The 55,112-nt window shown below is 67.6% G+C and carries 56 protein-coding genes and 1 riboswitch (1 of these 57 only partly in view); of the genes, 38 read left to right on the top strand and 18 right to left on the bottom strand.

Annotation, left to right across the window (positions count from 1 at the left end; genetic code table 11):
• A partial coding sequence (locus tag ACYVKR_RS14930) for a hypothetical protein (protein WP_460481710.1) occupies positions 1-403 on the top strand: 403 nt, incomplete at its 5' end.
• A 146-nt stretch (positions 404-549) separates the two neighbouring features.
• Here the strand turns inward: ACYVKR_RS14930 and tenA are convergent.
• Together tenA and ACYVKR_RS14940 are read right to left on the bottom strand one after the other, a co-directional pair.
• The gene (gene tenA / locus ACYVKR_RS14935; RefSeq protein WP_460481711.1) at positions 550-1,218 is read right to left on the bottom strand and encodes a TenA family protein; all 669 of its coding nucleotides are present in this window, start codon (positions 1,216-1,218) and stop codon (positions 550-552) included.
• A gap of 11 nt (positions 1,219-1,229) precedes the next feature.
• On the bottom strand, positions 1,230-2,219 hold the full coding sequence (locus ACYVKR_RS14940; RefSeq protein WP_460481712.1) for a LysR substrate-binding domain-containing protein: 990 nt from the start codon (positions 2,217-2,219) through the stop codon (positions 1,230-1,232).
• Positions 2,220-2,368: 149 nt separating this feature from the next.
• Between ACYVKR_RS14940 and ACYVKR_RS14945 the strand changes: the two genes are divergently transcribed.
• Positions 2,369-3,559, top strand: coding sequence for an acyl-CoA dehydrogenase (locus ACYVKR_RS14945; protein ID WP_460481713.1), 1,191 nt, complete (start codon positions 2,369-2,371; stop codon positions 3,557-3,559).
• Positions 3,560-3,726: 167 nt separating this feature from the next.
• Complete coding sequence (locus ACYVKR_RS14950; protein WP_460481715.1) at positions 3,727-4,965, top strand: CaiB/BaiF CoA transferase family protein; 1,239 nt, start codon at positions 3,727-3,729, stop codon at positions 4,963-4,965.
• Positions 4,966-5,253: 288 nt separating this feature from the next.
• On the opposite strand, the gene ACYVKR_RS14955 is transcribed toward ACYVKR_RS14950, so the two are convergent.
• Entirely contained in the window at positions 5,254-5,967 is a 714-nt protein-coding gene (locus ACYVKR_RS14955) for a methylated-DNA--[protein]-cysteine S-methyltransferase (RefSeq protein WP_460481716.1), read from the bottom strand.
• Positions 5,968-6,032: 65 nt separating this feature from the next.
• On the opposite strand from ACYVKR_RS14955, the gene ACYVKR_RS14960 reads away from it, so the two are divergent.
• The 3 genes from ACYVKR_RS14960 to ACYVKR_RS14970 are packed head-to-tail and all read left to right on the top strand — an operon-like array spanning position 6,033 to position 8,554.
• Positions 6,033-6,704 carry a response regulator transcription factor family protein gene (locus tag ACYVKR_RS14960; RefSeq protein ID WP_460481717.1) on the top strand — a complete coding sequence of 224 codons (672 nt, stop codon included), beginning with the start codon at positions 6,033-6,035 and terminating at the stop codon, positions 6,702-6,704.
• Between the two features lies 1 nt (position 6,705).
• Positions 6,706-8,103 (top strand): sensor histidine kinase family protein, encoded by a 1,398-nt coding sequence (locus ACYVKR_RS14965; RefSeq protein ID WP_460481718.1) that lies wholly within the window; start codon positions 6,706-6,708, stop codon positions 8,101-8,103.
• A gap of 37 nt (positions 8,104-8,140) precedes the next feature.
• Positions 8,141-8,554, top strand: coding sequence for a YgiW/YdeI family stress tolerance OB fold protein (locus tag ACYVKR_RS14970; RefSeq protein ID WP_460481719.1), 414 nt, complete (start codon positions 8,141-8,143; stop codon positions 8,552-8,554).
• Between the two features lie 7 nt (positions 8,555-8,561).
• Here the strand turns inward: ACYVKR_RS14970 and ACYVKR_RS14975 are convergent, their stop codons facing one another.
• From ACYVKR_RS14975 to ACYVKR_RS15000, 6 genes are all read right to left on the bottom strand, one after another.
• Complete coding sequence (locus tag ACYVKR_RS14975; protein WP_460481720.1) at positions 8,562-9,782, bottom strand: sugar transporter; 1,221 nt, start codon at positions 9,780-9,782, stop codon at positions 8,562-8,564.
• Between the two features lie 112 nt (positions 9,783-9,894).
• Positions 9,895-10,752: a Rossmann-fold NAD(P)-binding domain-containing protein gene (locus ACYVKR_RS14980; RefSeq protein WP_460481722.1), complete on the bottom strand. Its 858-nt coding sequence runs from the start codon at positions 10,750-10,752 to the stop codon at positions 9,895-9,897.
• A 70-nt stretch (positions 10,753-10,822) separates the two neighbouring features.
• Complete coding sequence (locus ACYVKR_RS14985; protein ID WP_460481723.1) at positions 10,823-11,323, bottom strand: 6,7-dimethyl-8-ribityllumazine synthase; 501 nt, start codon at positions 11,321-11,323, stop codon at positions 10,823-10,825.
• Positions 11,324-11,441: 118 nt separating this feature from the next.
• Positions 11,442-11,610: riboswitch (FMN riboswitch) on the bottom strand.
• Positions 11,611-11,697: 87 nt separating this feature from the next.
• The gene (locus ACYVKR_RS14990) at positions 11,698-12,165 is read right to left on the bottom strand and encodes an Lrp/AsnC family transcriptional regulator (RefSeq protein ID WP_460481725.1); all 468 of its coding nucleotides are present in this window, start codon (positions 12,163-12,165) and stop codon (positions 11,698-11,700) included.
• Positions 12,162-14,735, bottom strand: a complete 2,574-nt coding sequence (gene mdeB, locus ACYVKR_RS14995; RefSeq protein WP_460481726.1) for a pyruvate dehydrogenase E1 component — start codon at positions 14,733-14,735, stop codon at positions 12,162-12,164. Before mdeB ends, ACYVKR_RS14990 begins: the two co-directional genes overlap by 4 nt.
• Before the next feature lie 117 nt (positions 14,736-14,852).
• A complete protein-coding gene (locus tag ACYVKR_RS15000) occupies positions 14,853-15,791 on the bottom strand; it encodes a LysR family transcriptional regulator (protein WP_460481727.1) in 939 nt (312 codons plus the stop codon).
• A gap of 95 nt (positions 15,792-15,886) precedes the next feature.
• Between ACYVKR_RS15000 and ACYVKR_RS15005 the strand changes: the two genes are divergently transcribed.
• The 3 genes from ACYVKR_RS15005 to ACYVKR_RS15015 are packed head-to-tail and all read left to right on the top strand — an operon-like array spanning position 15,887 to position 17,458.
• Positions 15,887-16,777, top strand: coding sequence for an MBL fold metallo-hydrolase (locus ACYVKR_RS15005; RefSeq protein ID WP_460481728.1), 891 nt, complete (start codon positions 15,887-15,889; stop codon positions 16,775-16,777).
• 4 nt (positions 16,778-16,781) lie between these two features.
• The gene (locus ACYVKR_RS15010; RefSeq protein WP_460481730.1) at positions 16,782-17,177 is read left to right on the top strand and encodes a nuclear transport factor 2 family protein; all 396 of its coding nucleotides are present in this window, start codon (positions 16,782-16,784) and stop codon (positions 17,175-17,177) included.
• 20 nt (positions 17,178-17,197) lie between these two features.
• A complete protein-coding gene (locus ACYVKR_RS15015; RefSeq protein WP_460481732.1) occupies positions 17,198-17,458 on the top strand; it encodes a hypothetical protein in 261 nt (86 codons plus the stop codon).
• A gap of 48 nt (positions 17,459-17,506) precedes the next feature.
• Here ACYVKR_RS15015 and ACYVKR_RS15020 read toward each other — a convergent pair whose 3' ends face one another.
• Positions 17,507-18,637: a branched-chain amino acid ABC transporter substrate-binding protein gene (locus tag ACYVKR_RS15020; protein WP_460481733.1), complete on the bottom strand. Its 1,131-nt coding sequence runs from the start codon at positions 18,635-18,637 to the stop codon at positions 17,507-17,509.
• 474 nt (positions 18,638-19,111) lie between these two features.
• On the opposite strand from ACYVKR_RS15020, the gene ACYVKR_RS15025 reads away from it, so the two are divergent.
• The 3 genes from ACYVKR_RS15025 to ACYVKR_RS15035 are packed head-to-tail and all read left to right on the top strand — an operon-like array spanning position 19,112 to position 20,673.
• Complete coding sequence (locus ACYVKR_RS15025) at positions 19,112-19,606, top strand: hypothetical protein (protein ID WP_460481735.1); 495 nt, start codon at positions 19,112-19,114, stop codon at positions 19,604-19,606.
• Positions 19,607-19,640: 34 nt separating this feature from the next.
• Complete coding sequence (locus ACYVKR_RS15030) at positions 19,641-20,057, top strand: hypothetical protein (RefSeq protein ID WP_460481736.1); 417 nt, start codon at positions 19,641-19,643, stop codon at positions 20,055-20,057.
• 46 nt (positions 20,058-20,103) lie between these two features.
• The gene (locus tag ACYVKR_RS15035; protein WP_460481737.1) at positions 20,104-20,673 is read left to right on the top strand and encodes a DUF4124 domain-containing protein; all 570 of its coding nucleotides are present in this window, start codon (positions 20,104-20,106) and stop codon (positions 20,671-20,673) included.
• A gap of 5 nt (positions 20,674-20,678) precedes the next feature.
• Here the strand turns inward: ACYVKR_RS15035 and ACYVKR_RS15040 are convergent, their stop codons facing one another.
• Positions 20,679-21,626, bottom strand: a complete 948-nt coding sequence (locus ACYVKR_RS15040; RefSeq protein ID WP_460481738.1) for a Rossmann-fold NAD(P)-binding domain-containing protein — start codon at positions 21,624-21,626, stop codon at positions 20,679-20,681.
• Positions 21,627-21,789: 163 nt separating this feature from the next.
• Between ACYVKR_RS15040 and ACYVKR_RS15045 the strand changes: the two genes are divergently transcribed.
• The 19 genes from ACYVKR_RS15045 to ACYVKR_RS15135 all read left to right on the top strand — a co-directional run bounded on the left by ACYVKR_RS15045 (position 21,790) and on the right by ACYVKR_RS15135 (position 40,355).
• A complete protein-coding gene (locus ACYVKR_RS15045) occupies positions 21,790-22,839 on the top strand; it encodes a CDP-6-deoxy-delta-3,4-glucoseen reductase (protein WP_460481739.1) in 1,050 nt (349 codons plus the stop codon).
• A gap of 271 nt (positions 22,840-23,110) precedes the next feature.
• The gene (locus tag ACYVKR_RS15050; RefSeq protein ID WP_460481740.1) at positions 23,111-23,740 is read left to right on the top strand and encodes a right-handed parallel beta-helix repeat-containing protein; all 630 of its coding nucleotides are present in this window, start codon (positions 23,111-23,113) and stop codon (positions 23,738-23,740) included.
• Positions 23,741-23,764: 24 nt separating this feature from the next.
• A complete protein-coding gene (locus ACYVKR_RS15055; protein WP_460481741.1) occupies positions 23,765-24,808 on the top strand; it encodes a fibronectin type III domain-containing protein in 1,044 nt (347 codons plus the stop codon).
• A 194-nt stretch (positions 24,809-25,002) separates the two neighbouring features.
• The gene (locus ACYVKR_RS15060; protein ID WP_460481742.1) at positions 25,003-25,971 is read left to right on the top strand and encodes a tripartite tricarboxylate transporter substrate binding protein; all 969 of its coding nucleotides are present in this window, start codon (positions 25,003-25,005) and stop codon (positions 25,969-25,971) included.
• 19 nt (positions 25,972-25,990) lie between these two features.
• Positions 25,991-27,256 carry an NAD(P)/FAD-dependent oxidoreductase gene (locus ACYVKR_RS15065; RefSeq protein WP_460481743.1) on the top strand — a complete coding sequence of 422 codons (1,266 nt, stop codon included), beginning with the start codon at positions 25,991-25,993 and terminating at the stop codon, positions 27,254-27,256.
• A gap of 292 nt (positions 27,257-27,548) precedes the next feature.
• Entirely contained in the window at positions 27,549-28,136 is a 588-nt protein-coding gene (locus tag ACYVKR_RS15070) for an A24 family peptidase (protein WP_460481744.1), read from the top strand.
• Positions 28,137-28,164: 28 nt separating this feature from the next.
• Positions 28,165-29,040, top strand: coding sequence for a CpaB family protein (cpaB, locus tag ACYVKR_RS15075; RefSeq protein WP_460481745.1), 876 nt, complete (start codon positions 28,165-28,167; stop codon positions 29,038-29,040).
• Between the two features lie 37 nt (positions 29,041-29,077).
• Positions 29,078-30,718 carry a type II and III secretion system protein family protein gene (locus ACYVKR_RS15080; protein WP_460481746.1) on the top strand — a complete coding sequence of 547 codons (1,641 nt, stop codon included), beginning with the start codon at positions 29,078-29,080 and terminating at the stop codon, positions 30,716-30,718.
• A gap of 14 nt (positions 30,719-30,732) precedes the next feature.
• Positions 30,733-31,077 carry a hypothetical protein gene (locus ACYVKR_RS15085; RefSeq protein WP_460481747.1) on the top strand — a complete coding sequence of 115 codons (345 nt, stop codon included), beginning with the start codon at positions 30,733-30,735 and terminating at the stop codon, positions 31,075-31,077.
• Between the two features lie 147 nt (positions 31,078-31,224).
• The gene (locus ACYVKR_RS15090; RefSeq protein ID WP_460481748.1) at positions 31,225-31,428 is read left to right on the top strand and encodes a Flp family type IVb pilin; all 204 of its coding nucleotides are present in this window, start codon (positions 31,225-31,227) and stop codon (positions 31,426-31,428) included.
• Positions 31,429-31,467: 39 nt separating this feature from the next.
• Positions 31,468-31,668: a Flp family type IVb pilin gene (locus tag ACYVKR_RS15095; RefSeq protein WP_460481750.1), complete on the top strand. Its 201-nt coding sequence runs from the start codon at positions 31,468-31,470 to the stop codon at positions 31,666-31,668.
• Between the two features lie 93 nt (positions 31,669-31,761).
• Positions 31,762-33,048 (top strand): Tad domain-containing protein, encoded by a 1,287-nt coding sequence (locus tag ACYVKR_RS15100; protein ID WP_460481751.1) that lies wholly within the window; start codon positions 31,762-31,764, stop codon positions 33,046-33,048.
• 5 nt (positions 33,049-33,053) lie between these two features.
• Positions 33,054-33,494: a TadE/TadG family type IV pilus assembly protein gene (locus tag ACYVKR_RS15105; protein ID WP_460481752.1), complete on the top strand. Its 441-nt coding sequence runs from the start codon at positions 33,054-33,056 to the stop codon at positions 33,492-33,494.
• A complete protein-coding gene (locus ACYVKR_RS15110; RefSeq protein ID WP_460481753.1) occupies positions 33,491-33,928 on the top strand; it encodes a TadE/TadG family type IV pilus assembly protein in 438 nt (145 codons plus the stop codon). The genes ACYVKR_RS15105 and ACYVKR_RS15110 overlap by 4 nt, the downstream gene beginning before the upstream one ends.
• Positions 33,929-33,945: 17 nt before the next feature.
• Positions 33,946-35,112, top strand: a complete 1,167-nt coding sequence (locus ACYVKR_RS15115; RefSeq protein WP_460481754.1) for an AAA family ATPase — start codon at positions 33,946-33,948, stop codon at positions 35,110-35,112.
• A 42-nt stretch (positions 35,113-35,154) separates the two neighbouring features.
• Complete coding sequence (locus ACYVKR_RS15120) at positions 35,155-36,546, top strand: CpaF family protein (protein ID WP_460481755.1); 1,392 nt, start codon at positions 35,155-35,157, stop codon at positions 36,544-36,546.
• Positions 36,547-36,581: 35 nt separating this feature from the next.
• Complete coding sequence (locus tag ACYVKR_RS15125; RefSeq protein ID WP_460481757.1) at positions 36,582-37,571, top strand: type II secretion system F family protein; 990 nt, start codon at positions 36,582-36,584, stop codon at positions 37,569-37,571.
• A 25-nt stretch (positions 37,572-37,596) separates the two neighbouring features.
• A complete protein-coding gene (locus ACYVKR_RS15130) occupies positions 37,597-38,505 on the top strand; it encodes a type II secretion system F family protein (protein ID WP_460481758.1) in 909 nt (302 codons plus the stop codon).
• A gap of 80 nt (positions 38,506-38,585) precedes the next feature.
• Complete coding sequence (locus tag ACYVKR_RS15135; RefSeq protein WP_460481760.1) at positions 38,586-40,355, top strand: hypothetical protein; 1,770 nt, start codon at positions 38,586-38,588, stop codon at positions 40,353-40,355.
• A 16-nt stretch (positions 40,356-40,371) separates the two neighbouring features.
• On the opposite strand, the gene murB is transcribed toward ACYVKR_RS15135, so the two are convergent.
• Positions 40,372-41,472, bottom strand: coding sequence for a UDP-N-acetylmuramate dehydrogenase (gene murB, locus ACYVKR_RS15140; protein WP_460481761.1), 1,101 nt, complete (start codon positions 41,470-41,472; stop codon positions 40,372-40,374).
• A 51-nt stretch (positions 41,473-41,523) separates the two neighbouring features.
• Here murB and ACYVKR_RS15145 point away from each other — a divergent pair, with 51 nt between their 5' ends.
• Positions 41,524-42,009 (top strand): YajQ family nucleotide-binding protein, encoded by a 486-nt coding sequence (locus ACYVKR_RS15145; RefSeq protein ID WP_460481762.1) that lies wholly within the window; start codon positions 41,524-41,526, stop codon positions 42,007-42,009.
• A gap of 42 nt (positions 42,010-42,051) precedes the next feature.
• Here the strand turns inward: ACYVKR_RS15145 and ACYVKR_RS15150 are convergent, their stop codons facing one another.
• Genes ACYVKR_RS15150 through hutC form a run of 4 tightly spaced genes read right to left on the bottom strand, consistent with a single transcriptional unit; the run spans position 42,052 to position 45,213 of the window.
• A complete protein-coding gene (locus ACYVKR_RS15150; RefSeq protein WP_460481763.1) occupies positions 42,052-43,284 on the bottom strand; it encodes an MFS transporter in 1,233 nt (410 codons plus the stop codon).
• Between the two features lie 22 nt (positions 43,285-43,306).
• Positions 43,307-43,936: a glycerol-3-phosphate acyltransferase gene (gene plsY / locus ACYVKR_RS15155; protein ID WP_460481764.1), complete on the bottom strand. Its 630-nt coding sequence runs from the start codon at positions 43,934-43,936 to the stop codon at positions 43,307-43,309.
• A 30-nt stretch (positions 43,937-43,966) separates the two neighbouring features.
• Complete coding sequence (gene ybaK, locus ACYVKR_RS15160) at positions 43,967-44,461, bottom strand: aminoacyl-tRNA deacylase (protein WP_460481765.1); 495 nt, start codon at positions 44,459-44,461, stop codon at positions 43,967-43,969.
• Positions 44,462-44,472: 11 nt separating this feature from the next.
• Complete coding sequence (gene hutC, locus ACYVKR_RS15165) at positions 44,473-45,213, bottom strand: histidine utilization repressor (RefSeq protein ID WP_460481766.1); 741 nt, start codon at positions 45,211-45,213, stop codon at positions 44,473-44,475.
• A 139-nt stretch (positions 45,214-45,352) separates the two neighbouring features.
• On the opposite strand from hutC, the gene ACYVKR_RS15170 reads away from it, so the two are divergent.
• From ACYVKR_RS15170 to hutG, 5 genes are all read left to right on the top strand, one after another.
• A complete protein-coding gene (locus ACYVKR_RS15170) occupies positions 45,353-46,822 on the top strand; it encodes a purine-cytosine permease family protein (RefSeq protein WP_460481767.1) in 1,470 nt (489 codons plus the stop codon).
• Between the two features lie 45 nt (positions 46,823-46,867).
• Positions 46,868-48,565, top strand: a complete 1,698-nt coding sequence (hutU, locus tag ACYVKR_RS15175) for a urocanate hydratase (RefSeq protein ID WP_460481768.1) — start codon at positions 46,868-46,870, stop codon at positions 48,563-48,565.
• Positions 48,566-48,605: 40 nt separating this feature from the next.
• Positions 48,606-50,138, top strand: a complete 1,533-nt coding sequence (gene hutH / locus ACYVKR_RS15180; RefSeq protein WP_460481769.1) for a histidine ammonia-lyase — start codon at positions 48,606-48,608, stop codon at positions 50,136-50,138.
• Positions 50,139-50,279: 141 nt separating this feature from the next.
• The gene (gene hutI / locus ACYVKR_RS15185; RefSeq protein ID WP_460481770.1) at positions 50,280-51,527 is read left to right on the top strand and encodes an imidazolonepropionase; all 1,248 of its coding nucleotides are present in this window, start codon (positions 50,280-50,282) and stop codon (positions 51,525-51,527) included.
• Between the two features lie 34 nt (positions 51,528-51,561).
• Positions 51,562-52,530, top strand: coding sequence for an arginase family protein (gene hutG / locus ACYVKR_RS15190; protein WP_460481771.1), 969 nt, complete (start codon positions 51,562-51,564; stop codon positions 52,528-52,530).
• A 3-nt stretch (positions 52,531-52,533) separates the two neighbouring features.
• On the opposite strand, the gene ACYVKR_RS15195 is transcribed toward hutG, so the two are convergent.
• On the bottom strand, positions 52,534-53,595 hold the full coding sequence (locus tag ACYVKR_RS15195; RefSeq protein WP_460481772.1) for an aldo/keto reductase: 1,062 nt from the start codon (positions 53,593-53,595) through the stop codon (positions 52,534-52,536).
• 95 nt (positions 53,596-53,690) lie between these two features.
• Between ACYVKR_RS15195 and ACYVKR_RS15200 the strand changes: the two genes are divergently transcribed.
• The gene (locus ACYVKR_RS15200) at positions 53,691-54,662 is read left to right on the top strand and encodes an alpha/beta fold hydrolase (RefSeq protein WP_460481773.1); all 972 of its coding nucleotides are present in this window, start codon (positions 53,691-53,693) and stop codon (positions 54,660-54,662) included.
• Here ACYVKR_RS15200 and ACYVKR_RS15205 read toward each other — a convergent pair.
• Positions 54,625-55,112: the 3' portion of a sensor histidine kinase gene (locus ACYVKR_RS15205; protein WP_460481774.1), read on the bottom strand. 1,384 nt of this gene lie beyond the right edge of the window; only the last 488 of its 1,872 coding nucleotides appear in the window; the start codon falls outside the window, past its right edge — the gene reads right to left on this strand; it ends in the stop codon at positions 54,625-54,627. The genes ACYVKR_RS15200 and ACYVKR_RS15205 overlap by 38 nt on opposite strands.

The following is a 55,112-nucleotide window of genomic DNA, read 5'->3' on the forward strand; positions in this document are numbered from 1 at the left end:
GCCACCGCCACCGCCACCGCCACCGACAAGCATGACAGTGACCACGGCGCCCGACGTGGACTGTGACTGGTCCACGATGCTGTACTCGGTGTCGGCCAATGATGCCAACAGCACGCAGTACTACGTCTACGGTCCCATGATCACCGTGCAGCCGACCTTCGACCCGAGCAGCCCGGCGGCCACGGTGGGCATGACCTATCCCGAGCGGCCGCGCCTGACGCTGGATGCCAATGGCCGTCCGGAAAATCTGGAGGCTGCCACCAGCTATGCCGCCACGGTGACGGCCACCGCCCCCGACGGCTACACCTTTGTCGAGCCGACGGAGAGCACTCGCAATTGGAGCTTTGCGCCCAATCCCGATGCCGGCAAACCGCTGTGCTACCAAGCCGGCGCCGCCGGCTGATCACTGCTGCCTATCGGCATCAACGAAAAAAGATAGCTGCCAGCACTTGGCTATTGGGTTATTTCAATACTTTCTTGATTGAAATCACCGTAATACAAGCGCTGGCAGCTATTCTTTTTAATGCATACCGATAACGCAGCTCGGCCTCAGCCCCGCATGGCCCAGCCCTGCAAGCGATACGCACCGTCCCAGAACATCCACTCCAGTTCCGCCGAATAGCGGTAGGCCTCGCGCATGCGCCGGCGGATGCCTTCGCTTTCCTGCGCGGCCACGCGGTCTATGGTGCGCAGCACGCCCTGCACGGCAGCGTGGAATTCCTCGCCCGCATAGGTGTCGATCCAGGCCTGGTACGGGTTGCCGGCCGCCGAGCGGGCGTGGATGGCGCGCCCCACCTCGGCGTAGATCCAGAAGCACGGCAGCAGGCCGGCCAGTGCCACCGGGTAGGGTTCGCTCCAGGCCGTGGCCAGCAGAAAGCTGGTGTAGTGGTGGCAGGCGGGCGACAGTGGCGTGTCGGCGAACTCCTGCGGTGTGATGCCGAAGTCGCGCATGAAGCCGCCGTGCAGCTTGCGCTCCTCGACCACCGCTTCCTGCGCTGCCGCCGCGAACTGCACCACCTCGTCGGCGCTGTCGGCCTTGGCCGCGGCCACGGCCAGCGCGCGGCCGTAGGCCACCAAGTAGTGCGCATCCTGGATCACATAGTGGCGAAAGCGCTCGCGCGCCAGGCTGCCCGCGGCCAGCTCCTGGTTGAAGGGCAAGGCCAGCGTGGCCTCGAACAGCGGGTGGTTGTCCTTCCAGACGGCTTCGCAAAATGGCATGGGCGGTTTCCTCAGTTCTCGGTGGGGCCGATGGCGGCCTGGGCGCTGGCCTGCTGCAGCCAGCGGCCGAAGTCGACCAGCGCCGCGGCGTGCGGCTCGGGCGGTTCGGAAGACGCGGGCGCGGCGCCGGCCGCCGCCGTGTCGGGCACCACCCAATAGTAGGCTCGCGCGCCGCGCAGCACGCGCGCGCAGGCCACAACCAGATCGCCGCGCGCCAGTTCTTCCTCGATCAGCATGGGCGGGATCAGCGCCACGCCCATGCCGTGGCTGGCGGCCACCGCCAGCATGGAGAACAGCTCGTAGCGCGGCCCCTGCAGCGCCCGCGGCGCCTCCACGCCCACGGCCTCGAACCAGTGGCGCCAGGCCTCCGGACGGGTGCTCTGCTGCAGCAGCGGCAGCGTGGCCAGCACCTCGGGCGCCACCTGCAGGTAGGCCCGGCCCCGGCCGCGGCTAGTGGCTCCTTCGAGTAGGCGCGGGCTGCACACCGGCACGATCACCTCGTCCATCAGCCAGGTGGCGCGGGTGCCCGGCCATTGCCGCGCCTGCTCGGGCGTGCCGGCGTAGATGGCGGCGTCCACCGTGCGCTCGGCAAACAGAAAGGGCCGGGTCTGCACGTCGATGTGCACCACCACGTCCGGGTGCAGCTCGTGGAACTGCGGCAGCCGCGGCAGCAGCCAGCGCGTGGCGAAGGTGGGCACGGCGGCGATGCTGATCGCGCCGCCCGCGCCCTGCTGGGCCATGATGTCCAGCGTGCCCTGCTCCATGCCCTGCAGCCACTGCGCCACCTGCCGGCTGTACTGGCGGCCGGCGGCGGTCAGCACCACGCCGTGGCGCGTGCGCCGAAACAGCGCCAGCCCGAGCTGCGCCTCCAGCGCGATGATCTGGCGCGAGACCGCGCTCTGCGTGAGCGACAGCTCCTGCGCCGCGCGGGTGTAGCTCTCGTGGCGGGCCGCCGATTCGAAGCAGGCCAGGGCCTGCGTGGAGGGAATCATTTTTCGCATATTTGGCTGCCTGGCATGAGGCAGAAACCGATCCATCAGCGTTTATAAATGATTTTTTATCATTTATCGATGAGAAACAATCGTTTGCCGCGAAGGCGGCACCGTCGTACGATGGCGACCACTACAGCAGATTTCTACAGGAGCAACACATGGCACGCTTTCAATGGGACGATCCCTTCCACCTCGACCAGCAGCTGACCGACGATGAGCGCATGATCCGCGACGCGGCCTATGCCTATTGCCAGGAAAAGCTGATGCCCCGCGTGCAGGAGATGTTCCGCCACGAGAAGACCGACGCGAGCATCTTCCGCGAGATGGGCGAGCTGGGCCTGCTGGGCCCCACGATCCCCACGCAGTACGGCGGCGCCGGCCTGAACTACGTGAGCTACGGCCTGGTGGCCCGCGAGATCGAGCGCGTGGACTCGGGCTACCGCTCGATGGCCTCGGTGCAGTCGTCGCTGGTGATGGTGCCGATCAACGAATTCGGCACCGAGGCGCAGAAGCAGAAGTACCTGCCCAAGCTGGCCTCGGGCGAGTACATCGGCTGCTTCGGCCTGACCGAGCCCGACCACGGCTCCGACCCCGGCTCCATGGCCACCCGCGCCTACAAGGTCGACGGCGGCTACCGCCTCAAGGGCAGCAAGATGTGGATCACCAACAGCCCGATCGCCGACGTGTTCGTGGTCTGGGCCAAGGAAGTCGATCCCTCGGGCAACGTGGGCGAGATCCGCGGCTTTGTGCTGGAGAAGGGCTTCAAGGGCCTGTCGGCACCGGCCATCCACGGCAAGGTGGGCCTGCGCGCGTCGATCACCGGCGAGATCGTGATGGACGACGTGTTCGTGCCCGAAGAGAACGCCTTCCCCGAGGTGCGTGGCCTGAAGGGCCCGTTCACCTGCCTGAACAGCGCGCGCTTCGGTATCGCCTGGGGCGCCATGGGCGCGGCTGAGTTCTGCTGGCACACCGCCCGCCAGTACACGCTGGACCGCAAGCAGTTCGGCCGCCCGCTAGCCGCCAACCAGCTGATCCAGAAGAAGCTGGCCGACATGCAGACCGAGATCACGCTGGGCCTGCAGGCCGCGCTGCGCGTGGGCCGCATGAAGGACGAGCACCAGAACGTGATCGAGATCACCTCGCTGATCAAGCGCAACAACTGCGGCAAGTCGCTGGACATCGCCCGCCTGGCCCGCGACATGATGGGCGGCAACGGCATCAGCGACGAGTTCGGCGTGGCCCGCCACCTGGTGAACCTTGAAGTGGTCAACACCTACGAGGGCACGCACGACGTGCACGCGCTGATCCTGGGCCGCGCCCAGACCGGCATCGCGGCCTTCGCCAACTAAGACGCCCCTGCACGATACGCCCCCATGCCCCGCGGCCTGGGGGCGTTGCTTCGTGCATGCTTAACAAACCCCTTGCGGGATGCGAATGGCGCGCGCGGCGCGGTCTGCCGAAAATCAGCCGTTTGCATTGCTGACGCATTGTTGTTCTTCATTTTCCGGATACCCCCATGACGACTCCCCTCGCTCCGCTTGATGGCATCAAGGTTCTCGATCTTTCGCGCGTGCTGGCCGGCCCGTGGTGTGCCCAGATGCTGGGCGACCTGGGCGCGGACGTGACCAAGGTCGAGCGCCCGGGCGTGGGCGACGACACGCGCCTGTGGGGTCCTCCCTTCCTGCGCGACGATGCCGGCGAGCTCACCAACCAGGCCGCCTACTACACCGCCTGCAACCGCAACAAGCGCTCCATCACCATCGACATGGCCACGGCCGAGGGCCAGGCGCTGATCCGCCAGCTCGCGGCCGAGTCCGACATCCTGGTCGAGAACTTCAAGGTCGGCGGCCTCAAGGCCTACGGGCTCGATTACGAGAGCCTCAAGCAGGTCAACCCCAAGCTGATCTACTGCTCGGTCACCGGCTTCGGCCACAGCGGCCCCTACGCCGAGCGCGCCGGCTACGACCTGATGGTGCAGGCCATGAGCGGCATGATGAGCATCACCGGCCACGGCGACAGCGAGCCCGGCGGCGGCCCGATGAAGGTGGGCGTGGCGGTGACCGACGTGTTCACCGGCATCTTCTCGTGCAGCGCCATCCTGGCGGCGCTGCATGCGCGCCACCGCACCGGCGAGGGCCAGCACATCGACATGGCGCTGCTCGACGTGGGCATGTCCATCCTCGCCAACCAGGCGGTGGGCTACCTGAACACCGGCGAGATCCCGCAGCGCATGGGCAACCTGCACCCCAGCGTGGCGCCGTACCAGGACTTTCCCAGCGCCGACGGCAACGTGCTGCTGGCCGTGGGCAACGACGGCCAGTTCAAGCGCTTCTGCAAGGCCGCCGGCGTGCCCGAGTGGGCCGAGGACCCGCGCTTCGTGCTCAACGCCGGCCGCGTGCAGAACCGCAAGGAGCTGATGGCGCAGTTGCTGCCGCTGATGAAGACCAAGACCACAGCCGAGTGGATCAAGCTGCTCGAAAGCCAGGCCGTGCCCTGCGGCCCGATCAACAACATCGCCCAGGCCTTTGCCGACGAGCAGGTGCAGCACCGCCAGCTGCGCGTGGACATCCCGCGCGACGCGGGCGACGGCATCTCGTCCATCGCCACCGTGGCCAGCCCGCTGCGCCTGACCGCGACCCCGCCGGTCGTGCGCCGCCCGCCGCCCGTCACCGGCCAGCACACCGACGAGATCCTGCGCGAAATGGGCCTGGACGCCGAGCGCATCGCGGCGCTCAAGGCCCAGGGCGTGGTGTAAAAAGAAGAGCTGTTGGCCTTGCTCTACAAGCATTTCAATACGAAAACCATTTGAAATGCTCATATAGCAATCGCTAGCAGCTCTTTTTTTTGGAAGCATGCCTGCTTTCCATGGCATACCAAGGCGCTCACCGGTCTTGCTCCTTCCCCCTCTGGGGGAAGGCGGGGATGAGGGCTAGCGCCGCGGGCTGCGCCAGCGGCGGTTGAGTGGCTCCTGCCGCTGCCCTCACCCCAACCCTCCCCCCGAGGGGGAGGGAGTAAATTCACCAGGGACTGAGGTGCGGCGGCCCTAGCCTTCGGCAAACAGCGAAGGCGTGCCGCCGATGGCCGCGCCTTCCAGCTCCAGCATGCGCAGCTTGGTGAGCGCGCCGCCGCCCGCCGAGAATCCGCCCGAGCGCCCGCCCGCCGCCAGAATGCGGTGGCAGGGCACGATGGGCGCGAACGGGTTCAGTCCCAGCGCCTGCCCCACGGCGCGCGACAGGCCCACATCGCCCAGCGCGCGCGCCAGTTCGCCATAGCTGCGCACCTGCCCCGGCGGTATGGCCTGCGCCAGCGCGTAGACGCGGCGCTGCAAATCCGGAATACCTTCCCAGTCCAGCGGCAGGTCGAGCAGGGCCGGCAGGCCCTCCGCAACGTCGCCCTCGAACCGCTCTCGCAGATCCGGCAACACGCCGGCACCCACAGCCTCCGGCATCGGCAGCGCCTCGCGCCCGGCCAGCAGCACCTGCATGCCCGCCACCGCCTGCAGCACCATACCCGGCAGGGCCTGCCAGTGCACCACCTGCGCCACCCGCTCATAAACCAGCGGCCGGCGCCGCTGCGCCACCGCCAGCAAGCGCCGGCCGGTGGCGGGGCCGTCGGCCTCGGGCAGCTGCGTGGCGACGATGCCCTGCTGTGCCCACGCAATGCCGCCCACGCCTATGCGCGAGATGAACAGCGCCCAGCCGGCGCCTTGCTGCGATCCATCGTGCTTCATGCGGCCATTGTGCGCCAGGGTGTGCATCAGGTCTGCTTCATCTTGCGCGAGCAAGATCGGGCGCCCCTGCCCTGCTTTTGTATAGTGCCCACATGCGCATCCTGCTCGCCGAAGACGATATCTCCCTGGGCGAATCCATCGCCGCCTGGCTCGAACTCGACGGCTACGCCGTGGACCGCGTGACGCGCGGCGACCACGCCGAGGCCGCGCTCGCCACGCACGACTACCAGTGCCTGCTGATCGACCGCGGCCTGCCCGGCCTCTCGGGCGACCGCGTGCTGGCGCGCCTGCGCGAGCGCCGGCAGACCATGCCCGCCCTCTTCATCACCGCACGCGACGCCGTGCGCGACCGCATCGAGGGCCTGGACCTGGGCGCCGACGACTACCTCGTCAAGCCCTTCGACCTGGAGGAGCTGTCGGCCCGCATCCGCGCCGCCATCCGCCGCCACGACCAGCGCACCGACCCGCTGCTGCGCCACGGCGCGCTGGCGCTCGATGCCGCGGGCAAGCAGGTCAGCCTGCGCGGCGAGCCGCTGGCGCTCACGGCGCGCGAGTTCGCCGTGCTGCAGGCACTGCTGCGCCGGCCCGGCCATGTGGTCTCGCGCGCCCAGCTCGAAGACGCGCTCTACGGCTGGGGCGACGAGGTGGACAGCAACGCCATCGAGGTCCACGTCTACAAGCTGCGGCGCAAGCTCGGGCCGGGCTGGATAGAGACCGTGCGCCGCATGGGCTACCGGCTGCTCGACCAGCCGCAGGCCGGCTGACATGGCCACCGAATATTCACTGCGCCGCCGCCTGATCGCCACCACGGTGGGCTCCAGCGTGGCCGTGGGCCTGGTCAGCACCGCCATCGTGCTGGCCATCGCCTGGAAGGAGGTGGGCGATGCCTTCGACGACACGCTCAAGGAGGGCTCGCGCATCGTGCTCGCGCTGGGCGAGAGCGCGCTGCGCGGCGGCGCCGCATCCGCCGGCACCGGCAAGCACGGGCCGCAGGAGCTCAAGCTCAACTACCAGATCGTGGCCGACAGCGGCGCCGTGCTGCTGCGCGGCGAGGACGCGCCCGGCACGCCCTTCGTCGCGCCGGCCGAACTGCGCAAGAAGTCCTTCTACGACGTGCGCGCCGACGGCCATTGGTGGCGCGTGCATGTGCGCCGCCATCCCACGCAGGGCTTCACGGTGCAGGTGGGCCAGGAGTGGGAGGACCGCGCCGAGCTGGTCGAGGACGTGCTGCAGTCGCTGGCCTGGCCGCTGGTGGCGCTGTGGGCGCTGCTGGGCGCGGCGAACTGGTGGCTGATCCGGCGCCAGCTCGCACCGCTCACGCGCATGGCGCAGGGCCTGGAGGCCAAGTCGCCCGACGACCTCTCGCCGCTGGCCCAGGAGTCGCGGGCGCGCGAGGTGCGCTCGGTCACCGCCGCGCTCAACCGCCTGCTCGAACGCCTGTCGCGCGCGCTGGAGGGCGAGCGCCGCTTCACCGCCGATGCCGCGCACGAGCTGCGCACGCCGCTGGCGGCACTGGCCTCGCGCCTCCAGCTCCTGCAGCGCAGCCACGGAGCGCAATCGCCGCAGCTCGCCGCCGACCTGCAGCGCCTGCGCGAGGACGTGGCGCGCAGCACCGCGCTGGTCGAGAACCTGCTGCAGCTCGCGCGGCTCGATCCGCAGTCGGCCGACGCCATGGCCCTGCAGCCGGTGGACCTGCCCGCGCTGCTGGCCGAGGTGGTGCAGGCCTGCGCGGCGGCAGCGGCGGCGCGGCAGGTCAATGTCACCATCCACGGCGATGCGGACCGCGCGCTCGGCCACCGCGACTGGCTGTTCAGCGCGCTGCGCAACCTGGTGGACAACGCCATCCGCTACGGCAACGCCGGCGGCGCGGTGCAGGTCTCGGCCACGCGGCGCGGCGCCCTGGTGGAGCTGGCCGTGCGCGACAACGGGCCCGGCGTGGCCAGCCACGAGCGCGAGCAGCTCACGCGGCGCTTCTACCGCGTGCTGGGCAGCGGAACGCCGGGTACACCAGGCAGCGGCCTGGGCCTGTCCATCGTGGCGCGCGTGGCCGAACTGCATGGCGCCGCGCTGCGCATCGGGCCGGGGCTGGAGGGGCGCGGACTGGGCGTGGCGATGGACCTGGCGGCCGCGTCAGATTCGCTTCATGTCCCTGCGTTGCAATAGGGGCTTGTTCCAACCAACGACCGAGGAGTTCCGATCCATGACCACCCACCTGCCCCGCCAGATCCTGCTGTGCACCACCCTGGCCGCCGCGCTCGCCGCGGGCAGCGCCCTCGCGCAGGGCTATACCGGCCCCAGCAGCGAAAAATCGGCCACGGCCACCTCGCAGGGCTATGCCGGCCCCAGCTCCATCCGCGCCATGAGCGTCAAGGAACTGCTGGACACCGGCAAGGATGACCAGCACGCCATCCTGCGTGGCCGCATCGTCTCGCACGACGGCGGCGAGCACTACACCTTCGACGACGGCACGGGCCGCATCCGCGTTGAGATCAAGCGCAAGCACTTTCCCGCCAACCAGTCCATCGACGACAAGACCACGGTGGAGCTGACCGGCGAGTTCGACAAGGGCTTCACCAAGGTCGAGTTCGAGGTGGACCAGCTGCGCGTTCTCTGATGCGGCTTCAGGCGCTGGCCGCTGCCCGCCAGCTCTGCGGCCAGCGCACATAGGCGAGCGCGCACCACAGCACGCCGGCCGCGGCGATTGCGCCGCCCACCCAGCCTATGGACTGCATGCCGGCATGCAGGCTGATCTGGCTGCCCAGCAGCGCGCCGCCGCCAATGCCGATGTTGAAGATGCCCGAGAACAGCGACATTGCCACATCGGTGGCATCGGGCGCCAGCCGCAGCACCTTGGCCTGCATGGCCAGCGCAAAGCCGATGAAGCCCACGCCCCAGACGGCCGCCAGCGCATACAGCCCCGCCACCCACGGCGCCAGCGGCAGCAGCGCCAGCATGCACAGCGCCAGCGCGGCGATGGCCACCAGCAGGAAGGCGCGCGGAAAGCGCATGCCGAAGCGGCTGAACAGCATGCTGCCCACCAGCCCCGTGCCGCCGAACAGCAGCAGCACCGCGGTGGTCACCTGCCCGCCATGGCCGGCCACGTTCTGCACGAAGGGCTCGATGTAGCTGTAGGCGGTGAACTGCGCCGTCACCACCACCACCGTCAGCACGTACAGCGCCGCCAGCGCCGGGCGCCGCAGCAGCAGCGGCACGCTGCGTGCCGAGCCCGCGTTCTCGCTGGGCAAGAGCGGCAGCAGGCGGTACAGCGCCGCCATCACCAGCAGCGCGATGCCGCCGATGGCCAGGAAGGTGACGCGCCAGCCCTGCCACTCGCCCACCACGCGCCCGAGCGGAATGCCCAGCACCATGGCCACCGAGGTGCCGGTGGCCAGCAGGCCCAGCGCCTGGGCCTTCTTGCCAGCCGGCGCCACGCGCACCGCGAGCGACGCGGTGATCGACCAGAACACCGCATGCGACAGCGCGATGCCCATGCGCCCCACCATCAGCACCGTGAAGTTCCAGGCCACGCCCGACAGCAGGTGGCTGGCCACGAACAGCGCCAGCACGCCCATCAGCAGCCGGCGCCGCTCCACGGCCTTGGTCGCCAGCATGCAGGGCAGCGAGGCCAGCGCCACCACCCAGGCGTAGATGGTCAGCATCAGCCCGACATGCTCGGTGGGCATGCCGAAGCTGCCGCCGATGTCGCTGAGCAGGCCCACCGGCACGAACTCGCTGGTGTTGAAGACGAAGGCGCCCATGGCCAGGGCCATGACGCTGAGCCAGGCCGAGGAGGATGAAGCCGCCGGGCTCGTAGCGGCGGCGGAAGAAGCGGACGGAGTCATGGACAGGGTATCGGGACTGGCAGTATGTTGCAGCGCAATATTGTGCCTGCCGTGCCCGGCCCCGACCGTTGCCGCCCGCCATGCCCCTGCGCAGGTCAGGGGTCGCTGGGGGCTACTCCACCACCGCCGGCGAGAACTCCGGCGTGTCGCCGAAGTAGGCGCGCGGCGAAGGCGGCTGGGCGCCGCCTGCGTCCTGCACGCCGTAGTCGCTGGCCAGCTCCGCGGTGTAGAAGGCGTGGCCCGAGCGCTGCGCCAGGCAGCCCGGGTCCTGGTGCAGCGCCAGCACCACGCGGCCGATGAACTCGGGGGTTTCGGCGCTGTCGAAGGCGTTGCCGTATTTTTCGGGCTCGGCGGCGCAGACGCGCTGCGAGCGCTCGGTCTTGACCAGGCCCGGCCACAGCGACACCACGCTCACGCCCTGGGGCCGGAAGTCGTGGGCCATGTCGAAGGTCATCTTGTCGGTGCCGGCCTTGCCCGCGCCGTAGGCCGGGCCGTGCATGTAGCAGCGGCTGCCGGCCGACGAGATATTGACGACCAGGCCGCGCGCGGCGATCAGCAGTTCGGCCGCTTGGTGGCAGGCCACGTAGGTGGAGCGCAGGCCCACGTCGAGCAGTGCCGTCATCGACAGGGGCTTGCGCCAGAAAGGCGCCACCTCGGTCAGCGGATCGGGGATGGCGATCGCACAGTTGACGAGGATGTCGAGGCGGCCGTGCTCGCGGCGCACGCGCGCGAACAGCGCCTGCACCTGCGCATCGTCGCCATGGTCGCAGGCCACGGCAATGCCGGTGCCGCCGGCGGCGCTCACGTCCAGGGCCGTCTGCCCTACGGTGCCGGGCAGGGGCGAATCGCCCTCCTTCACGCTGCGCCCGGTCACATAGACCGTCGCACCCGCAGCGCCCAGCGCGAGCGCCACGCCGCGGCCCACGCCCCGGCTCGCGCCGGTGACCACGCATACCAAAGCCTTGCTCATCCTGTCTCCTTGTGTCGTCAAGCAGGATGAATGTGGGCGAAGCCGCAGCGGCGGGCTACGTCCGACAGGACTAGGCTGCGATGCCTTCCGGCTCCTGCGCCAGTGCCTGCAGCTGGGCCAGCGTGCCGGCACAGGCGCGCGCCAGCTCGGTGCCCTTCTTGCGGAAGTGCTGGTGGAAGAAGGCCTGGTGCTCCTCGGACTCGTGGAAGTCGCGCGGCGTGAGCACCGCGGAGAACACCGGCACGTCGGTGTCGAGCTGCACGCGCATCAGGCCGTCGATCACCGCGGTGGTGACGAACTCGTGGCGGTAGATGCCGCCGTTGACGATCAGGCCGCAGGCCATGATGCCGGCATAGCGGCCGCTGGCCGCCAGGCGCTTGGCCAGCAGCGGGATCTCGAAGGCGCCCGGCACGTCGAACAGGTCGATGCGCTGGCGGCCGAAGCCCAGCTTGGCCAGCTCGGCCACGGCGGCGTCGCGCGCCTGGTGCACGATGTCGGCATGCCACTGCGCGCTGACGATGGCCAGGCGCTGCGGCTGGGAGGATGCGGGGGAAACAGGGGACTGATTCATGGTGGTCTTTCCTTGGGTTACCAGAATCAGGGCGCGCCCGGCCGATTGCATGCCAAATCGTGCTCTAGCGCTTGATGGACAAGCGCAAGCAGCTACGATTTTTGCAGCAAAACAGCCGTGCAATTCTCTTTCATCCGGACTGTGACCGTCGGCTCTGGCATCGCACCAGATCTGCTGACCCTGCGCAAACCTGGCGGCTGCACAAGCGCTCGCGGGCTGCTGGTTTTGGCTGTTCGCCATCGCCAGATACCGCCGGTGGGGAATTCCGCCCCGCCCTGAGAATTCACCTTGCATCGCAAGGCGGGGCTATTGTAGGCACGCCGCGATCGGCCTGCGGCGAATGCGGTTGCTGCAGGCGACAGCGCCATGCCGTCCTAGGCTTCCGGCAGGGGCAGCGCGGTCTTGTAGCGCACCTGCTTGAGCGCAAAGCTGGAGCGGATCTTCTCGATGCCGGGGATGGGCGTGAGTTGCTCGAGGATGAATTTCTCGAGCGCGGCGATGTCGGCCACGGCGACGCGGATCAGGTAGTCGCTGTCGCCCGTCATCAGGTAGCACTCCATGACCTCGTCGTGCTCGGCGATGCGCCGCTCGAACTCGGCCAGCGACTCCTTGGACTGCGTGGTCAGGCTGATGGAGATGAACACGTTCAACCCCAGCTGCAGCGCCGGCGCGCTGACCAGAGCCACGTAGCGCTCGATCACGCCGGCCGCCTCCAGCGCCTTGACGCGCGCCAGGCACGGCGACGGCGACAGGTGTACGCGGCGCGCCAGCTCCACGTTGGAGAGCGCGCCGTCCTGCTGCAGCTCGGCCAGGATGCGCAGGTCGATGGCGTCGAGCTTCATGAACCCTGGCGCACTGCATCGGCGATGCTGGCGGCATCGACCTGGAAGAGCTGGCGCAGCGCGGCCCGCGTGTCGCTGCGGCCGAAGCCGTCTGTGCCCAGCGTGCGGTAGCTGCGCCCGGCGGGCACGCACACGCGCACCGACTCGGGCAGCGCGCGCACATAGTCGGTCGCCGCGACGATGGGGCCGGCCGTGGTGGCCAGCAGCTCGCGCAGGTAGCCCGAGCCGTCGGCTTGCGCATCGCGCGCCAGCTCGCTCCAGCTGGTGACGCTGAGCACGTCGACACACCAGCCCTCGGATGCCAGCCGCTCGGCCGCCTTGACCACCTCGGTCAGGATCGCGCCCGAGCCCAGCAGCGTGGCGCGCCGGCCGCCTTCGGCGCCGTGCCGCGCCAGCCGGTAGGCGCCACACAGCACGCCCTCGGCCGCGCCCGCGGGCAGGTCGGGCTGGGCGTAGTTCTCGTTCATCAGCGTGACGTAGTAGAAGACGTCCTTCTGCTCGACCAGCATCTCGCGCATGCCAGCGTCGAGGATGACGGCCAGCTCGCCCGCGTAGGCCGGGTCGTAGGCCTTGCAGTTGGGGATGGTGGCGGCCACGAGGTGGCTGGAGCCGTCCTGGTGCTGCAGGCCCTCGCCGCCCAGCGTGGTGCGGCCCGAGGTGGCGCCGAGCAGGAAGCCCCGCGCCCGCTGGTCGGCCGCGGCCCAGATGGCATCGCCCACGCGCTGGAAGCCGAACATTGAGTAGTAGATGTAGAACGGCAGCATGGCCAGGCCGTGCACGCTGTAGCTGGTGGCGGCGGCCGTCCAGCTGGCGATGGCGCCGGCCTCGCTGATGCCTTCCTCCAGGATCTGGCCGTCGAGCGCCTCGCGGTACGAGAGCACCGAGCCAATGTCTTCCGGCGCATAGCGCTGGCCCACGCTGCTGTAGATGCCGACCTGCTTGAACAGGTTGGCCATGCCGAAGGTACGCGCCTCGTCGGCCACGATGGGCACGATGCGCGGGCCCAGTTGCCCGTCCTTGAGCAGCGTGCCCAGCATGCGCACGAAGGCCATGGTGGTGCTCATCTCCTTGCCCGCGGCCTCAGTGGCGAACTTCGCGTAGCCGTCCAGCGCCGGCACGGGCACCACGTCACACGCCGTCTCGCGCCTGGGCAGCGCGCCGCCCAGGCGTTCGCGCTGCGCGCGCAGGTAGCGCATCTCGGCGCTGTCGTCGGCCGGCTTGTGGAACGCCAGGCCCGTGGCCTGCGCGTCGGACAGCGGCAGCTGGAAGCGGTCGCGGAACTCGATGAGGTCGGCGTCGTCGAGCTTCTTCTGGCTGTGCGTGGTCATCTTGCCCTGGCCGGCCGCGCCCATGCCGTAGCCCTTCTTGGTGTGGGCCAGGATCACCGTGGGCTGCCCCTGGTGCGCCGCCGCCGTGGCGTAGGCGGCATGGATCTTCACGAGGTCGTGGCCGCCGCGCTTCAAGCGGTCGATCTGCTCGTCGGTCAGGCCCTGGGCCAGCAGCGCCAGCTCGGGATTCTGGCCGAAGAAGTTGTCGCGGTTGAAGCGCCCGTCCTTGGCGGCGAAGGTCTGCATCTGGCCGTCGACGGTGCCCGAGAAGGCGCGCGCCAGCGCGCCGCTGGCGTCGCGGGCGAACAGCCCGTCCCAGTCGCTGCCCCAGACCAGCTTGATGACGTTCCAGCCCGCGCCGGCAAACAATCGCTCCAGCTCGTCGATGATGCGGCCGTTGCCGCGCACCGGGCCGTCCAGCCGCTGCAGGTTGCAGTTGACCACCCAAACCAGGTTGTCGAGCTTCTCGCGCGCGGCCAGCGTGAGCGCGCTCATGCTCTCGGGCTCGTCCATCTCGCCGTCGCCGAACACGCCCCAGACCTTGCGACTGCCGCAGTCCTGCAGGCCGCGGTGCGTGAGGTAGCGCATGAAGCGCGCGTGGTAGATGCTGCTGATCGGGCCTATGCCCATCGAGCCGGTGGGGAACTGCCAGAAGTCCGGCATCAGCCAGGGGTGCGGGTAGCTCGACAGCCCGCGCGCGCCGGCCGCGGGCGCCGTGATTTCCTGGCGGTAGTGCATCAGGTCGGCCTCGCTGAGCCGGCCTTCGAGAAAGGCGCGCGCATACACGCCGGGCGCGCTGTGCGGCTGGAAGAACACCAGGTCGCCGCCGTGGCCATTGCTACCGCCACTGCGCGCATGGAAGAAGTGGTTGAAGCCCACCTCGAACAGGTCGGCCGCGCTGGCATAGCTGGCAATGTGCCCGCCCAGCTCGCCGTAGGCCTTGTTGGCCCGCACCACCATGGCCAGCGCGTTCCAGCGCATCAGCGAGGCCAGGCGCTCCTCGATGGCCAGGTCACCCGGAAAGGCCGGCTGCGCCGACGCGGGGATGGTGTTGACGTAGGGCGTGTTCAGGTCGGGCTGCCACTGGATCTGCTGGGTGCGGGCCAGACGCACCAGTTCGTCGAGCATGAAGCGCGCGCGGGCATCGCCGCCCTGCGAAACCAGGGCCGCGAAGGACTCGCGCCACTCCGTGGTCTCGGCGGGATCGGCATCGTGGATGGGGTGCGGGGTGGAGGTGCTCATGGCATGCGACTCTACAGGGGGCGGGCCGGAATGTGCTGCCAATTCTGCGCGAAACCACGCCATTTATCAGCACAAAACACTATCAATATAAATGAATGCAGCATAAAAATCTGCCATTCAGGAATTCAACGGCCCCAGCCGCTCGACCAGCAGGTCCACGAAGGCCTTGACCTTGGCCGGGCGAAAGCGCGCCGCCGGAAACACCGCATGGATGCCGCCGGACAGCAGGCTCCACGCCGGCAGCACCTGCACCAGCCGCCCGGCCTCCAGGTCCTCGGCCACGGCATAGTCCGGCAGCACCGACAGGCCCGCGCCCTGGCGCACCGCCTCGCGCACGGCCAGCGTTGCATCCAGCAGGACGACGGGGCGCACGGCCACGCTCTGCGGCGCCAGGGTCTGGTGCGAGAAGCTCCAGTGCGCAGGATCGCGCAACGCGGTGTTGGCAACGAAAGGCAGCGCCTCGATATCTTGCGGCGCTTGCAGGCCCCGCACCTGCCGGCCCCAGGATGGCGGCGCCACCAGCAGCTGCCGAAAGCTGCCGATCTGCCGGGCCTGCAGACCCAGGTCCGTCAGCCAACCCACGCGGATGGCCAGTTCCACCTGCCCCGACATCAGGTCGACCGACTGGTCGCTGAGCACCGCATCCACCTTGCACTGCGGGTAGCGGCGGGTGAACTCGGCAATCACCGGCACGACGGCGGTGATGCCGTAGTCCAGCGCCGCCGTGAGCCTGAGCGTGCCGGATGGTTCGGCGGCCACCTCGGCCAGTTCGTCGAAGGCCTCGCCCGCCTCCTTGAGGATCAGCGCGCAGCGCTGGTAGAAGCTGCGGCCCGCGTCCGTGGGTGCAACCTTGCGGGTGGTGCGCGTGAGCAGCGTCGTGCGGAACTCGCGCTCCAGCCGGGCCACCTGCTGGCTGACCACGGCCTTGGTGATGCCTAGGCGGTCGGCCGCGGCCGTGAAGCTGCCGGTTTCCACCACCGCCGCGAAATAGGCCAGCCGCTTGAGGTTGGCGAAATTGCCCGCGCCCGCCTCCTCCATATTGTTTGTTTTTTGCATACGGTCTATCTATTTGATCGCCATTTATTTGTCAATCCCTTCTGCCTACCATGGCTGCAAGTTCTTTCATTCCTCCACCTCTACAGGAAACCGCCATGCTGAATCGCCGCCATTTCGTCCTGACCGCCACCGCCGCCACTGCGCTGGCAGGCTGCGCCGCCCCCTCGGCCACCGCCAGCCCATTGCAGTGGAAGCACCTGCCCGCCGGCGAGAAAGGCTTCTTCCGCGCCCCGGTGCTGCTGTCCGGCGCCCGCGAGGCCATCCTGATCGACGGCGGCTTCTCGCTGCCCGATGGCCGCGCCGTGGCCGAGGAAATCCGCGCCTCGGGCAAGACACTGACCACCATCTACATCAGCCAGAGCGACCCGGACTACTACTTCAGCCTGGGCCCGATCAAGGCAGCCTTCCCCGAGGCACGGGTAATCGCCGCGTCCGACACGCTCGCCGCCATCCGCGCCAACGCGCAGAAGAAGATCGACACCTGGGCGCCGCAGCTCAAGGACAACGGCCCGCAGAAACTGGCCGACATCGTCTTCCCCGAGGCCTTCGACGGCCCGTCGCTGGCGCTGGAAGGCCACACGATCGAGATCGTGCAGGCCCAGGGCATGGACAACCGCCGCTACCTGTGGGTGCCTTCGCTGAACGCCGTGTTCGGCGGCGTGCTGGTCTTCTCGGGCCTGCATGTGTGGACGGCCGACACCCCGACGCCGGCATCGCGCGCCGCCTGGGTCCGGAACCTCGACGCCATCGCCGCGCGCCAGCCCGCCGTGGTGGTGCCGGGCCACATGGCCGCCACCGGCGCGCTGGATGTCTCGGCCGTCCGCTACACCCGCGACTACCTGCTGGCCTTCGAGCAGGAACTGGCGCGGGCCGCGAACAGCGATGCGCTGATCGCCGCCATGAACCGCCGCTACCCGGATGCGGGCCTGGCGCCCGCGCTGCAGATCGGCGCCAAGGTCGCCAAGGGCGAGATGAAGTGGGGCTGATGCCATGAAGAGCAACCTCAACCTCATCCGGGCAACCTACGAAGGCTCGTCGGAAGCCAACGGCAGCAACCTGCTGGCGGTACTGGCGCCCGATGCCCGCTGGACAGAGGCCGCCGGCTTCCCCTATGCCGGCACCTATGTGGGCCCCGAGCAGATCGTGGCCGGCGTGTTCCAGCGCCTGGCCACGGAGTGGGAGGGCTACCAGGCCCAGGTCCACACCTACCTGGCCGATGGCGATCGCGTGGCTGCCTTCGGCACCTACTCGGGCACCTACCGCGCCACCGGCAAGTCCATGACCGCGGCCTTTGCCCACCTCTACCGCCTGCAGGGCGGCAAGATCGTGAGCATGGAGCAGGTCGTGGACAGCCATCTGGTGCAGCAGGCCCTGCAGGCTGCCTGAACACAACCTGGGAGCCCGCGATGAACGAAGCCTTTGCCGACCTGCACGACATCCTCGCGCTGCTGCGCGCGGGCCAGTGGAATGCCGCGCACGACCGCGTACAGCACCACCAGGGCCTGATGGCGGCCTGGCTGCACGGCCTGCTGCACCTGCAGGAAGGCGACCTGGAAGACGCCGAGAACTGGTACGAGCGCGCGGGCCGGCGCTTCCGGCAGCGCGGCACGCTGGAGCAGGAACTGGCGCTTTTCGAAGCCGCACTGCACGAGCAGCCGCGCGACTGACGCAAAAAAGCCCGCCGAGGCGGGCTTGGAGCAAAAGCCGTGCAGGCCTTACTGCTCGATCGCGGTCTTGGCGCCCTTGACGTAGCGGCTCAGCGTGTACGAAGGGTTCTTCAGCTCGCCGTTGTCTTGGAAGGCGATCTTCGCGGTCACGCCGGAATAGTCGGACTTCTTCAGCTCTGGCAGGAATTTCTTCGGATCGGTGGAGTCGGCACGCTTCATCGCGTCCACCACCAGCATGGTGGCGTCGTAGAAGTACGGGCTGTAGACCTGGAACTGGCCGGGGTACTTGGCGTCGTAGCGCTTCTTCCACTCGATGCCGCCGGGCATCTTGGCGATCGACGCGCCGCCGTCCGCGCACACCACGTTGTCCAGCGACTTGGTGCCGGCCGCGAGCTTGGCCAGCTCGGAGGTGCAGATACCGTCGCCGCCGAAGAACTTCACGTCAGTCAGGCCCAGCTGCACCATCTGGCGCAGCATGGGGCCGGCCTGCGCGTCCATGCCACCGTAGAAGATGGCCTGGGGCTTCTTGGCCTTGATCGAGGTCAGGATGGCCATGAAGTCGGTGGCCTTGTCGTTGGTGAACTCCGACGCCACGATCTTGATGCCCTTGGATTCGGCATCCTTCTTGAACACGTTGGCCAGGCCCTGGCCGTAGGCCGTGCGGTCGTCGATCACCGCCACTTCCTTCAGCTTGAGCGGACCGGCCGCATAGCCGGCCAGCGCGGCGCCCAGCGCGTTGTCGTTGGCGATGATGCGGAAGGTGGTGGGATAGCCGGGCGCCGTGAGCGCCGGGTTGGTGGCCGCGCCGGTGATGAAAGGCAGGCCGCAGTCGTTGAAGATCTTCGAGGACGGAATCGCCACACCCGAGTTCAGGATGCCGGGCACCGCCGCCACCTTGTCGTCGCACAGCTTCTGCGCGCCAGCCGTGCCCTGCTTGGGATCGGCCGCGTCGTCCTCGGCGATGACCTCGAACTTGACCTTCTTGCCGCCGATGGTGACGCCCTGGGCATTCAGGTCATCGACCGCCATGCGCACGCCGTTGACGTTGTCCTTGCCGTAGTGCGCCTGGGGACCCGACAGCGGGCTCATCGTGCCGATCTTGACCACCTCCTGCGCGCTTGCAGCCACGGCCATGCCTGCCACCACCATGGCCACCGCGGTTTTGATGCTCATATCCATTGCGTCCAACTCCATAAAGTTAAGAATGCCATCGGCGGCGGCTGCAGGCCCTGTGGCGCTAGCGCGTCTGCCTGCAACTTGCAACCGTCCCTGGCGAGAAGCGGATTCTTTCCTTTTCCACCTGCCCACCGGTATTGGTACAAGCCCGGTAAGAAATACGCAACGGCAACAGGGAAGTTCGCATATAAGCACACGCTGTTACAAGCGCAGATTGAAAATACGCCCATAGGCTCACAGCTGTTGATGGAGCCCTCCCCTCGTGCATCCATGCCCGAATCGAGGGTCCGCCTGCACACCCAGGTGGTGTAAAGTTGGTGCAAAACTGCCGCCGCAGGCGCGCCCCTGTCAACGTTTGGCAGCCCTTGCGCGTCTTTGGGTTACCACCTACCCCGCGTTGCGCGCCGCCATCCAACCTACCGTGCAACATCAGCCCCCGGCCCGTGCCGCGGGCCTGCTGCCAAGAGGAGAATGTCCATGAGTCGTCAACGCTTGTATATCGCCGCCGCACTGGCAGCCGCTGCGCTCGCATCCGGCTGCGTTGCCACCGGCAGCGACGGATACGGCTATGGTGGATATGGGTCCGACTACTACGGCCAGCCATCCGGCACCTACTACACCAACGATAGCGGCTACTACGTTCCCGCCCAGGATCGCTACTACGACCGCAACCGGTACTACGACCAGCGGGATCGCGACCGCGCCGAACGCGAGCGCATCGCACGCGACAACGAGCGCCGCGCCCGTGATCGGGAACGTGACCGTGAGCGCGCCCGCGACGATGACCGCCGCCGCGAACTCGAACGCCAGGCACGCGACCGTGAGCGTGAGCGCCAGGCCCGCGACCGCGATGCCAACCGGGGCCGCTTCGGCCAGAACAACCAGCGCGCGCAGGAATGCGCCCGCTACCGCGAGTCGGTGAGGGCCGGCAGCGACACGATCTATGTCCCGCCCAATGCAGACCGCTGCTGATGGCCCAGGCCATCACCAGCCAAAGGAGAATCCCATGACCTTGGCACGATGGAGCATGCTGACGGCCGGCGCCGCCTGCGCGCTGGCGCTGTCCGGGTGCGTCGTGGCGCCGGTGGACGGGGCGTACTACGGCAATGCGTACACGACGGTTTCCGCCCCCGTGGCAACCTACGATTACCCCTACTACGGCTATCCCTACTACGGGGGCTCGTCGCTGTGGATCGGTAGTTCGTCCACCTACGTCTATGGCGGCCGGCCCTATTACCGCCCGGGCCCCGGCTACTGGGGCGGCGGCCACCACCATGGCGGCTCGCGCCCGGGCTTCGGCGGCGGCCGCCCGGACCGCATTTCGCCCGGCGCCGGCGCCAGCCTGGGGCGCCCCCTGGCACCCTCGTCGGGCGGCTCTCGCCCCTCCTTTGGCGGCGGATGGGGCGGCGGCCACCGCCGCTGACGCGATGCCCGCGCCGGTCACGCTGCTGCGATGGCCCCTGGCCGCGATGCTCGCTGCCACAGCGCTGCTGGCCGTGCCTGCCCAGGCCCAGGTGCTGCGCTGCACCGACCCGGCCTCGGGGCGGGTGACCTACACCGATGGCGAATGCGCACCGGGCACCGCGGTCAAAGAGGTCGAACGCCGCAAATCCGACGACGAACTGGCGCAGGAGCAGGCCCGCACCGACCAGGCCCTGCGCCGCCAGGCCGAGCGCCGAGCGCAGGACCAGGAACAGCAACGCCTGGACCTGCAGGAGAAGGCGCTGCAGGCCGAGGCCAACCGCCGTGCCTCCCCCATCACCAATTACCGGCAGCAGGAGCCGCAGGGCTACCGCGATGGTTCGGGCCTGGTGGTCATTGACGGCTACGACTACGGCTACCGGCCCCACATCCACCCGCCACGCCCGCCAGTCTCGCAGGGACCGGCCCCGGCGATCCGCCAGTGCGACGTGTTCAAGTGCGTGGACGCCAACGGCAACACCCACCCGCGCGCCGGCATCGGCGAAGGCCCGCCGCCCGGCCGAAATCCGCCCGGCAAGGTGACCTGCCGCAGCCGCGGCGGCACCGCGCCCTGCTAGCCTTTTTAGCCCTTTGCTTTTTGCAGTGCCACGGCAGCACGCAAGCCCTGCTCCACCGTCGGGTAGCGCAGCGCCACCCGCAGCTCGCGCAGCATGCGCCGGTTGTCCAGCCGGCGTGACTCGCTCATGAAGCTCAGCAGCGTGGCCGGCAGCGCCTGCTGCGCCTCGGCCCGGCTGATGCGCGGCGGGCGGGCCAGCCCCCACAGGTCGGCCGCCAGATCGAAATAATCGCCCATGCGCATCCGCGTCTGGTCGCACACGTTGGTGATGCGCTGCGGCCGGCCGCGCCACAGTGCACTGACGGCGGCGCGGGCCAGGTCGTCGGCATGGATGTGGCTGGTGAAGACGTCGTCCTGCGCGCGCAGCACCGGCGTGCCGCGCCGCAAACGCGCCTCGGGCGTGCCGCCTTCGCGGTCGCCGGCATAGATGCCTGGGATGCGCAGCACATGGCTGCGTGCGCCGCTCCGTCGGTGGTTCAACGCATAGCGGCGCAGCTGCCGTTCGGCATCGACGCGCCGCAGCGCCCTGGCGGTCTGCGCCCGCAGCGGCCGGGTTTCCCGCACCACCTCACCCTGGCAATCGCCGTACACGCCGCTGGTCGAGCCATACACCACGCGGGGCGCCCGCAGCCCCCGCGCCAGTGCCCGCAGCAGCGTGCGGGTGCGCAGATCGGCATCCGCCACCGTGCCGGGCGGCGCCAGGTGCAGCACCCGCGGCGCCAGGCCCGCCAGCCGCCGCAGGCTGGCCGCATCGTCCAGGTTGCCCACGAGTGGCATGATGCCCAGCGCGCGCAGTGGCGCGCATTTATCGGCCGACGAGGTGAGCGCCCGCACCACCAGCGGCGCCAGTTGCCTCGCCGCGCGCTGTCCCACGTCGCCGCAGCCGACGATCAGCACGCGCTGGCGGCGAAAGCGGGCCGGCAGTGCACGGCGGGGGTGTTGATTTGCGGGCAAAATACGGCTCCTTGCTCGGTGGGCGGCAATCCGGAATTGTCACCACGAAACGGCATGCCTTGCGCCGCACGGCGCTGCCATCCGCAGAATTTTGATAAAAATGGGCTCCAGCGCTTATCCAGTAAGCGCAAGCAGCTATCTTTTTTGAAGGAAACTTGATTCCATGGGCACTTCTCCCTCGGCATTCCAGATCTCGGTACAGCCCAGCGGACGCAGCTTTGCCACCAATGCCGCCGAATCCATTCTCACGGCCGCCATCCGCAACGGCGTCGGCCTGCCCTATGGCTGCAAGGACGGCGCCTGCAGCTCGTGCAAGTGCAAGAAGCTCAGCGGCACCGTCGAGCACGGACCGCACAGCAGCCGCGCGCTCACGCCCGAGGAAGAAGCCGCCGGCCTGATCCTGCCCTGCTGCGCCCGGCCCACCAGCGATGTGGTCATCGAGTCGCGCAACGTCACCGACGAAAGCGCCTTCCCGATCAAGAAGCTGCCGGTGCGCGTGTCGTCGCTCACCCGCCTGTCGCCCGACGTGATGCAGTTGCGCCTGCAGTTGCCCGCGGCCGACACCTTTCGCTACCACGCAGGCCAGTATGTCGAGTTCCTGCTCGCCGGCGGCCACCGCCGCGCCTATTCGATGGCCGTGGCGCCGCACCAGCAGGAGGGCGCGCCCGGGCTGGAGCTGCACATCCGCCACATGCCCGGCGGCCTGTTCACCGACCATGTCTTCAGCGCGATGAAGGAGCGCGAGATCCTGCGCATCGAAGGGCCGTTCGGCGGCTTCTTCCTGCGCGAGGACTCCGACAAGCCCATGGTCTTCCTGGCCTCGGGCACCGGCTTTGCGCCGATCAAGGCGCTGGTCGAGCATGTGCAGCACAAGGGCATCACCCGGCCGATCAGCCTGTACTGGGGCGGCCGCCGCCCGCACGATCTGTACATGCACGACTGGCTGCTGGCGCGCTGTGCCGAGCTGCCGCAGCTGCGCTACGTGCCGGTGGTGTCGGACGCGCTGCCCGAAGACCACTGGAGCGGCCGCACCGGCTTCGTGCACCAGGCCGTGCTCGACGACTTTGCCGACCTGTCGGGCCACGAGGTCTATGCCTGCGGCGCGCCGGTCGTGGTGGACGCCGCCCGCAGCAGCTACACCGGCGAGCGCGGACTGCCCGAAGAGGCCTTCTTTGCCGACGCCTTCACCACCGAGGCCGACAAGAACACCTGAAGCTCCAACGGCAGATGTATGCGAGTGGCATATGTATTTTCATAAATAAATAAACCAATTCGTACAACATAAAACAATCCCCGGTAAAACCAGCGCTTTTGAACTGCCTCAAGGAGTTACCCTAGCCAATGCGGGGCTGGATCTTGCTATATTTTTGCAAATATTAACAATTGCAAACGAGGCGATCATGCACCAGCCCATCCCGCAAACCCGCTTGCGCAGGCTTCCGGTCACAGCGGCGTTGTCCATCGCCCTCCTGGGGCTTGGCGCCGTGTCTCAGGCCCATGCCCAGGCCACGCGCACCTGGGTGTCGGGCGTGGGCGACGACGCCAATCCCTGCAGCCGCACCGCACCGTGCAAGACCTTTGCGGGAGCCCTGCCGAAGACGGCCCCCCATGGCGTGATCGACGTACTGGATCCCGGCGGATTCGGTGCCGTCACCATCAACAAGGCCATCACCATCGATGGCGGAGGAATGCTGGCCAGCGTGCTGGTATCCGGCACCAACGGCATCGTGATCAGTGCACCGGCAGATGCCACCGTGGTACTGCGCAACCTTGATTTCACCGGGCTGGCGACCGGAGCTTCCGCCGTCAAGATCGTCAGCGCCAAGACCGTGATCCTCGATGACGTCCGGATCCGGGACTTCCAGAACGGCGTGGAAGTGGTCACGGGTGCCAAGGCCAGTGTGCTGGTGCAGCGGTCGTCGATCACCACCAACAGCACCGCCGCCATCGCGATGACCGATGCCGACAGCCGGGTGCTGCTGTCCAATACCTCCGTTTTCGGCAATGCGCTGGCCTTCAAGATCACTGCGGGCAAAGTCAGCAGCTACAACAACAACCGGCTGGAAGGCAATGCCGGAGGCACCACGCCCACCGAGGTGGTCTACGAGCGCTAAGCCAACGGCAAAGGATCAGCCATGATGCGCACCCGGAAACGGCTTGGCCAGGCCGCCTTGGCTATGCTGGCCTGCGGCCCGCTCTCGCTGGCGTATGCGGCCGAACTGGTCACCAACGGCGGCTTCGAGCAGAACGCCGGCGCCGGCTCCCAGGCCTTCACCGGCTGGCAGGCCGTTTCGCAGCCCGGCTCGCAGGGCGGCTTCTACGCCCAGAGCGGAACGCAGAGCGCCGTCACGCCGGCCACCGTGCCGGCGCCCCCGCAAGGCTCGTTCGCGGCGATGTCCGACCAGCCTGGGCCGGGCAGCCATGTGCTGTACCAGGACATCGCCATTCCAGCCGGCAAGAGCGCTTCGCTCACGGCGCTGGTCTATGTCCAGAACGCAGCGCCGCTGGCGGCTGCGCCCGCGACGCTGGATTTCCAGACCCAGCCCAACCAGCAGGCCCGCATCGATATCGTGGACCCCGCAGCGGCCTGGAATGATGTGGGCAGCGGCGTGCTGGCCAATGTGTTCCAGTGGCCCGGCGCATCGGGGCCAAGCAGCTTCGCCGGCTACCAGAGCATCCAGTTCGACATGACGCCCTATGCCGGGCGCACGGTGCGCCTGCGGCTGGCCGAAGTGGACAATCGCCAAAGCCTGTTTTTCGCGGCGGATACGGTCAGCCTCATCTCGTCGGACGTCGCACCGCCGGCTGGCGTCGGCGGGGACCGGCAGGGCGACTCCGTCACCCTGGATTTCCCACCGGTCGCATCCACCCCCACCGAGACCGTGACCGGCTACCAGGCCCAGTGCGTACCGGTAGGCGGCGGCTCCACCGTCACGGCATCGGCACCCCAGCCGCCGATCACGGTGACGGGCCTGCTCCCGGGTGTTTCCTATGTCTGCACCGTGCAGGCGCAAACCACGGTAGGCGCAGGCCCCAGCAGCACGCCCATCACGGTGGGCGCAGCGGCTCGGCGGGTGCCTGCATGGAGCCACACCAGCACCTTGCTGGCAACGCTGGCCATCCTGGCCGCCTGGGCCTTCAGGCTGCGGCGCAACGCTCCACGCGGCCGCCAGCGGCTTTGACGCACAGTCGCCAAAGTGAAATTCAGGGCCCGGCGAGCGGGTCTGGCTGTCGTGTGCTTGATATTTTTTAACATTACACTTCAGCCTCTCGCTCCACTGCGGCCATGCAGTGGTCTTCGCGTGCAAGCCCTGTGCTTCTACGATCCTGCGCGCTTGGCCGCTGCGGGGTCGCACTCCTTGAATCCATCCATCCCATGCACCGCAGAAACCTGTTGCTTTCCACCCTGCTTGCCACCGCTGCCGCGGCCTCTCCCCTCGCCCATGCGGACGACGTGATCCGCCTGGTCGTACCCTATGCCGCCGGCGGTCCGATCGACGTGACGGCCCGGGTGCTGGCCGAGCGCGTGAAGGCCAGCCTGGGCACGGTGGTGGTCGACAACAAGGCCGGCGCCGGCGGCAATATCGGCGCCGATATCGTGGCCAAGGCCGCGCCCGACGGGTTGACCATCGGTATCTCCGCCACGGCCACCCATGCTGTCAACCCCTGGCTGTACACGAAGATGCCCTTCGATGCGGCCAAGGACTTCGCCGCCATCACTCAGATGGTGCGCGTGCCCAACGTGCTGGTGATGAACGCCAAGCGCGCCGAGGAACTGCACATCCAGACCGCGCAGGACCTGATCGCCTATGCGAAGAAGAACCCCGGCAAGCTCAACTACGGTAGCGGCGGCAACGGCAGCGCGGGCCACCTGGCCGGCGAGATGATGAAGCGCCAAGCCGGCATCTTCGCCGTGCATGTGCCCTACCGCGGCGCCAACCCGGCGCAGCTCGCGCTGCTGTCGGGCGAGGTGGACTTCAACATCGACAACCTCGCCGCCGCATCGGCCAACATCCATGGCGGCAAGCTCAAGGCCCTGGCCGTGACCACGCTGAACGAAAGCCCCATGCTGCCTGGCGTGCCGCCGCTGTCCAAGACGCTCAAGGGCTTCGAGATCGACACCTGGTGGGGCCTGGTGGCGCCGGCCGGCACACCCGCCGCCACGGTCAGCAAGCTGAACAAGGCTTTCGTCGAGGCGCTGAACGATCCGGCCACCAAGCAGAAATTCGCCACGCTGATGGCCGAGCCCGTGCCGACCACGCCGCAGCAGTTCGACAAGTTCATGGCCAGCGAACGCACCAAGTACGAGGGCGTGGTCAAGCTCTCTGGCGCGAAGGTGGACTGACCGGAGTACGGCTACCAACATGACGAATCCCACGGTCGCCGTGCTCGGCGCCGGCATGGTCGGCACCGCCGCCGCGCTGGCGCTGCAGAAGAAGGGCTTTCAGGTCACGCTGATCGACAGACTCGATCCGGGCCGCGAAACCTCGTACGGCAATGCGGGCGTGCTGGCGCGCAGTTCGCTCATGCCCTTCAACCACCCGGGCCTGTTCGCGCAGCTGCCGCAACTGCTCAAGAACCAGAGCGCGAGCTTTCGCTACCAACCCCGGTTTCTGCTGCAGAACCTGGGCTGGGCGGCACGCTTCGTGGCGAATGCGCGCCGCAGCGTCTTCGAGCAGACCACGACCGCGCTCGATGCGCTGATCCGCCTGTCGATGCAGGAGCATGCGCAGCTGCTGCTGCAGACCGGCATGGCGCACCGGCTGCGCGACAACGGCTGGCTGTTCCTGTACCGCCAGACGCAGGCCTTTGCAGGCGGCGCGCTCGGGCGCGAGCGCATGGCGCATTTCGGGGTGGGTACCGAAGTACTTGACCAAGGCGACCTGCGCCAGCTCGAACCGGCGCTCAAACCCATCTTTGAACGGGCGCTGTGGGTCAAGGACAGCTGGTCCGTGGACAACCCCGGCGCCGTGGTCGCGGGCTATGCACGGCATTTCGCGGCGCACGGCGGCCGCGTCCTGCAGGCACGGTTGCGCACCATTGAGCCGCTGCCCGGACAGCGCTGGCGCGTGGTAGGAGAAAGCGACGGCGGCAACGACACCGTGGCCGAGGCCGACCGCGTGGTGGTGGCGCTGGGCCCGTGGAGCCGCGAGTTCATGGCCACGCTGGGCGTGCAGGTGCCGATGGCCTTCGAGCGCGGCTACCACATGCACTATGCGCCGGTGCCGGGCCTGGGCCTGACCCGGCCGGTGTACGACACCGGCGGGGCCTATGTGCTCTCGCCGATGGAGCAGGGCTTGCGGCTGACCAGCGGCGTGGAGCTGACCGACTGCGATGCCCCGCCGAACCCACTGCAGCTGGACCTGGCCGAAACTGCTGCCCGCGAGGCGCTGGACATGGGCGAACGCCTAGAGTCCACGCCCTGGCTGGGCCGCCGCCCCACGTTGCCCGACAGCCGCCCCATCATCGACACCATGCCCGGCCGCCGCAACCTGTGGCTGGCCTTCGGCCACCAGCACATCGGTTTCTCCACCGGTCCTGGCACCGCGTCCCTGCTGGCCGCGCTGATGTGCGGCGAGACTCCGCCGATCGACACACATCCCTTCCGGGCCGAGCGCTTCCTGCGCTAAAAGAGCCCCTTCCGACCCTGCGGGCAACGCTCCTGCGCGGGCCGCATCCAGCCCCTGCCGAGGGGCGGTGCGGCCCTTTTTCGTCGACGCCTAAGCACCCCAAATGTGAAGAGATGTGAGTGTATTTTTGTGTCCCTTTTTCACATAATGATCCTCATGTAACAAATTCACATACATCCAAACCGCTGGATACGTGACGCCCTTCCAGGCAGCGGCACAGCGGAGGACAGACCTGCCAGCACCTGTTGGCAGGCGGGATGGATGGGCGATCAGTGTCGTTGGAGGTGCATTCATGAACACATCCGAACTGCGAGCCGCGGCCGAGCTGATGGGCATGCTCCTCACCGACCCACGCACCCTGCTGCTGCTGGTGCTGCTGTTCGCAGGCGCGGTGTGGGATGCACGAACCTACCGCATCCCCAACCTCCTCACCATGGGCGGCAGCGCCGCCGCCCTGCTCTACAGCATGCTGGTGCCCCTGCCCTTCCACAACGGGCTGCTGTGGGCCCTGGCCGGGCTGGCCGTGGGGCTGGTCATGATGCTGCCGCTGTACCTGCTGCATGCCATGGGTGCGGGCGACGTCAAGCTCATGGCCATGGCCGGGGCCTTCCTCGGGCCCGACGAAGTGGTTCGCGCGGTGATCTTCGTCTTCATCACCGGCGGCATCGCCGCGGTGAGCTATTCGCTGTGGCACCGCGCCGCCGCCAGCCTGGTGCGCAACACCTTGCATAGCGTGCAAATGCTGTTCATCTCGGCCTCGGCCGGCATCCGGCCCGATGCCCGCCAGCACACCGCATCCATCGGCAAGCTGCCCTACGGGGTCAGCATCGCCATCGGCACCACCGCGTTCCTGGTGGCCCGTCAATTCACGTGGATATAAGCGCTACGCAAGCAGCAGGGAGACGGTCATGAAGAACATCAAGGCACTGGGGTTTTTCATTCTGGCATTGCTCGTCGGCCTCGCGGCGGCGGTGTATGCAGCCAACTGGGTTTCGCGGCAAGGCAGCCTCGATGCGGGCAAGGTCGTGGTCGCGGCGGCGGACATACCGCTGGGCAGCAAGCTCACGCCGCAGATGCTCTCCACCATCGACTGGCCGCGCGCCTCCATCCCCTCGGGTGCCTTCAATGACGTGCAGGCACTGCAGGAGCGCGTCGTCAAGGTCGGCGTTCTGCGCGGCGAGGCTGTGCTCGAAGGCAAGCTCGCCCCCGAAGGCACCAAGGGCGGCCTGGCTGCCGTCATCGCGCCCGGCAAACGCGCCATGACGGTGCGAGTCAATGATGTGGTGGGCGTGGCCGGCTTCGCACTGCCCGGCAACTACGTGGACGTGGTCGTGAACGCCCAGCAGGAAAAATCCGACAAAGGCCCCAACAAGAGCGAGGAATCGCGCCAGATCAGCAAGACCGTGCTCGAGAACGTGCTGGTGCTGGCCGTGGCCCAGGAAGCTGGCCGCGACGAAACCAAGCCCAAGGTGGTGAGCGCCGTCACGCTGGAACTCAGCCCCGAGGATGCCGAGAAGCTCGACCTTGCGCGCAGCGTGGGCAGCCTGTCGCTGGTGCTGCGCAACCAGGTGGACAAAGAGCCCGTGGCGACTGCCGGCATCACCAAGAACCAGTTATTCGGGGTGGCCGAGGCACCAGCACCCGCTCCTGCCAAGGCAGCCGCACCAGTCAAGCAAATCGTGTACCGCGACCGGCCTGCGCCCAAGGCTCCCGTACCTGCTGAGCCACCACAGACCTGCGTGATAGTCCTTCATGCTGGTAGCAATCCCGTGAACTGCTTCTAGCCACTCCCAACAACCAACAACAGATAGAGGCCCGGACATGCAATACCACCACCTGTACCAGGCAGCCGCAGTGCTGCTGGTCAGCGCCGGCCCGGCACTGACCATTCATGCTCAGCCCGCCGCAACAACTGCAACCGCTACCGCCCCCAAAACGGTCGCCACGGCCCCTACTCCTACTTCCGGCCAAGCAAAAGGTTGCACTTCCATTCGCATGGAAGAACCTACGACTGTCACGCTCGGTAAATCTGTCGTGATTCCTCTCAGCTCTCCTGTCAAGCTCATTTTGGGCAACAGCTCAGACTCGTCATCTATATCTAAAACCACAAATGTGGCCAATCAGGGAGGATCTTCTACCGCGACAACGACGACAACATTTGGCACTATGAACAATGGCATGGGCGACATTGAGGTTCGCTTGCTCAGCCCCAAAGACCTGTTCTTCCGTGGCCGCAAATCCGGCTCCATGAACGTGATCCTGCAGAACGCCCAGGGCACCTGCTTCATCAAGGACGTGATCGTCACCATCGACCCCGGCCCGCTGCAGGCCAAGCTTGGCGAGCTCATGCCTGAGGAGCGCGGCATCCGCGTGCAGGGTGCCGACAACGCGTTGGTGCTCAGCGGCGAGATCAGCAACCCGCTACGGCTCGACGACGTGATGACCCTCGCCGCCGCCTACAGCGACAGCAAGAAGATCGTCAACTTGCTGCGTACCACCTCGCCTCACCAGGTGATGCTCGAAGTCAAGATCGCCGAGGTCAGCAAGACCCTGCTCGACAAGCTCGGTTCCAGCATCAGCGGCAACCGCGTCACCAGCAACGGCATGAACACCTACTCCATCGTCTCCAACTTCCTGAGTGGCGGTGGGGGGCTGCTCAGCGCCATGCGCATCGGCAAGGGCGCACTCAGCATCGATGGACAAAAGGACGACGGCCTGGTGCGCGTGCTGGCCGAGCCCAACATCATGGCGGTGAGCGGCCAGCAGGCCAGCTTTCTATCGGGCGGCAAGATCTTCATTCCTGTTGCCCAAACCGGCACCCTTGGTACCCCGGTGCTGACGCTGGAGGAAAAGGAATTCGGCATCGGCGTCAAGTTCACACCCACCGTGCTGGGCAACTCGCGCGTCAATCTCAAGCTGGTGTCAGAGGTTTCCGATCTGCAGCAGGTCGGCTCGCCATTTACGTCGATCAACGGCTTCACCTCGGTCATTCCATCACTCACCGTTCGCCGGGCCGACACCACTGTGCAGCTCAACGATGGACAGAGCCTAGTAATCGCCGGCCTCATCAAGAACAACATCACCGAAGCCGTCAAGCGCTTTCCCGGCCTGGGCGAAATCCCGATCCTGGGTGCCTTGGCGCGCAGCACCGAATTCCAGACCGACCAGACCGAGCTGATGTTCGTCATCACCCCCCGCCTGGTGCAGGCCCTGGCCGACGCACCGCGCGTGCCGACCGACAACCATGCCGTGCCTTCACGCGCCGAACGCTACCTGAACGGTGCGCTTGAAAGCTCCACGCCACCGCCCGAGCCGCAGCCCACTCCAGCACCGGCTCCTGCCGCCCCGCCAGCCGCTGCACCGGCACCAGTGCCTGCCACACCGCCCGTCCAGCTCAAGCCACTGCCGCCAGCCGCGCCGCCCCCCGCCGGCCGCAGCACACCGCAGTACTCGCCCGCATGAACCGGAGGTCCGCCATGAACTCATCCACCTTGTTGTCATTGGCCGCCATGACCGCCCTTCTGGCCGGCTGCGGCAGCACCACTCCACACTACGATGCCCGCTTTGGCGAAGCCGTTCGCACCGCCAAGACCCGCATGACCATCAACCCCGAAGCCGGCAAAGCACCAGGAAGCGGTGTTGATGCAGCCACCGGCATGGATGGTCGCGTCACTCGCGAAACGATGGTCCGCTATGAACGCAGCTTCAGAACACCACCGCCCGCAGCCAATGTCATCAACATCGGCACCACGCTCGGCAGTGGTGGTGGCGGTGGTACAGGCGCGGGCAGCGGCGACTCCGGAGGAAACGCGCCGTACTGATCCAGCCGGTCATCTTGGCCCCATCCGATATCAACATCCAAGCATCGAAAGGAGTTCCGACGACAGACACACACCATCCGTCAGCCGCCTTCGGCCCTCGATGCCAAGGCGATCCCTTCTCCTCTTCACTTCTTCATAGGTGTCATCATGACCAAAACCGCTCAACAATTCGGCAAGTTCCTCAGTGATTTCCTGCGAGACGAGGAAGGTGCCCAGGTCATTGAATACGCGTTGATCATCGCTGTGGTGTCCATTGCGCTGGTCATTGCGCTCCGCGGACTGAACGGCACGGGCTTCAGCAATTTCATCAACCGTGTCACGAACTGCCTGACCAGCACCACCTGCACCTGATTCAACCGCCTGTTGGCAGATGAGTTCATGGAGGATCCTATGTCTCCTTTCATCCAATCCAGCCAATTTATCTACCGCCTCACCCATGAGGATGAAGGCGCGCAGGTCATCGAATACGCGCTGATCATCGCGGTGGTATCCATTGCGCTGGTGTTGGCGTTGCAGGGGCTTGCGGGCGGAAATATCGCCGACTTCATCAACCGTGTCACGAACTGCCTGACGAGTTCCACCTGCACCTAGTTGTGCGCGAGGAGTTCAGGGAAGGCGGCAGATCCGGCCGCCTTCTCTGCCACCTAACAGTATTTGGGGCTTTTTGTCCGACGAGAGTCCATCATGAACACCCGCATCCATGCTCCATTGAGGACGCAGTATGCCGGCTCTAGCGCTCGGCATGGACTGCGGCGGCGCCAAAAAGGCGCCTACCTCGTCACCTTCGCACTGCTGCTGCTGTTCCTGCTGGGCTTCATGGGCATTGCGCTGGACTTTGGCCGGCTGTTCGTCGTCAAAACTGAACTGCAAACGGCCATGGATAGTTGCGCGCTGGCGGCAGCCCGCGAACTGAACCGCGAAACCGATCCTGCCGGTGTGACCGACGCCATCAGCCGTGCGCGCAGCGCAGGCATCGTTGCCGGCAACCAGAACCGAGCCAATATGCAGTCCGCCAACTGGGGCGGCCTTGGCCAGATCACCGCCAGCGACATTTTTTTCTTCAAGGCGGACTATGTCACACCAGCCATCACGCCTGCCGATTCGTTGACTGCCGTGTATGCCGAATGTAAACATACTATGAGCAGCATCCCGTTATGGCTGCTGCAGGCCATGGGGGCCTTCAATGGCGACACGACCACCTGGCCCAGCACCGGCACCGTGGGCGCACGGGCCGTGGCCACGCGAGGGAGTGCGCAAAGCACCTGCCCGATTCCAGTGGCGTTGCCGCTCGCCAAATTCAACACGCTCCTCTCTGGCGACTGGGTTACCCTGCTCGCCAAGACAAGTAGCGGTGGCGATTTCGGCTGGGCCAATCTCGACGGTTCGACCAGTGCTTCGGAAACCAAAGACGAAATGGACGGAACCCATTGCGGCGTCGGAATCGGCAACATTCTGGGCACCAGCATAGGCACCAGCGGGGTGCAAGCTACGGTCGTCGAAATCTGGAACTACCGCTTCGGCATCTACAAGAATGGAGCCGGCCCCAGCACCAACCGTCCTGACTTCACGGGCTATATCTACGACAGCACCAGTTGGACGCTGGGGCGCAACGCCTACAACGGCACTTCGGGCTCCACGCCCAACTTCATCGCCCAACGCGGGTCTTTCACTCGGTGCGGCACCAGCCCAGCAAACTGTGGCATGGCAGGCGGCGGCTTCCAAACCGTGGCCACCTCCGCCGAGCACAAGTCCTATGGAGCCGACCGCCGCCTGGTGCTGGTGCCAGTGGTCAACACCAGCAGCACGGTGGTCGACTTCGCCTGCATGCTGATGCTGCAGCCGATGAAAATTCCAGTGGGCGATGTGCAGCTCGAATACCGGGGCAAGGCCAGCGCCGCTGACAGTCCCTGCACCACCACAGGCCTGGCGGGCGGTAGCAGCGGCCCGCTGGTACCGGTACTGGTGAGGTGAATGCCATGCGTATCCATCGCCCACAACAAGGAGCAGCGCTGGTCGAACTGGCGCTGACCATTCCCTTCATGCTCCTGCTGAGCATGATCGTCATCGAATTCGGCCGCGCGCTGTATGAGTACAACACGGTGACCAAGTCGGTGCGCGATGCCGTACGCTACCTCTCGGTGCAGACACCGAACACGCTGTGCGACAACGCCAAGAATCTGGTGGTGTACGGCACCACCAGCGCAGGCAGTACACCGCTGGCGCCCGGCCTCAAGACCAGCGCGGTGAGCTGCAGTTGGCAGACGGCAGGGACCTTCCCGCTGATCAACACCGTGACAGTCACGGTCACCGGCTACCGTTTCACCTCGATGCTGTCGAGCGTGTTCGGCAACCAGCTCGCAAGCGGCGGTGGCATCACCTTCGGCAGCATCGCTGCCACGATGAGGGCGCTGACATGAAACACCTTGCACAGCGCGGCGCCACGATCATCGAGTTTGCGCTCGGCTTCCTCATCTTCCTGATGCTTTTCCTGGGCCTGGTGGACTTCAGCCGCCTGCTCTACACCTGGGCCGCCGCCAATGAGGCCGCCCGCGCGGGTGCACGCTATGCGGTGGTGTGCGACGACACCACACAAAAGACCACGGTCTTGACCTATATGCAGGCGCGGCTTCCGCAAATCAACGACATCGATATCGCCTGGTCGCCAAGCGGCTGCACGACGGCTACCTGCCAGGGCGCCACGGTGACCATCACCGACCTGAAATTCCAGTGGATTGCCCCCCTCGTGGGCAAAGGCCTGCAAGCAGCCATACCGATGCCGAAGTTTTCCACCTACCTGCCACGCGAGGCCATGCGCAAGGACCCCAACAGCGCCACGGCTTGCGCCTCCTAACCAACGAGATCCCCACCATGAAAATCGCAATCATCTCTCCCAATGCCGCGCACCAGGGCGACATGGCGCAAGCACTGCAGGAGCAGGGGCACCAAGTACTGAGCTTTGACGGTGGCAAGACCCGCATGCCCATGATCGCCGAGCGCGAACGGCCCGACCTGATGGTGGTGGATGGCATGTGCTGCGACCCCGACGAGCTGGCGCCGGTGGAGTATGTGACCACGCATTTTCCGCACACGTCAGTGCTGCTGCTGTGCGCCCTGCAGACGCCAGAATTCCTGTTGCGCTCGATGCGCGCCGGTGTGCGCGAAGTGCTGGCGTCGCCCGCCGAGCCCGAGGCGCTGCAAGCAGCAGTGGCGCGCATCGCAGCCAAACAGGCCAAGTCGCAGGCCGGGCAGGAGTCCGCGCACGCGCAGGTGCTTGCCTTTGTGCCGTGCAAGGGCGGCAGCGGCGCTACCTTCCTGGCCACCAGCCTGGCATGGGAGCTGGCGCGCAGCCACCCGGTGCTGCTGATCGACCTGAACCTGCAATTTGGCGATACGCTGGCCTACCTGCACGAAGGCCTGCCCAGTTCGACACTGGCCGATGTGGCCCGCGACATCCACCGGCTGGACGCCTCCTTTCTGGCCGCCAGCACCGTCAAGGTAACGCCGCAGCTGCATGTACTGGCCTCGCCAGCCGATGCGACGCAGGCGCTGGAAGTCAAACCCGAACATATCGATGCAGTCCTGCGCGTGGTCGCGCAGCAATACGACTTCGTGCTGCTCGACATAGGTCGCGTGCTCGACCCACTGGCGTTGCGCGCACTGGACCAGGCGCAGCAGATCGTTCCCGTGCTGCTGCCCAATGTGCCCGCCGTTCGCAACGCGCAGCGGCTGCTGCACATGTTCCGCGCGCTGGGCTACCCCGAAAGCCGGCTTCATCCGGTGCTGAACCGGATGGACCGCCACGCCGATATCGGCCTGCCCGAAGTGCGCAAGGCACTGGGCATTGCACAGCAATGGCGGGCCGTTCCCGAGTCTGCCAAGGAGGTGCAAGCCGCCATCAACAGCGGCGTGCCGCTGGCCGAAACCAACCGCAGCAGCCCCGTGGTGCGCGAGCTGGCCGCCTGGGCCGAAGAGCTGGCACCGCAGGCGCAGCAGGCCAGCGGCGGCTTCCTGAACCGACTGTTCCACCGGGCCTGATGCCCGTGGCCGCTTGCCATCATCCAGAGAAGGAGGCCCATCATGTCATTGCGAGACCTGCTCAGCACACCGGTGGCCCGCGCGCGGCCGCACCTGGCACCCGCCTCGAACCTGGACGCGGACGAGGCCCTGATTGCTGCACCAGCACCAGGCACCTCGGCAGCGTACATGGCGCTCAAGGGGCGCATCCACACCAAGCTGGTGGAGCGCTTTGACCTGGCCGCACTCGAGGCCTTGCCGCCGCAGGCGCTGCGCAACGAAATTGCGGCGCTCACCGAACGGCTGCTCGAAGAGGACCCCACCGCCATCAACGATGTGGAACGACGGCTGCTGACGCGCGACATCCAGCACGAAATGCTGGGCTTCGGCCCGCTGGAGCTGCTGATGGCCGACCCCACGGTTTCCGACATTCTGGTGAACCGCCACGACCAGGTCTATGTGGAACGCTACGGCCGCCTGGAGCTGACACCGGTGGTGTTCGCTGACGACAAGCACCTGCTGCGCATCATCGACAAGATCGTCTCGCGCATCGGCCGACGCATCGACGAATCCAGCCCCATGGTGGATGCGCGCCTGCCCGATGGCTCGCGCGTGAACGCGGTGATTGCCCCGGTGGCGCTGGACGGGCCCATGATGTCGATCCGCCGCTTCGCACGCACGCCGCTGCGCATGGACAACCTGGTGAATGAGCTCAAGAGCCTGACGCCCGGCATGGCCACGGTGCTGGAGGCACTGGCCAAGGCCAAGGTCAACATGCTGATCTCGGGCGGCACCGGCGCGGGCAAGACGACGCTGCTCAACATCCTGTCGGGCTACATCCCCGAGGAGGAGCGCATCGTCACCATCGAGGACGCGGCCGAATTGCAACTGCAGCAGCCTCACGTAGCGCGCATGGAAACGCGCCCGCCCAACATCGAGGGGCGCGGCGAGATCACGCAGCGGGCGCTGGTGCGCAATGCGCTGCGCATGCGGCCCGACCGCATCGTGATCGGCGAGGTGCGCGGCGCCGAGGCCGTGGACATGCTGCAGGCCATGAACACCGGCCACGAAGGCTCGCTCACCACCATCCACGCCAACACGCCGCGCGACGCGCTGGCACGGCTGGAGAACATGATCGGCATGGCCAACCTGAACCTGCCGCACCGCGCAGCGCGCCAGCAGATCGCCTCGGCCATCACCGCCGTGGTGCAAGTGCTGCGGCTGACGGACGGCCGGCGCAAGGTGACCAGCATCCAGGAGATCACCGGCATGGAGGGCGAGGTCATCACCATGCAGGAGATCTTCGCCTACACGCAGACTGGCGTGGGCGCCAACGGGCAGGTGGAAGGCTACTTCCATGCCACCGGGGTGCGCCCCCGGTTCAGCGACCGGCTGCGCAGCTTCGGCATCGTGCTGCCGGATACCTGCTTCGACCCAGGCAAACGATTCGAGTAGGCATACCCCACCCATTTTCTGCAGGAGCCATCGCCATGCCGCAACTGCCTGTCTTCAATTCGTTCCTCCCCATCGTCGTACTGGTCTTTCTGGCGGTGCTGCTGCTGTTCGCCGGCAGCCGTCTGCTATGGAGGCAATACAAGAGTCCCGAGGCGCAGCGGCTGCAGCGGCGCCTCAGGGCGCTATCGGCCGCACACGACCATAGTACGCAGTCACTGCTGGTGAAGGAGCGGGTGCTGAGCGAGGTACCCGTTCTGCAGCGTGCATTGCTGGGCATGCCGCGCGCGCATGTGCTGGATCGCGCCATCCTGCAGGCAGGGCTGGACTGGAGCGTTTCGGGCCTGCTGCTGGGCTGCGCGGCGCTGTTTGCCCTGGGGATGATGACCGTGCTGGCGCTGAACCAGGCACTGGTGCTGGCGCTGGTGGCTGGCGCCGTGCTGGCGGCGCTGCCTCTGCTGTACCTGCAGCGCAGGCGCAACCAGCGCCTGCAGCAGTTGGAGCGCCAGTTGCCCGAGGCGCTGGACTTGATCGCACGCGCATTGCGGGCCGGCCATGCCTTCTCGGCCGGACTACAGATGGTGGGCGACGAGATGGCCGAACCCATCGCCGGCGAGTTCCGCCTGGTGCATGACGAAGTGAACTACGGCACCTCGCAGGAACAGGCCCTGAGCAACCTGGGCGAGCGCGTGCCCCTCACCGACCTGCGCTACTTCATCGTCGCTGTGATTATCCAGCGCGAGTCGGGCGGCAACCTGACCGAGGTGCTGACCAACCTGAGCCGCCTGATCCGCGAACGGCTCAAGCTGCAGGCCAAGATACGCGTGCTGTCGTCCGAGGGCCGGCTGTCGGCGTGGATCCTGGCGCTCATGCCATTCGCGCTGGGCGCGCTGCTGTATCTGTTCAACCGCGAGTTTATGGAGCCGCTGTGGAACGACCCCATCGGCGTCACGATACTGCAGTGGCTGGCCGTGATGATGGTGCTGGGCGTGCTGCTGCTGCGCCACATCATCCGCATCCGCGTATGAGACCTATGAAAACCGGGAGGCTACCATGCTGACAATTGCCCTGTTGACCTTTTTTGCGGTCATGCTGGCGGCACTGGCCCTGCGGCTGTGGCTCACGCCCACCACCACGGAGCAGCGCCTGAAGACGCTGGCACCATCGCCTGACAACGACTGGAAGGAGACCGTGGTCAAGCTGGTGGGGCCCTTCGCGCACCTGTCCTCGCCCACTGAGGGGATGAATGCCACGCCTCTACGCTTGCGCCTGCTGAACGCCGGAATCCGCCACGAAGATGCACCGCTGGTCTACTTTGGCGCCAAGACGCTGCTGCCGCTGCTGGCAGCGGTGGGCATGTATTCGCTGCTGCTGGCCACCGGCACCACCGATACCGCCATCCTCGTGTTCTGGGTGGCAACGTCGGCACTGCTGGCCTGCTACCTGCCCAACCTGACGCTGCGTTGGATGGCCGCACGGCGCAAGCGCGAGATTTTCGAGAGCTTTCCCGACGCCGCCGACCTGATGCTGGTCTGCGTGGAGGCCGGCATGGGCCTGGATGCCGCACTGGGCAAGGTGACAGAGGAGATGCGCATCAAGAGCGAGGCGCTTGCCGAGGAGTTGCACTGGACCAATCTCGAAATGCGCGCTGGCAGCACCCGTGAACGGGCCCTCCGCAATCTGGCCGCCCGCACCAATGTAGGCGAGATCCAGACCTTCTCCGCCATGCTGATGCAGGCAGACAAGTTCGGCACCAGCATCGGCGATTCGCTACGGGTCTTCTCGGACGACCTGCGCCACAAGCGACAGATGCGCGCCGAGGAACTGGCAGCAAAGATCCCCACCAAGATGCTGTTTCCGCTGGTGATGTTCATCTTCCCGGCCATCATCATGGTGGTGCTGGGGCCGGCGATCATCCGCATCGTGCGCCTCGTGATGCCGATGATCGGCGGCCAGTGGTGAGCCATCCAAGGCGGAGCCATAACAACTGAGGAAGACTCCTCCGGTTTCTCCAGCTTTCTGATGGGAGGGTACGTCGAGCCATGCTTGACCATCTAACGCCCCGCAAGGCCCTGCTCCTTGCCCTGCTCATCATGCTGCTGGCCGTTGCCAAGCAGTGCGCGGACCAGATCCCCTTGCTCGCGACAGCGAATCTGACCAACCCGGATAGCTACTACAAGCTGGTGCTGCTGCGCGAATACACGCCGCAGACCGGCTTCCAGTACATGGCGCGCGACAACGCCCCAGATGGCAGCTACCTGCACTGGTCGGCGGTGCATTCCTGGTCGGTGCTCATGCTGGCACGGGGGTTGATGGCATGTGGGCTCGGCCAGGACACCGCCCTGCTCTGGGCGGGCGGCGGCTTAACCGTGATCTGCGTGCTGCTGCTGGCGGCGCTCGTAGCCAGGGCGGTCATTCGCCAGGGTGGGCGGCTGGCCGCCTTAGTCTCGGCACTCGTACTGGCCACCAGCGCCCCCCTGTGGGCCTATGGACAGCTGATCCAGATTACCCATCACGTTTTCATGCTGGTGCCCTTGGCGGCGGCCACCTGCTTTCTTCTGCGCGGCGGGGCCGCGTCGCCTCTGCAAGCCGGCGTAGCAGATCTGGCGGGCGGCCTCCTGCTGGGCCTGGCCCTGTGGACTTCGCCCGAAACCATGCCGCTGGTCGTGGCGCTGGCGGCCATGCGGGCTGCCCGGCGCCTGCAATCGTCGCCCCAGGGAGAGCCTTGCTGGCCGGTAGCCGTCGGCCTGCTGGCCATGCTAGCCTGGGGCTGGCACGTGGACCCACCACCTCCGACCTTCAGCGCCTGGGCCCTGGACCATGTCAGCCTGGCCTGGCTGCTGCTGGCCGCGCTGCTCGCAGGCCTGCTGGCACTGACGGATGTGCTGACCCGGCGCGCCATGGAATGGCCCCTGTCCTTTCCCGCGCTGACGGGAGCCGCGCTACTGGCAGGGGGCGTCTGGCTGTTCGCCGTTCCAGGGGCGCTCGCCGGGCCCCAGGGTCTCATTCCGGACGAGATCAAGGGCATATGGTGGGAGCAGATCGGAGAACTGCAAGCTGCTGGCAAGCCGCATGAGTGGTTGGTGCTCATCTTCATGCCGATGCTCGCGGGCACCTTGCTGCTGTATGTCGCCTGGCGCGAGCGCAGCCTGTGGCTGACCGTGCTGGCGGTGACGACGCTGGCTTATGGGGCGCTCGGTGCCTGGCATATCCGCATGGGCGCAGCGGCTGCTTTCGTGACCGCTCTGGCCTATGGCATGGCACTGGCACGGCAACACGCCTTTTCCACCGCATCGGTACACCAGTTATCCGCGCGCGAGCAATGGCGCGCGGCCGCACTGCTTCTTCTGCCACCGCTCCAGGTCGGCCTCGCATTGGGCCTGGCCGCGCTCCAGCCCGCGGAAAAGAAGGACGAAGCCAAGAGCGGCTGCCATCTGTCGGACATTGCGCAGCAACTGAACAGCCTGCCGCCCGGCACCATGCTCGCGTCCACCAATCTGGGGCCGGAACTGCTATGGCGCACCCATCACAAGGTAGTGGCCGGCAACTACCACCACAATGTCTCGGGCATCGTCGATGTCTTCCGCGTATGGCTCAGCCTGCCACCGGATGTCCAGGCGCAGGACATCATCGCTCGCCGCCGGATTGACTACGTGCTGGAGTGCGGCCTGTTGCCGATTCCACCCAAGGCCCGCAACACCTTGCTAGGCCGGGTGAGCCAGGGCGAGGAAATCAGTTGGCTGCCGCAACGCGAACAATTGGGCGCCTGGTGGCTGTACAAGCGCGTCTCGGATGGAGATGCGGGGAAATAGCGCCACAGCACCAGGGTCACCACACCACCGGCTCCGGCTCCAGCCGGATGCCGAAGCGCTCATACACGCTGGTCTGGATGGCGCGGGCCAGGGTCATCACCTCGCCGCCGGTCACGCTGTTCTCGCCGCTGCCCTGGTTGACCAGCACCAGCGCCTGCTTGTCGTAGACGCCGGCCTTGCCGATGGACTTGCCGCGCCAGCCGCAGGCGTCGATCATCCAGCCCGCCGCCAGCTTGATGCTGCCGTCCAGCATGGGGTAATGCACGATCTTGGGCTCGATGGCGATGATGTCGGCGCACTGCTCGGCCGTCACCGTAGGGTTCTTGAAGAAGCTGCCCGCGTTGCCGATCACCGCGGGGTCGGGCAGCTTGGCGCGGCGGATCTCGCAGACCCAGTCGAAGATATCGCGCCCCGTGGGCAGTTCCACGCCTTTCTCGGCCTGCTTGCGGGTCAGGTCCAGGTAGCTCAGCTCGGGCTTCCAGGGCTTGGGCAGCGCCAGGCGCACGCGGGTGATGACGGCGCGGCCTGCCAGCCCCATGCCGCGAGGCACCGCGCCGCCGGGCTGGCGCATCAGCGTCGACAGGGGCAAGGTCTCGGCCGGCTGGTGCTTGAAGACCGAGTCGCGGTAGCCGAAGGCGCACTGCGCGGCATCGAGCGAGAAGCTCTGGCCGCTGACCAGATCGACGGCATCGAGCGAGTCGAAGCGGTCCTGCAACTCCACGCCATAGGCGCCGATGTTCTGCACCGGCGCGGCGCCCACGGTGCCAGGGATCAGCGCCAGGTTTTCCAGGCCCGGCAGGCCCTGGTCCAGCGTCCAGGCCACGGTGTCGTGCCATACCTCGCCCGCGCCGATCTCGACGATGAAGGCCTTGTCGGTTTCGGCCACCACGCGTCGGCCCTTGATTTCCATCTTGAAGACCGTGGGCTCCACGTCGCCGGTCAGCACGATGTTGCTGCCGCCGCCCAGCACCACCACGTCGCGGCTGGCGCCGGCGGGCGGCTGGGCGATGAACTGGCGGATGTCATCCTCGCCCTGCACCCGGATCAGGGAAGCGGCGCGGGCCATGATGCCAAACGTGTTGTACTGCTGCAGGGGGATAAATTTCTCGACTAACATCGGTAGATTGTCGCACCGGTGCTGCGCACGCTATTGGAAAGGAAAAGATACATGCCATCGTTTGACACGGTTTGCGAAGCCGATTTCGTGGAAGTGAAGAATGCCGTCGACAACTCCGCCAAGGAGATCGGCACGCGCTTCGACTTCAAGGGAACCTCGGCCGGCATCGAGCTGAAGGACAAGGAAATCACCCTGTTCGGCGATGCCGATTTCCAACTGCAGCAGGTCGAGGAAATCCTGCGGAGCAAGCTCACCAAGCGCAATGTGGACGTGCGCTTCCTCGACAAGGGCAGCGTGCAGAAGATCGGCGGCGACAAGGTCAAGCAGGTCATCAAGGTGCGCAACGGCATCGAGTCGGAACTCGCCAAGAAGATCCAGAAGCTGGTGAAGGAAAGCAAGATCAAGGTGCAGGCCGCCATCCAGGGCGATGCCGTGCGCGTGACCGGCACCAAGCGCGACGACCTGCAGGCCGTGATGGCGCTGCTCAAGAAGGACGTGTCGGAAGTGCCGCTGTCGTTCAACAACTTCCGCGACTGAGCAACGCCCTGCCAGAAAAACCAGCCCTGGCGGCTGGTTTTTTCATGCCCGAGCAGGCCAGACCAGCGAGCGCAGGGCCCATAGGCCCAGCAGCGGGCCGGGCAGCAGCAGCCACAGAGCCTGCTCGCCCCAGCGCCCGATCACGGCGCCGAGCAGCAGCATGGAGACCACCGAGATCAGGAAGCCAATGCCGTTCTGCATGACCAGCGCCAGCCCCAGCAAGGGCGGCGGCGCGGCCTGCGATGACAGCGCCGAAAACTGCGGCGAATCGGCCACCACCAGCACGCCCCAAAGCACCAGCAGCAACAGGCGCCACGGCACGGCCGTGGCCGGCACCAGCGGATACAGCGCACAGATCAGCCCCGAGCCCGCCAGCGCGATGAAGGCCACCCGGGCGCTGCCCAGGCGGCGCACCGCATACCCGCCGGCCAGGCAACCAAGCGCGCCTATGCCGATCACCAGCGCCGCCAACCAGCCATACCAGGCAGTTGGCCCTTGCGCTGACGAGGCATCGCCAAAAGACGCAACCACCCTCGCCCCCAGCAAGGGCACCACCGCCCAGAACGCATAGAGCTCCCACATGTGGCCGAAATAGCCGCCCGCGGAGGCCCGCAGCGCTTTGTTGCGGGCCAGCACCAGCAGATCCTGCAGGCTCAGCCGCAGCGCAGGTGCAGACGCCGGCCGGAAAGCCCCGTCGCCCACCGCCGCCACCATGGCGCCGCCCAGCACCGCCAGCAGCGAGGAGCCGATCAGCACATATTCCCACGGCCACACGATCCCATAGGCCCGCAAGGCGTGCGGCATGGCGGTGCCCAGCGTGAGCATGGCGACCAGCCAGGCCAGCGCCAGCGCCGGTTTGCCGCCCACCCACTGCACCACCAGCTTCATGCCCAGGGGATAGATGCCGGCAATGCACACGCCGACCACCGCCCGGATCCACCATGCGGCGCCAAAGCCCAGGTCGGGCAACACCAGCGCGGCATTGGCCAGCGCGCCGACCAGGCAGCTGGCGGCAAAGATCCGGCTGGCCGGCCAGCGGTCGGCCATGCCACTCAGGGCGATCAGGAACGAACCGGTGATGAAGCCTATCTGCGTGGCGACCAGCAGCCACGAGAACTCCGCCGTCTGCAGGTGCCAGCGCGCCATCAGTCCCGAAGCCGCGCCGGCCGGGCTGAACCACAGCGAGGTGCCCAGGCACTGCGACAGCACGACCACTGCCAGCCCCATCCTCTGCCAGGCAGAGGTGGTGGGGGGCGCGTGATCACGGGGAGTCATGTCAGCTCAAGATCGGCTGGGCCTATTTCTTCTTCTGCCCCAGCTTCGATTCCTTGCCTTCGATCAGGCGCTGGATGTTGACGCGGTGGCGGTAGATCAGCAGGGCCGACATCAGCACGATGGCGGTGCAGATCCATTTGTCGAACTCCCAGGCCACGCCGCCGCCCAGCACGTAGTACACCGGCGCGAACACCGAGGCCACCAGCGCCGCCAGCGACGAATAGCGGAAGAACACGGCGATGATGATCCAGGTCAGCAGCGTGGCCAGCGCCAGCCAGCCGCTGAAGCCCAGCAGCACGCCCAGTGCCGTGGCGACGCCCTTGCCGCCCTCGAACTTGAAGAACACCGGCCACAGGTGGCCGAGGAAGGCGCCCAGCCCCGCCAGCGCCATCGTGCCCTCGCCCAGGCCGTAGGGCTTGCCGAACCAGGCCACCAGCGCCACCGCCAGCCAGCCCTTGGCGGCATCGAGCGCCAGCGTGGCCACGGCCGCCGCCTTGGAGCCGGAGCGCAGCACGTTGGTGGCGCCGGGGTTCTTGCTGCCGTAGGTGCGCGGGTCGTTCAGCCCCATGACGCGGCTGACGATGACAGCAAAGGACAGCGAGCCCAGCAGATAGGCCGCAATGGCAACGAGGATCGGGTACACCATGGTCATGGCCGCAATTTCATAGTTCTACAGAGGCCGTTATTCTGCCAGCGCGCACTGCACCGGCACGGCATGCAGCAGTTCAGCACAAACCCGGGGATCGAGCTGCACCAGAAAACCGCGCCGCCCGCCGTTGATGGCGATGCGCGGCAGCGCCAGGATGCTCTGCTCCACATACACCGGCATGGCCTTGCGGGTACCGAAGGGCGAGGTGCCGCCCACCAGGTAGCCACTGTGGCGGTTGGCCACCTCGGGCTTGCAGGGCTCGACCGACTTGGCGCCGATCTGCCGCGCCAGGTTCTTGGTGGACACCTTGCGGTCGCCATGCATCAGCACGATCAGCGGCCTGGCATCCTGGTCTTGCATCACCAGCGTCTTGACCACCACGTGCTCGTCCAGGCCGAGCTGCCGCGCCGATTCCTCGGTGCCGCCGTGTTCCACATAGTCGTAGGGGTGCTCGGTGAAATCCACCTTCGCCGCGCGCAGCATCTGGGTGGCGGGCGTTTCGGAGATATGGTTGTTTTTCTTGGCCATGCGTCCTCCGCTCAGAAGCTGCCGGCAAACTGGTAGCGCGACGCCGGGTGCCACATCTTGGCCACCGACGCCACCTGCTGCATCGACAGCGTGCGGCGCCACAGCACCAGAGACGGCTCCTGCGCCCCCATGCGCAGCACGTCGCGCACCTCGGGCGGCGGCATGCAGGCCTCGATGCGGAAGGACACCCCCTGCAGCGGCGCCACCCGCGTCAGGTAGGCATTGGGCGTCTGCGTGTGGAAGTCGCAGGCCATGTAGTCCGGCGCCACGGCCGGGTTGACGTAGCGGTCCTCCCACTGGATAGGCTGGTCGTTCTCCAGGTGCAGGACGATGGAGTGGAACAGCGGCGCCCCGACCGGCAGCCCGAAATGGCCGGCCAGCCCGTCGCGCGCCGTGGCGCGCTCCAGCAGGTGCAGTTCGCTGCGGTGGACATGGCCACGGGCCGCGATCTCGTCGGCGATGTTGCGCAGCGACACCAGCGTGGCCTGGTACTTCTGCTGCGCCACGAAGGTGCCCGAGCCCTGCACGCGCACCAGCAGCTGCTCGGCGGTGAGTTCGCGCAGCGCGCGGTTCACGGTCATGCGCGAGACGCCGAAGGACTTGGACAGGGCGTCCTCGCTGGGAATGGCGTCCCCCTCGCGCCAGGTGCCCCCCTGGATCTGCGCCAGCACATGCGCCTTGACACGTTCGAAAGCCGGCTGCTTGCCGCCAGTGGAGGCATTCGCGCCGGAAACCATGGGCTCAGAGTTCATACGGGAAAACACCTAACCCAAATCGGGATCGACTGTATTGACGGCCCTATTCTCGCATGGTCCAATTTGTATATACAACTTAGACAAATAAACATTTATTTGTATTATCAATAGAGACAAGCCGCCCGTAAGGAAACCTATGCAACCCACCAAGTCCGTCGCCCATGGTGCCGTCGAGACCCGCACCATCGACATGGTTCCGGAGCAGGAGCGCCACGGCTCCAGCTGGAGCCAGTTCACACTCTGGTTCGGCGCCAACTGCCAGATCACCGCGATCGTCGATGGTGCGCTGGCCATCGTGTTCGGCGCCGAGGCCATGACCGCCATCATCGGCCTGCTGATCGGCAACGTCCTCGGCGGCATCGTCATGGCGCTGCACTCCGCCCAGGGCCCGCGCCTGGGGCTGCCGCAGATGATCTCCAGCCGCGTGCAGTTCGGCGTCAAGGGCGCCTCGCTGCCGCTGGTGCTGGTGGTGCTGATGTACCTGGGCTTCGCCGCCACGGGCACGGTGCTGTCCGGCCAAGCCATCAACCGCATGTTCGGCTTCTCGTCCCCCGAGACCGGCATGCTCATCTTCGGCGCGCTGACCTCCCTCGTCGCCGTGGTGGGTTACCGCCTGATTCACGTGCTCGGCCGCGTGGCCACGGTGATCGGGCTGCTGGGCTTCGCCTACCTGGCCGTGCGCCTGGGCACGCAGTACGACGTGGCCGGCGCCTTCGGCCAGAAGCCCTTCACCTGGGCCACCTTCCTGCTCGCGGTGGCCCTGTCGGCCGGCTGGCAGATGACCTTTGCGCCCTACGTGGCCGACTATTCGCGCTACCTGCCGTCCAAGACCTCCACCGCTCGCGCCTTCACCACCACCTTCCTGGGCAGCGTGATCGGCGCGCAGATCGCCATGACGCTGGGCGTGCTGATCGCCGCGCTGGGCGGCCAGTTCCTGAAGAACCAGGTCGGCTTCCTCGGCGACCTGGCCGGCCCTGCCGCCATCGTGATCTACCTGGTGATCGTGTCGGGCAAGCTGACGGTGAACTGCCTCAACGCCTACGGCGGCTGCATGACCATCCTGACCACGGTCAGCGGCTTCAACAACAAGACGCAGATCTCGCCCGCCGCGCGCATCGCCTACATCATCGGCTTCGTGCTGCTGTCGCTGGGGGTGGCCCTGCTGGCCAGCGCCGACTTCCTGAACAACTTCAAAAACTTCATGCTGCTGCTGCTGACCTTCTTCGTGCCGTGGAGCGCAGTGAACCTGGTGGACTACTACCTGGTGTCCAAGGAGCGGGTCGACATCCCCGCGCTGTACGACCCCCAGGGCCGCTACGGCAGCTACAACTTCATGGCGCTGGGCTGCTATGTGCTGGGCATCCTGGTGCAGATCCCGTTCCTGAACCAGGCCCTGTACAAAGGCCCGGTGGCCGTGATGCTCGGCGGCGCCGACATCTCCTGGATCGTCAGCCTGGTCGTGACCTCGCTGGTGTACTACCCGCTGGCCAAGCGCAGCATGGATGTGCCGCAGCAGATGGTCTACCCCGCCAGCAGCACGCCTGCCCCCGCAGCCCCCCAGCCCGGCGCGTACGCCGCGGCGAACCACATCCACGCCAAGCCCTGACGGCTGGCCCCTCCTCCCATTCCCCCCTTTTTCAAAGACACCACCATGACCACCAACATCGACCCCCGCATCGACCCCACCCGCGTCATCCGCGCTCCCCGCGGCGCCCAGCTCCACTGCAAGAACTGGATTGCCGAGGCGGCCTACCGCATGCTGCAGAACAACCTCGACCCGGAGGTGGCCGAGAACCCGCAGGCCCTGGTGGTCTACGGCGGCATCGGCCGCGCGGCGCGCAACTGGGAATGCTTCGACCAGATCCTGGCCTCGCTCAAGGACCTGAACGAGGACGAGACCCTGCTGGTGCAATCGGGCAAGCCCGTCGGCGTGTTCAAGACCCATGCCGGCGCGCCCCGCGTGCTGCTGGCCAACTCCAACCTGGTGCCGCAATGGGCCAACTGGGAACACTTCAATGAACTCGACCGCAAGGGCCTGTTCATGTACGGCCAGATGACGGCCGGCAGCTGGATCTACATCGGCAGCCAGGGCATCGTGCAGGGCACGTTCGAGACCTTCGTCGAAGCCGGCCGCCAGCACTACAACAACGACCTCTCGGGCAAGTGGATCCTGACCGCCGGCCTCGGCGGCATGGGCGGCGCCCAGCCGCTGGCGGCCACGCTGGCCGGCGCCTGCTCGCTGAACATCGAATGCCAGCAAAGCAGCATCGACTTCCGCCTGCGCTCGCGCTACCTCGACGAGCAGGCCACCGACCTGGACGACGCGCTGGCCCGCATCCAGCGCTACACGCAGGAGAAGAAGGCCATCTCCATCGGCCTGCTGGGCAATGCCGCCGAAATCCTGCCCGAGCTGGTGCGCCGCGCCCAGGCCGGCGGCATCAAGCCCGACCTGGTGACCGACCAGACCTCGGCCCACGACCTCATCAACGGCTACCTGCCTGTTGGCTGGAGCGTGGCGCAGTGGAAAGCCGCCCAGCGCGACCCGGCCCAGCACGCCAAGCTGACCGATGCCGCCGCCCGCGGCTGCGCCGTGCATGTGCAGGCCATGCTGGACTTCCAGGCCATGGGCATCCCCACGGTGGACTACGGCAACAACATCCGCCAGGTGGCGAAGGACATGGGCGTGGAGAACGCCTTCGACTTCCCCGGCTTCGTGCCGGCCTACATCCGCCCGCTGTTCTGCGAGGGCAAGGGTCCATTCCGCTGGGTGGCGCTGTCGGGTGATCCGGAAGACATCTACAAGACCGACGCCAAGATCAAGGAACTGTTCCCGAACAACAAGCACACGCACCGCTGGCTCGACATGGCGCGCGAGCGCATCGCCTTCCAGGGCCTGCCGGCGCGCATCTGCTGGCTGGGCCTGGGCGAGCGCCACCTGGCGGGCCTGGCCTTCAACGAGATGGTGAAGAACGGCGAGCTCAAGGCCCCCATCGTCATCGGCCGCGACCACCTGGACACCGGCTCGGTGGCCAGCCCCAACCGCGAGACCGAGTCCATGAAGGACGGCACCGACGCCGTCTCCGACTGGCCGCTGCTCAACGCGCTGCTCAACACCGCCGGCGGCGCCAGCTGGGTCAGCCTGCACCATGGCGGCGGCGTGGGCATGGGCTACTCTCAGCACTCGGGCATGGTCATCGTGGCCGACGGCACCGACGCCGCGGCCGACCGCCTGGCGCGCGTGCTGGTCAACGACTGCGGCTCGGGCGTGATGCGCCATGCGGACGCGGGCTACGAGCTGGCCATCGAGACCGCGCGCAAGCAAGGGCTCAAGCTGCCGATGATCAAATAAGCACCACACTGCGAACCATAGATACCACGGAGGAAAGAACATGGCCCATCTGCCTATCCACCCCGGCCGCCTGCGCCTTGCCGAGCTGCGCCAGTGCTACGAGCAGCCGGTGCAGCTGCAGCTCGACGCCAGCGCCGGCGCGGCCATAGCCGCCTCCGTGGCCTGTGTCGAGAAGATCATTACCGAAGGCCGCACGGCCTACGGCATCAACACGGGTTTCGGCCTGCTGGCCTCGACCAAGATCGCGCCCGAGGACCTGGCCCGGCTGCAGCGCTCGCTGGTGCTGTCCCACGCCGCCGGCGTGGGCGAGGCGCTGGACGACGCCATGGTGCGCCTCATCATGGTGCTCAAGATCAACAGCCTGGCGCGCGGCATCTCCGGCATCCGCCGCGTCGTCATCGACAGCCTCATCGCGCTGGTCAACGCCGAGGTCTATCCGCACATCCCGCTCAAGGGCTCGGTCGGCGCCTCGGGCGACCTGGCGCCGCTGGCCCACATGTCGCTGCTGCTGCTGGGCGAAAGCAAGGCCCGCCACCGCGGCGAATGGCTGCCCGCCAAGGAGGCCCTGGCCATCGCCGGCCTGCAGCCGCTGACGCTGGCCGCCAAGGAAGGCCTGGCGCTGCTCAACGGCACCCAGGTGTCCACCGCCTATGCGCTGCGCGGCCTGTTCGAGGCCGAGGATCTGCTCGCCGCCGGCCTGGTCTGCGGCAGCCTCAGCGTGGAGGCACTGCTCGGCTCGCGCCTGCCCTTCGACGCACGCATCCACGCCGCGCGCGGCCAGCCGGGCCAGATCGACGTGGCCGCGGCCTTCCGCGACCTGCTCACGCCGGCCAGCGAAGTGGGCGAGTCGCACCGGGACTGCGACAAGGTGCAGGACCCGTACTCGCTGCGCTGTCAGCCCCAGGTCATGGGCGCGTGCCTCACGCAGTTGCGCCAGGCCGCCGAGGTGCTGGCCATCGAGGCCAATGCCGTGTCCGACAACCCGCTGGTGTTCGCCGAGCAGGGCGACGTGGTCTCGGGCGGCAACTTCCACGCCGAGCCGGTGGCCATGGCGGCCGACAACCTGGCGCTGGCGCTGGCCGAGATCGGCGCGCTGTCCGAACGCCGCATCTCGCTGATGATGGACAAGCACATGTCGCAGCTGCCCCCGTTCCTGGTGAACAACGGCGGCGTGAACTCCGGCTTCATGATCGCCCAGGTCACGGCCGCGGCCCTGGCCTGCGACAACATCTCGCTGGCGCATCCGGCCAGCGTGACCAGCCTGCCCACCTCGGCCAACCAGGAAGACCACGTCTCGATGGCGCCGAACGCCGGCAAGCGCCTGTGGGCCATGGCCGAGAACGTGCGCGGCATCCTCGCCATCGAATGGCTGGGCGCCTGCCAGGGCCTGGACTTCCGCACGGGCCTGAAGACCTCACCCAAGCTCGAACAGGCCCGCGGCCTGCTGCGCGCCAGCGTGCCCTTCTACCAGGAAGACCGCTTCTTCGCGCCGGACATCGAGGCCGCCAGCACCCTGCTCGCCAGCGGCCGCCTGAGCAGCCTGGTAGCGGCCGACCTGCTGCCTAGCCGCTGAGAACGCGGGCACGGCAGCTATACAAACAGGAGCTTCTTGCGCTTGATAGACAAGCACTTCAGCGATGATCCATATCAGAACCATTGCTGATCAAGCGCAAGGCGCTATCAAATTAAAATCATTTTTTTCAGGACTCCCGCCATGACGACCGCTGCAACGCCCAGCCCCTCCGCCGACGGACGCTGGCTCAACCTGCGCCTGGCGCCCGCGCTGTTCGCCGCCGATGCGCCGCTGGCCGAGGGCGAGGTGGCCTGCATCGTGGTGCAGCAGGGCCACATCGCCTGGGTGGGGCCGCAGCAGCAGGTGCCGGCCGCCTACGCCGCCCTGCCCGCGCATGACGGCGGCGGGCAGCTCGCCACGCCGGGCCTGATCGACTGCCACACCCACCTGGTCTATGGCGGTCAGCGCGCCAACGAATTCGCCATGCGCCTGGCCGGCGCCAGCTACGAAGAGATCGCGCGCGCCGGCGGCGGCATCGTCTCCAGCGTGAAGGCGACCCGCCAAGCCAGCGAGGACGAGCTCTACGCGCTGGCCCTGCCGCGCCTGCAAAGCCTGCTGCGCGAAGGCGTGTGCGCCATCGAGATCAAGTCGGGCTACGGGCTGGCGCTGGAGCACGAGCGCAAGCAGCTGCGCGTGGCGCGCCGCCTGGGCGAGGACCTGGGCGTCACCGTGCGCACCACCTTCCTCGGCGCGCATGCGCTGCCGCCCGAATATGCGGGGCGCAGCCAGGACTACATCGACCTGGTCTGCAACGAGATGCTGCCCGCACTCGCGCAGGAAGGCCTGGTCGACGCGGTGGATGCGTTCTGCGAGCGCATCGGCTTCTCGCTGGCCGAGACCGAGCAGGTCTTCCGCACGGCGCAGGCACTGGGCCTGCCCGTCAAGCTGCATGCCGAGCAGCTCTCGAACATGGGCGGCTCGGCGCTGGCCGCGCGCTACGGCGCGCTGTCGTGCGACCACATCGAGCACCTCGACGCCGCCGGCATCGCCGCCATGCAGGCCGCCGGCACCGTGGCCGTGCTGCTGCCCGGCGCCTACTACTGCCTGCGCGACACCCACATGCCGCCCATCGCAGCGCTGCGCGCGGCCGGCGTGCCCATGGCCATCTCGACCGACCACAACCCCGGTACCTCGCCGGCGCTGAGCCTGCTGCTCATGGTCAACCAGGCCTGCACCCTGTTCGGCCTGACCGTGCCCGAGGCGCTGGCCGGCGTCACCCGCCATGCGGCGCAGGCCCTGGGCCTGCAGGACACGCACGGCACGCTGGCCGCGGGCCGCCCGGCGAACTTCGTGCTGTGGCCGCTGGCGGAGGCCGCCGAGCTGGCCTACTGGCTGGGCCAGCGCCCCGCCTGCACCGTGGTGCGGCAAGGCCGCATCCACGCGCCCTGACCTTTCCCCATCCAACCCGAAAAAAAGCGCCCCCATGTCCTCCATCCCCACCGACACCACCTGGCCCTGGACCGGCCGTGTGGACACCGAAGAAACCGGCCCCACCACGCGCTGGCACCAGCGCGTGCGCCCCTTCGACGCGCGCAGCGCCGGCGGCGTCGCCCTGATGGGCTTTGCCGTCGACGAAGGCGTGCGCCGCAATGGCGGGCGCCAGGGCGCCGCGGGCGGGCCGAAGGCGATGCGGTCGGTGCTGGCCAACCTGGCCCTGCACGACGACAGCATGGCCCTGTGGGATGCCGGCGATGTCTCGTGCCCCGACGGCCGGCTGGAGGCCGCGCAATCCGCACTGGCTGGCCGCGTGGCCCAGGCGCTGGCCCAGGGCTGCCGCCCGCTGGTGCTGGGCGGCGGGCATGAAGTCGCCTGGGGCAGCTTCCAGGGGCTGGCGCAGCACCTGCAGGCCCAGGGCAGCCAGCCGCGGCGCGTGCTGGTCGTCAACCTCGATGCGCACTTCGACCTGCGCACCGCCAGCGAGGCGAACTCCGGCACGCCGTTCCGCCAGATCCAGGGCTGGTGCGCGCAGCAAGGCTGGCCCTTCGAGTACCGGGTCTTCGGCATCAACCGCGACGCCAACACCACGGCCCTGTTCCAGCGCGCGCACGACCTGAACGTGCCCTACTGGCTGGACGATGCACTGCAGACGCCCGAGGGTGCGGCCCAGGCCTGCGCCGCGCTGGCCCGCGACCTGCAGGCCTGCGACGCCGCCTACCTCACGGTCTGCCTGGACGTGCTGCCGATGAGCCTGGTGCCCGGCGTCTCGGCACCCGCCGCACTGGGCGTGCCGCTGCCCGTGGTGCAAGGCCTGATCGATACCGTGCTGGCCAGCGGCAAGCTCGCGCTGGCCGACATCGCCGAGCTGAACCCAGCCTTCGACCGCGACGCGCACAGCGCACGCGTGGCGGCCCGCATCGCCGCGCGCATCGCGCTCGGCGCGCACCGGCAATAGCGCTCACTGCGCCGGGTCGCGCAGCTCCCAGCGGATGCGATCGATCTCGGCCAGCGCTTCGGCCGGCAGGCGCGTGCCCCAGGCATCCAGGTCTTCGTCGAGCTGTGCCAGCGTGCGCACGCCGATGATGGTGCTGGCCACCTGCCACTTGGTGTAGCAGAAGGCCAGCGCCAGCGCGGCCGGCGTGAGGCCGTGGTCGCGCGCGAGCTGGTTGTAGCGCCGCGCGGCGGCCAGCGACTCGGGCCGGCCCCAGCGCTGCTTGCGCACCGATTTATAACTTGCGATGCGCGCGCCCTGCGGGGCACCGGGCCCGGTGAGACCGCTGGCATCGTACTTGCCCGTCAGCAGGCCAAAGGCGAGCGGCGAATAGGCCAGCAGCGAGACCGACAGCCGGTGGCAACTCTCGTCCATGCCGTTCTCCCAGCTGCGGTTGACCAGGCAGTATGGGTTCTGCACCGACACCACGCGCGGCAGCCCGTGCTGCTCGGCCAGGCGCACGAACTCGTGCACGCCGTAGGGTGTCTCGTTCGACAGGCCGATGTGGCGCACCTTGCCCGCCTTCACCAATCCCGCCAGCGCCTCGAGCTGCTCGTGGATGGAGGTCTGCGACTCCTCCTTGGCCGGGTCGTAGTACGGGTTGCCGAAGGCCGGCACATGGCGCTCGGGCCAGTGGATCTGGTAGAGGTCGACCGCCTCGGTCCGCAGGCGGCGCAGGCTGCCCTCGCACGAGGCCACGATGTCCTGCGCCGTCAGGCCCTTGCCCTCGCGTATCCACGGCATGCCGCGCGACGGCCCGGCCACCTTGGTGGCCAGCACCACCCGCTCGCGCGCGCCGGGGCGGCCGGCGAACCAGCGGCCGAGGATGGTCTCGGTGGCGCCGTAGGTGGCCTCGCGGGCCGGCACGGCGTACATCTCGGCCGTGTCCCAGAAATACACGCCGCGCTCCAGTGCCCGGTCCAGCATCGCGTGGGCCTCGGCCTCGGCCACCTGCTCGCCGAAAGTCATGGTGCCCAGGCAGATGGGCGACACGCGCAGCTCACGCTGTCCCAGCCATACGTCTTGCATGCTTGTTCATCCCTTCGTCATTCGATGGAGCCAGTGTATCGGCCGCCTCCCCGCCCGCTGTCGCCCCCGCTACGGCGCTCCAGCACGGATATGGCATGCTCGGCGCCATGCCCAGCCCCTACGTTCCGCAACGCGCCGCCGCCTCGCGGCTGCTCACCATCCGCCAGCGCCCGCTGCACCTGCTGCAATGGCCGGCCACCCTGCCCACGCAGCCCCCGCTGGTGCTGTGCCACGGCTGGATGGACGTGGGCGCGTCCTTCCAGTTCGTGGTCGATGCGCTTGACGCGGACTTCTGCGCCCAGCGCGCCATCTACGCCCTCGACTGGCGCGGCTTCGGCCAAAGCCGCAGCCAGCCGGCGCCCGACCACTTCGTCTTCGCCGACTACCTGGGCGACCTGGACGCGCTGCTCGACGAGATCGCCCCCGGCCAGCCGGTGGACCTGCTCGGCCACAGCATGGGCGGCAACGTGGTGATGATGTATGCCGGCACGCGGCCCGAGCGCGTGCGCCGCCTCGTCAACCTCGAAGGCTTCGGCATGCCGGCCACCACGCCCGACCAGGCCCCGGCGCGCTATCGCCGCTGGCTGGACGAGATGCGCGCCCAGCGCGGGGAAGGCAAGGAAGGTGAGGAAGGCACCGCGCTGCGCAGCTACGCCAGTGCCGCCGAGGTGGCCGCGCGCCTGCGCCGCAACAACCCGCGGCTGGCCGAGGACCGGGCCCTGTGGCTGGCCGGGCACTGGGCCGCACCGGACGGCGCGGGCCGCTGGCATATCCAGGGGGACGCCGCGCACAAGGTGGCCAGCGCCCAGCTCTTTCGCGCCGACGAGCTGCTGGCGCTGTATGCGGCCATCACCGCGCCCACCTTGATGGTGAAGGCCGCGCAGGACACCATGCAGGGCTACTGGCCCGGCCGCTACGGGCTGGACGAATTCCTGGACCGCATCCGCCGCGTGCCGCAGCTGCAGCTGGCCGACGTGGCCGATGCCGGCCACATGCTGCACCACGACCAGCCCGCGGCGCTGGCCCGGCTCATCGAGGCGTTTCTGGCAGCACCAGCTCCACGCTGACCACGGTGCCGCAGGGGCCGGACTCCAGCGTCAGCAGCCCGCCGATGCGCTCGGCCCGCGCCGCCATGCTGCGCATGCCCACCGACAGGCCGGCGCGCTGCACGGCCCCCAGATCGAAGCCTATGCCGTCGTCCTCGATGCCGATGGCCAGCACGCCCGGCCGTGGCTGCGCGCAGTCCACGCGCAGGTGGCGCGCCCGGCTGTGCTTGATCACGTTGGACAGCGCCTCCTCCACCAGCCGCGTCAGGCCCAGGCACTGCAGCGCGCTGGGGCGGTAGGACTCGGCCCACTGCGGCGCGATGTTCCACTGCGAGGCCACGCCCAGCTCGTCCAGGATGCGCGTGAAGCGGTGGCGCAGCGGCGCGGCCCATTGCACCGGCGTCGCGGGCACGCTGGCGCCGGCGCTGGAGCCGTGGTCTATCACCTGGCGCAGGTCGTCGCGCAGGCTCT

The sequence above is a fragment of the Comamonas humi genome (assembly GCF_054782535.1).

What these genes read in the sequence shown, in the direction of transcription:
- ACYVKR_RS15005 (WP_460481728.1), top strand. Translation starts at nt 15,887, where the DNA reads ATGCTGAATCGCCGCCATTTCGTCCTGACCGCCACCGCCGCCACTGCG.
- ACYVKR_RS14980 (WP_460481722.1), bottom strand. Translation starts at nt 10,752, where the DNA reads ATGAGCAAGGCTTTGGTATGCGTGGTCACCGGCGCGAGCCGGGGCGTG.
- ACYVKR_RS15120 (WP_460481755.1), top strand. Translation starts at nt 35,155, where the DNA reads ATGTCATTGCGAGACCTGCTCAGCACACCGGTGGCCCGCGCGCGGCCG.
- ACYVKR_RS15110 (WP_460481753.1), top strand. Translation starts at nt 33,491, where the DNA reads ATGAAACACCTTGCACAGCGCGGCGCCACGATCATCGAGTTTGCGCTC.
- ACYVKR_RS15090 (WP_460481748.1), top strand. Translation starts at nt 31,225, where the DNA reads ATGACCAAAACCGCTCAACAATTCGGCAAGTTCCTCAGTGATTTCCTG.
- murB (WP_460481761.1), bottom strand. Translation starts at nt 41,472, where the DNA reads ATGTTAGTCGAGAAATTTATCCCCCTGCAGCAGTACAACACGTTTGGC.
- ACYVKR_RS15170 (WP_460481767.1), top strand. Translation starts at nt 45,353, where the DNA reads ATGCAACCCACCAAGTCCGTCGCCCATGGTGCCGTCGAGACCCGCACC.
- ACYVKR_RS14960 (WP_460481717.1), top strand. Translation starts at nt 6,033, where the DNA reads ATGCGCATCCTGCTCGCCGAAGACGATATCTCCCTGGGCGAATCCATC.
- ACYVKR_RS15010 (WP_460481730.1), top strand. Translation starts at nt 16,782, where the DNA reads ATGAAGAGCAACCTCAACCTCATCCGGGCAACCTACGAAGGCTCGTCG.
- ACYVKR_RS15060 (WP_460481742.1), top strand. Translation starts at nt 25,003, where the DNA reads ATGCACCGCAGAAACCTGTTGCTTTCCACCCTGCTTGCCACCGCTGCC.
- ACYVKR_RS14940 (WP_460481712.1), bottom strand. Translation starts at nt 2,219, where the DNA reads ATGCGAAAAATGATTCCCTCCACGCAGGCCCTGGCCTGCTTCGAATCG.
- ACYVKR_RS15030 (WP_460481736.1), top strand. Translation starts at nt 19,641, where the DNA reads ATGACCTTGGCACGATGGAGCATGCTGACGGCCGGCGCCGCCTGCGCG.
- ACYVKR_RS15085 (WP_460481747.1), top strand. Translation starts at nt 30,733, where the DNA reads ATGAACTCATCCACCTTGTTGTCATTGGCCGCCATGACCGCCCTTCTG.
- cpaB (WP_460481745.1), top strand. Translation starts at nt 28,165, where the DNA reads ATGAAGAACATCAAGGCACTGGGGTTTTTCATTCTGGCATTGCTCGTC.
- ACYVKR_RS15080 (WP_460481746.1), top strand. Translation starts at nt 29,078, where the DNA reads ATGCAATACCACCACCTGTACCAGGCAGCCGCAGTGCTGCTGGTCAGC.
- ACYVKR_RS15135 (WP_460481760.1), top strand. Translation starts at nt 38,586, where the DNA reads ATGCTTGACCATCTAACGCCCCGCAAGGCCCTGCTCCTTGCCCTGCTC.
- hutI (WP_460481770.1), top strand. Translation starts at nt 50,280, where the DNA reads ATGACGACCGCTGCAACGCCCAGCCCCTCCGCCGACGGACGCTGGCTC.
- hutC (WP_460481766.1), bottom strand. Translation starts at nt 45,213, where the DNA reads ATGAACTCTGAGCCCATGGTTTCCGGCGCGAATGCCTCCACTGGCGGC.
- ACYVKR_RS14945 (WP_460481713.1), top strand. Translation starts at nt 2,369, where the DNA reads ATGGCACGCTTTCAATGGGACGATCCCTTCCACCTCGACCAGCAGCTG.
- ACYVKR_RS15105 (WP_460481752.1), top strand. Translation starts at nt 33,054, where the DNA reads ATGCGTATCCATCGCCCACAACAAGGAGCAGCGCTGGTCGAACTGGCG.
- ACYVKR_RS15100 (WP_460481751.1), top strand. Translation starts at nt 31,762, where the DNA reads ATGAACACCCGCATCCATGCTCCATTGAGGACGCAGTATGCCGGCTCT.
- ACYVKR_RS15045 (WP_460481739.1), top strand. Translation starts at nt 21,790, where the DNA reads ATGGGCACTTCTCCCTCGGCATTCCAGATCTCGGTACAGCCCAGCGGA.
- ACYVKR_RS15000 (WP_460481727.1), bottom strand. Translation starts at nt 15,791, where the DNA reads ATGCAAAAAACAAACAATATGGAGGAGGCGGGCGCGGGCAATTTCGCC.
- mdeB (WP_460481726.1), bottom strand. Translation starts at nt 14,735, where the DNA reads ATGAGCACCTCCACCCCGCACCCCATCCACGATGCCGATCCCGCCGAG.
- ACYVKR_RS15150 (WP_460481763.1), bottom strand. Translation starts at nt 43,284, where the DNA reads ATGACTCCCCGTGATCACGCGCCCCCCACCACCTCTGCCTGGCAGAGG.
- ACYVKR_RS14970 (WP_460481719.1), top strand. Translation starts at nt 8,141, where the DNA reads ATGACCACCCACCTGCCCCGCCAGATCCTGCTGTGCACCACCCTGGCC.
- ACYVKR_RS15070 (WP_460481744.1), top strand. Translation starts at nt 27,549, where the DNA reads ATGAACACATCCGAACTGCGAGCCGCGGCCGAGCTGATGGGCATGCTC.
- ACYVKR_RS14985 (WP_460481723.1), bottom strand. Translation starts at nt 11,323, where the DNA reads ATGAATCAGTCCCCTGTTTCCCCCGCATCCTCCCAGCCGCAGCGCCTG.
- ACYVKR_RS15200 (WP_460481773.1), top strand. Translation starts at nt 53,691, where the DNA reads ATGCTCGGCGCCATGCCCAGCCCCTACGTTCCGCAACGCGCCGCCGCC.
- ACYVKR_RS15095 (WP_460481750.1), top strand. Translation starts at nt 31,468, where the DNA reads ATGTCTCCTTTCATCCAATCCAGCCAATTTATCTACCGCCTCACCCAT.
- ACYVKR_RS15195 (WP_460481772.1), bottom strand. Translation starts at nt 53,595, where the DNA reads ATGCAAGACGTATGGCTGGGACAGCGTGAGCTGCGCGTGTCGCCCATC.
- ACYVKR_RS15145 (WP_460481762.1), top strand. Translation starts at nt 41,524, where the DNA reads ATGCCATCGTTTGACACGGTTTGCGAAGCCGATTTCGTGGAAGTGAAG.
- plsY (WP_460481764.1), bottom strand. Translation starts at nt 43,936, where the DNA reads ATGACCATGGTGTACCCGATCCTCGTTGCCATTGCGGCCTATCTGCTG.
- hutU (WP_460481768.1), top strand. Translation starts at nt 46,868, where the DNA reads ATGACCACCAACATCGACCCCCGCATCGACCCCACCCGCGTCATCCGC.
- tenA (WP_460481711.1), bottom strand. Translation starts at nt 1,218, where the DNA reads ATGCCATTTTGCGAAGCCGTCTGGAAGGACAACCACCCGCTGTTCGAG.
- ACYVKR_RS15025 (WP_460481735.1), top strand. Translation starts at nt 19,112, where the DNA reads ATGAGTCGTCAACGCTTGTATATCGCCGCCGCACTGGCAGCCGCTGCG.
- ACYVKR_RS15130 (WP_460481758.1), top strand. Translation starts at nt 37,597, where the DNA reads ATGCTGACAATTGCCCTGTTGACCTTTTTTGCGGTCATGCTGGCGGCA.
- ACYVKR_RS15015 (WP_460481732.1), top strand. Translation starts at nt 17,198, where the DNA reads ATGAACGAAGCCTTTGCCGACCTGCACGACATCCTCGCGCTGCTGCGC.
- ACYVKR_RS15125 (WP_460481757.1), top strand. Translation starts at nt 36,582, where the DNA reads ATGCCGCAACTGCCTGTCTTCAATTCGTTCCTCCCCATCGTCGTACTG.
- ACYVKR_RS14950 (WP_460481715.1), top strand. Translation starts at nt 3,727, where the DNA reads ATGACGACTCCCCTCGCTCCGCTTGATGGCATCAAGGTTCTCGATCTT.
- ACYVKR_RS15065 (WP_460481743.1), top strand. Translation starts at nt 25,991, where the DNA reads ATGACGAATCCCACGGTCGCCGTGCTCGGCGCCGGCATGGTCGGCACC.
- ACYVKR_RS15020 (WP_460481733.1), bottom strand. Translation starts at nt 18,637, where the DNA reads ATGGATATGAGCATCAAAACCGCGGTGGCCATGGTGGTGGCAGGCATG.
- ybaK (WP_460481765.1), bottom strand. Translation starts at nt 44,461, where the DNA reads ATGGCCAAGAAAAACAACCATATCTCCGAAACGCCCGCCACCCAGATG.
- ACYVKR_RS14975 (WP_460481720.1), bottom strand. Translation starts at nt 9,782, where the DNA reads ATGACTCCGTCCGCTTCTTCCGCCGCCGCTACGAGCCCGGCGGCTTCA.
- ACYVKR_RS14965 (WP_460481718.1), top strand. Translation starts at nt 6,706, where the DNA reads ATGGCCACCGAATATTCACTGCGCCGCCGCCTGATCGCCACCACGGTG.
- ACYVKR_RS14955 (WP_460481716.1), bottom strand. Translation starts at nt 5,967, where the DNA reads ATGCACACCCTGGCGCACAATGGCCGCATGAAGCACGATGGATCGCAG.
- hutG (WP_460481771.1), top strand. Translation starts at nt 51,562, where the DNA reads ATGTCCTCCATCCCCACCGACACCACCTGGCCCTGGACCGGCCGTGTG.
- ACYVKR_RS15055 (WP_460481741.1), top strand. Translation starts at nt 23,765, where the DNA reads ATGCGCACCCGGAAACGGCTTGGCCAGGCCGCCTTGGCTATGCTGGCC.
- ACYVKR_RS14990 (WP_460481725.1), bottom strand. Translation starts at nt 12,165, where the DNA reads ATGAAGCTCGACGCCATCGACCTGCGCATCCTGGCCGAGCTGCAGCAG.
- ACYVKR_RS15115 (WP_460481754.1), top strand. Translation starts at nt 33,946, where the DNA reads ATGAAAATCGCAATCATCTCTCCCAATGCCGCGCACCAGGGCGACATG.
- ACYVKR_RS15035 (WP_460481737.1), top strand. Translation starts at nt 20,104, where the DNA reads ATGCTCGCTGCCACAGCGCTGCTGGCCGTGCCTGCCCAGGCCCAGGTG.
- hutH (WP_460481769.1), top strand. Translation starts at nt 48,606, where the DNA reads ATGGCCCATCTGCCTATCCACCCCGGCCGCCTGCGCCTTGCCGAGCTG.